Origin of the sequence: Myroides sp. C15-4, assembly GCF_050522745.1 — a bacterium.
Lineage (GTDB): Bacteria > Bacteroidota > Bacteroidia > Flavobacteriales > Flavobacteriaceae > Flavobacterium.
In genome coordinates this window covers 57,672-98,155 of record NZ_JBMVQX010000010.1, presented here as the reverse complement: position 1 = coordinate 98,155, position 40,484 = coordinate 57,672, and the positions used below count along the sequence as shown (strand labels likewise).

Genomic DNA, 40,484 nt, shown 5'->3' with positions numbered 1-40,484 from the left:
ATGACTCGATAGCTCAGTTGGTAGAGCACAACACTTTTAATGTTGGGGTCCTGGGTTCGAGCCCCAGTCGGGTCACTTAAAGTTTTATAAAATACATCGCAGTTCTATGAATTGCAATGACTCGATAGCTCAGTTGGTAGAGCACAACACTTTTAATGTTGGGGTCCTGGGTTCGAGCCCCAGTCGGGTCACTATTTTATAAAATAAAGAGACATACAAATTATAATTGATTAGACTCGATAGCTCAGTTGGTAGAGCACAACACTTTTAATGTTGGGGTCCTGGGTTCGAGCCCCAGTCGGGTCACTTCTTTTATAAACAAAATGCACATACAAGTTACATTAGTAACGACTCGATAGCTCAGTTGGTAGAGCACAACACTTTTAATGTTGGGGTCCTGGGTTCGAGCCCCAGTCGGGTCACAAAAGCTATTCCTAATCGAATGGCTTTTTTTAATTCTTTAGCGATTTCTTGATGAAAGAAAATAGAAAAAGAATTATATTTACCCATTCACAAGGCCGGGTGGAGGAATTGGTAGACTCGCCATCTTGAGGGGGTGGTGTCGCAAGACGTATGGGTTCGAGTCCCATTCCGGTCACAGAGTTAAAGTTTAAAGCGATTTAGAACGGTTTTTCTAAATCGCTTTTTTATTTTTATGTGTTTGGTTTTTAATTGTTTGGATTGGCTAGTGTCAGTAAAACTACATTGGACTACGATAAGGAAAAAACCTAGGATTGCTATTGATTTTAGGAATAATCAATATTATTTAAAAACATTTAGTTTTGTGATTAATTCAATAAAGCTGTGTGTTTGGGTTTTGTTCAGTATGTTTTTTCGGTGTGTTTGGATGGTATTCGTGCTTAAGTTAAGGGTATTAGATATTTCTTTGCTAGTTAATCCATCTTTTATGAGTTGAATAATTTCGTGCTCTCTCTTTGTCAAATTGAACTTATTGTCTAAATCAAGGTAAACCCCTTGTTCTTTATCGTAGATTTTAAAATGCGTTTCATCATAAGAATCATTATCGTTATTTAGCATTGTATGTCGTACGATAGATTTCGACCAATATCCCTCTTTATTTACTTCTAAAGCTTGGTATTCTTGTAAGAGAGTAAAGTAAGTGCCATCCGCTTTACGCATTCGATAACAATACTCAAACTTATATCGAAACACCTTGTGATCTCTTAAATCATTAGTAAAGTCTTGTACTCGTAATTCTTTTTCAAAGAAGCCTTCTAAATCTTCAGGATGCATATTTTGAAGATAAAGTTCTGTCGTCATTTCCTGTGTGGAATATCCTGTTACTGTAGTAAAATCAGTATTGATAAACTGCAATTTATTGTTTAGTGTATCGAAAATAAATGTATAAGATTTTTGGGGGAGATGCATTCCTGTTTTTGCATTTTGGGTAACCTTTCCTTTCTCTTGTTGCAATATATCTACCCATTGTTTATGAGGGTTTTTATTCATTGTTGAACCTTATTTAAAAATAGCAGGCACAAGTTAAAATTAATTTTAAAGAAAAACGTGTGTGAGTTAACATTTAATAAAAAGGTGAAAATGGCTTCATCCTAATAAAGATAAATGAGGTGATTTTAGGATCGCATTTCAAGAGCTATTTCTTCTATTGCTAGTTTTGGGTATACATAAAGTATACCTTTTATGTTAGGTGTTTATTATCAGATTATTGTTTTTTTGTAGATTCCTTTCTAGTCATAAAAAAGCAACAAAACTATAATTTTGTTGCTTTTTTTGTTTTATATTTTTTCAAAATACTTCATGAAAAGTGTAACGATTGGATGATGCACTTCCATAATATCCTCTTTAGAAAAAGTAGCTAAAGGAAACCATTTTAGCGCTTTGATATCGTCTTTGGCTTGGATATCCGCTATGGTTTTGGCAAGGTTTAAGACGTACAGATGGGTAATGATTTTGTCTTTGTGATTGCGGTAGCGCGGATCGTCTATTTTAGTGGACCCTGCGTAGGTGATTTCTTCTTCGGTGGCTACGATGTTCGTTTCTTCGTATAACTCTCTTACAGCGGCTGATTCGTAGCTAGAATCGTCTGCATCGACAAAACCGCCCACGAAACGCCATTTGGACTCGTGTTCTTTTTTGCCTAAGAGTAGCTCGTGTGTTTGATCGGGGTTGATTCGGATAATGGCAATATCCACTGTGGGAATTGCATTGGGATAAACTTTTTCTTGCATTTTTTTGTTTTTATAGAAGCGAAGGTAAAACAAAAAAGAGGGTGTCCCAAAAGGTCACTCTCTTTTGTTTTATATAAAACAGGACATTTTCTTAGATTAGGCGCAAGAGTTATTCGTCCAACTTCAATTTGGATCAGTTCTCATCTTCTAAGGGTAAACCTAGTCAAGTAGTTGAAGGATATTCGAAAGATGAGTCAGAAACAGATGACTGAAGTGCAGAAGCCATTTTTACCTCCATTTTAGGGGACCATGAGGATAGCTATACAGGGACAAATACATGGAATACTGTGTTTTAGTAGGTTTGTTACTCGGAGGAATGGCTGTAAAAAAAAGTTGTATTCTACAAAAGGATTGTAAGGGGGATTGTAAAGGGTTTGTAAGGGGTTTGTAAGGGGAAACATTGGTAAAAGGGCCTAAAACCCTTGTTGGTATTAACTTACCCTAAACAAACCCTTTACAAGTACTCCATTAAACCATATCAAAGTGCTGAAATTCAATTGATTGACATTGTTTAATTTGAAAAAGAAAGGAAAAAACACCTTATTTGGCCCATAAGGGGAAGAGAACGGAGGGGATTGTCCTTGTTTTTCTGCTTTTTTAGTTTTGTCTCCAGTGGAATAGTAAAACTAGCTACGAGGTCTGACGCTTAAAGAAGTAAGAAGCATGTAACGTACAAAGCTAGGGGAAAAATGAAAGAGGGGCTAAAGGAATTTTAGCCAAACGATCTTCAGGTAATAGTGTAGGCGATTTTAAACGTTCAGATTGCAACAGTATAGCTGTCTTTCTTCTTGTTTGGATGCACCTTGAAGGTAATTATTTTTAAGGGCAAACAAGGAAAAACCCCGCCTTTTTTAGACGGGGTTTTATTTTTAGGCTTTTTAGACAGCCTCTTTGATTATTTTAAAAAAGAAACGATTTTTTCCAAAGCCATTCCTCTTGAACCTTTAATTAAAACGGTTTTATTTGCTAATAATTCTTCCATAGCAGGGTATTGTGCAAAGAAATCATCAAGAGTTTCATAGAACTCAATGGATTCAGAGGAGACTGATGCTTGTGCTTTGAAAAATTCCTTACCAATGAAAAATGCTTTGGTGTGTGTTGTTTCCACTACTTGTTGAACGATGTTGTTGTGTTCTTTTTCACTTGTCCTTCCCAGTTCAAACATATCGCCTAAAATGTAGATTTTAGGTGTAGAAGTGGTCAATTGAGCAAAGTTAGCAATCGAAAGTTCCATGCTGGATGGATTGGCGTTATACGCATCCATAAGGATCGAAAAAGGTACTTGTTTAATCCATTGGGAGCGATTGTTGGTTGGAATATAGTTTTGAATGGCCTGATTTGCCTCAGTAAAACTCACGCCAAAATAGTGTCCAATGGCTACAGCTGCTGCCATATTTGTTGCGTTATATGTTCCTGTTAAGTGGGATACAATAGCTTGATCCCCAACATGAATGCTAGCAACTTCTGTATTGGGAAGATAGCTTATTTCTAGGTTAGGTTCCGTATCTTTAGATCCAAAAGTAAACCTAGAAAACGTAATGGTTTTGGCATCCTGGCGAGGGTCATCGGCATTGACAAACGCCATTTTATGGTTGTCTTCTAAATAATCGTACAGTTCACTTTTGCCTTTAATTACGCCTTCAAAACCGCCAAACCCTTCTAAGTGCGCTTTGCCAAAGTTGGTGATATAGCCGTAATCAGGTTGTGCGATTGTACATAAAAGGGCAATTTCGTTGAGGTGGTTTGCGCCCATTTCAACGATTCCAATATCCGTTTCGTCGTCAAATTGCAATAGCGTTAATGGAACGCCAATATGGTTGTTGTAGTTCCCTTGGGTTGCTTTTACGTTGTATTTCTGACTTAAAACAGATTTGATCAACTCTTTTGTCGTTGTTTTTCCATTACTTCCCGTTAGTGCAATAATAGGAAGTCCTATTTGTTGTCTGTGGTAATTGGCTAATTGTTGGAGTGCAACGAGCGTATTTTGAACAAGAAACATCTTATCGCGATCCGTTACGAGTTTGGGATTGTCCATAATTACATAACGCGCGCCTTTGTTTAGTGCCTCTTGTGCGAATTCATTGGCGTCAAAGTTATCGCCTTTTAAAGCGAAAAAAAGACTGTTAGGCGTAATATTTCTCGTGTCAATTGATATGCCGTCTGCTTCTGTGAAGCAGCTGTATAGTTCTTGTATATTCATAGGTCAAAAGTAAAAAAAAAGTCCTAATAAAAATTAGGACTTTTAAAAGAAATATAGCGTTATATATTAGTTTTTCGTTTTGCGAATTACTTGTTTTTGCCCCACTTTTGTCATGGCTAAACGGAATCCGATGTAGTCAGTAGCTTGGTCTTCTGGATAGAATCTTCTTGTAGCAGGGTCTAACCAGTACGCTCTGTCTTTCCAAGAACCACCTTTAATTACACGACTCTTATCGTTGTAAATATTAGCGATTTTTTCTTGTTTTTTCTTCGCTGTAGCTGTTTCTAACTCTTCATTCTCACTATTAACTGCATTCGTTTCAGCATCATATGATACTTGAGCGACTTGTCCAGGTAAGTTTCGAACTCTTAAACGTCCATTTGGTAAAGTGTCAAATTGTACTGTTTGATCTGTTACGATTTGTGGTTTTCCATCAGGACCAATTTGGTTTTTGTAATAAATGTTTCCTTTGAAAAAGTTGAAATCGGTGTCAATTTGGTCAATTTGTGGATCGTAAACGTCAGCTACCCATTCAGCAACGTTTCCAGCCATGTCATATAGACCGAAATCGTTTGGAGCATATGATTTTACTGCATTTGTAATATCAGCATTATCTGTAGCCCAACCAGCAATTCCTCCATAATCACCACGACCTTGTTTAAAGTTAGCATATTGAGACTTTAACGTATTGTTACGTCCTTTGCTTCCTTTCTTTTTCGTAGGATTTTCCCATGGATATGTTTTTCTTCCTTGGTAGTTGTTGTATTCTCTTGTTCCAGCCATTCCGATTGCTGCATATTCCCATTCAGCCTCAGTAGGTAGACGGTATTCTGCGGTGAAAAGACCGTAATTCATTGTAGCGTAGATGTTTTTCTGACCATCTTTCGCTTTATTTTTTACTCCACGGTATACGATGTCACTATTTCCACCATATACTGCTTCAGGATTTGCTAAATAGGTTTCAGTACTAAAGTGTGCATCAGCGTATGCTTCCACAATTTTAGCATCTTTTTTCAGGTACCCAGCTCTTTCTAACGTTAATTCATTAACTCGATCTGTTCTCCATTTTGCATAGTCATTGGCTTGTAACCAAGTTACACCAACTACAGGGTAGTTTGCGTAAGCAGGATGTCTTAGGTAGCTGGAAATTAGTGTTTCATTAAATCCAGAACCGCTTCTCCAAACTGTTGTGTCTGGCAATGCGCTTTTGTAGATTTCTGCATACACTTGATTTGTAGGAGGGAAAACACTTTTTAACCAGTATAAGTATTCGTTATACGCGATGTTTGTTGTTTCAGCTTCATCTAAATAAAAAGATTGTACATACTGTTGTTTTGGATTGTTGTTCCAATCAGCCATGATGTCATCTTGTACTCTTCCCATTGTAAAAGCACCCCCTTCAATGGATACCATACCCTTAGGATTCTGCTGTTCAAAATTAGTGTTGTACTGAAAGCCTCCTTTTTTATCATTTATTTTCCAACCAGTAGCAGAAGAAACTCCATTATTTGTGTTACTGCAACTCGTTAAACCAACTGTAGCTAGTAGGCCAGCAAGCAGTTGTAAAGTCATAAGTCTATTAATCTTCATGTTAAAAACGGGTAAATAATTTGACGCAATATAAGAATTAACGATTAATTAGCAATATCCTTGCTATGAATATTTTAAAAAAAACTTAATTTTTATGTTTCAAAATAATAATGATCACTTAAATAACGCTTTTTTTAGAAGCGTATTGTGTATGGAAAAAATAATTATTTTTGCCTAGGAACAATTCTTCCTCATGCAAATATATATGAAAATAATTATTAATACACTACTGATTCTTACTTGCTTTACACTTTTTTCTCAAACTAAACGATTGGAGTTGAAGTGGGATAATAAATTAGTTGAACGCGCGTTGTCTACTTCCGATTTTGATGTGGCCAAAATAGATAAAAATTTAACATTTGAAAATGTTAATAATAAGTTAATTTACTCGGTTATGGAAACAAATAATTCGGCAAATTTTAAAAATAATGCACGAATTGTTCAAGTTTCATACGAAGATTTAGATGGTAATTTGCTCTCCAATGAGAAGAAAAACTTGTATCAGGAGGAATTAAATATCCAAGTAAAAACAATTTATATCAATAATAAACCCCAAAGTTTAGTCTATTTTTCTCCTATTGTATATGAAAATGGTCGATTAAAACGCGTAAAAAGTTTGTCCTATCAGCTCGAAAATCGGTCAAATTCTCCTGCAGTTGTACAAGGTAGAAACGTAGTAAGAGGTCATAATGGAGCAACTCAATCCGTATTGCGACAAGGAAATTGGTTCAAATTTGGGGTAACTAAAACAGGTATTTACAAATTGGATCGCAATTTTTTGAGCCAATTAGGAGTTCCACAAGGGGTTGATCCGCGTAGCATTCAGATTTATGGACATGGAGGACGTATGTTGCCCATCGTCAATCAAGCAGATTATCCAGTCGAGTTGCAAGAAAATAGTATTTATGTGCATGGGGAAGCTAAGGGTACTCTAGCTGCGGATGATTATATTTTATTTTATGCTACTGGCGTAGATCAATGGAATGAAGAAAGCTTAACCTATCAAAATTTATATACGGATGAAGCAATTTACCTGCTGACTTATGGACAACAGCAAGGGTTGCGTATAGCAGATTTTGTTGAGCCTAGTGCAAGAGAGGTTGAAACTATTACAGAATTTGATGGTCGTGTATTTCATGAACAAGATTTGGTTAATATAGGAAAGCTTGGACGTAAGTGGTTTGGAGAAGAGTTTGGTTTGGTCAATGAACGCAGTTTTTCCTTAGAACTCTTGCATTTGAAAACCAATGTACCTGTTACGTTTGGGGTGAATACCGCTTCAAGCTCCTATGGAAATACTTCTTTTTCTTTTGATATTAACCGCAGATACGCAGGGGGAGTTTCTTTTTTTCCTATACGCAGTGCGACAACCAAGGCTTATGAGAGCTTTTTGGAAAAGGAAGAGTATTTGAGTTCGCCTTTTGCAGAGGTAACGGTAACCTATCAAAATGGAGGCGTTCCCAATTCAATGGGGTATTTAGATTACCTTGAGTTTTTATACACAGGTTCACTAGTTGGAGGTAATAAACAGTATCGTTTTTCCAATGCCAAAACAAGAACTGTGGATGGTGTAGTGCGTTGGAGCTTGACTCAAACTGACGCAGTAAATAGAATTTGGGAGGTAACAGATCCAGGTGCTATTCGCGTCGTTTCGGTAAATAATCAACCTCAATTTAGCTTTAAAACGCAAGGGGGAACGACACAATACTTTCAAGTTGAAATACCATCTGATTATTACCTTCCGAAAATGGTCAATGCTAGTCGCGTGCGCAATCAGGACCTCAAAGGAATTGTACATGCTCAAGCAGCGATAGATTATCTCCTTATTACAAATGAAGCTTTGGTACCAGCAGCGCAACAATTGGCGCAGTTTCACCGTCAATACAGCAAGTTAAATCCCTTGGTTGTACCAGTAGAACAGATTTACAATGAGTTTTCGTCAGGGCAACAAGACGGAACAGCTATTCGAAATTTTGTTCGTTATGTTTCGGATGTGATGCAACAAAAAGGCAGTGAGCTAAAATACCTTAATATAGTAGGAACGGGATCGTATGACTACAAGCAACGCGTGGAGCAAAATACAAACATTGTTCCCTTGCACTATGGGATGAATAAAAACAAAAAAGCTCAAAATAGCAATGCAAATTTTTCGATGTATACCACTTTTATGTCGGATGATTTTTATGGGTTGTTGGATGAAGGTGAAGGCGATATGTACAATTTAGCTTTTGGAATTGACGTGACTGTAGGAAGAATGTTGGTCAGCAATTTAGATGAGGCCAATCAAGCAGTACAAAAAATAAGGGCTTATTATGGAGAAGAGGCAAAAGGGCGCTGGAAAAATAATTTAATTGCAATGGCGGATGATGTGGATAAAGAAACGGATTATGTCTTGCAAGTTGAAACGGATACAATTGTCAAACGCATTGTCGCCAACCATCCTTTTTTTAATGCAAAGAAAATCTACTTGGATGCTTATGTACAAGAAACAGCTGCAGGAGGGAATCGCTATCCGCAAGCGCGTATGGATTTCCTAGAGGCTATTGAAAAAGGAGCGCTATTTGTCAATTATTTAGGACATGGAGGAGAAGATGGACTTTCACAAGAGCGCGTATTTACTATTGAAGATGCACGCAAATTAACCAATGAAAACAAATATCCAGTATTTTCAATTATTACCTGTGAGTTTAGTCGCTTTGATGATCCTAATTATATGAGTGGAGGAGAGGTACTTTATAAGAATAATAAAGGAGGAGCGATCGCCTTGGTGGGGACAACGCGAGAGATTGGTATCGATATTGGACGATTGTTAAACCGCACGTTTACGGATTTATTTTTTGAGAATTCAACTACTTATTCTGTAGCGGATGCCCTGAGACACACCAAGAATCAATACACGAATAGAGATAAAAATGTAGTGTCTTTTATTGGAGATCCTGCATTAAAACTCGCTCTTCCTCAATTAAAGGTCGTACTGTCTAAGGTAAATGAGGAAGAGGTACAACAAACAGAGCAGCAACCAGTCAAAGCCTTGGATTATGTACAGATGAAAGGCGAGGTACAAGATGAACAAGACAACGTAGTCGATTCGTTTACGGGAAGTTTAGCTGTTGAGGTATTTGATAAGTATCTGGATAAAAAGACCTTGGGGAATGACAATGTAGCAACAAGTGAAGGAACGCTTTTAATGGATTTTCAAACACTAGGAGAAGTGGTGTTTCGAGGGAATGCCAGTGTCAAAAATGGCGCTTTTTCCTTTGATTTTATTATGCCTAAAGATATTCGCTTGAATGAAGGCAAAGGCAAAGTGAGCTTTTATTCGGCAAATAATGAGATAGAATACACGGGAAGTAATGATGAATTGGTGATCGGCGGATTGAATGAAAATGCACCAAAAGACACTACTCCACCTTTAGCAAAGCTTTATATGGACAATGAATCTTTCGTTTCAGGTGGATTAACGGACAATAATCCAATATTTCTTGCGTTTGTTGAAGATGAGAGTGGTATAAATACCGCTAGTGGGATTGGACATGATATCGTTATTGTTGTCGATGACAAAGAAGAACAGGCTGTGGTACTCAATGATTATTACGAGACAGAAGTCGACAATTTCAGAAAGGGAAAAGTAACCTATCAGTTAAAAGATCTAGAACCAGGAATACATACGATTCAATTTAAGGTATGGGATGTTTACAATAATTTATCTACCAATGAAATACAGTTTTTGGTTAAACAGGATGAAGCCTTAAAAATTGAACATGTCCTCAATTATCCCAATCCATTTGTTAGCTATACAGAGTTCTGGTTTACCCATAACCGACCATTAGAACCTTTGGATGTACAGGTTCAAATCATGACAATTGCGGGGAGAATTGTAAAAACAATTAACCAACAGGTTGTGACAGAAGGAAATTTAAGCCGCGAGATTCAATGGGATGGACGCGATGACTTTGGCGATCGAATCGGAAAAGGGGTTTATATCTACCGCATGACCGTACGTTCTACGCAGACAGGAAAAAAAGTCGAGAAAATAGAAAAATTAGTTATACTTTAGAAAACAATTATATTTGTACAATATTAACACACATTACTGGATGAAAAATATAACAGCATTCGTTTTATCAGTACTAGGTGGATCTGCCTTGTATGCACAAACAGAAATGCATCCGATTACAACAGGAGTTCCCTTTCTAACCATTACAGCGGATGCTAGAGCAGCAGGTATGGCCGATATGGGAGTTGCTACTTCATCAGATGTTTTTTCACAACAACACAATGCTTCAAAATACGCTTTTGCTAAGAAGGATCAAGGGATAGCGCTGAGTTATACCCCTTATATGGCAAAATTGGCAAGTGATATGTCATTAGGTCAATTGAACTACTACAACAAATACAATGAAAGAAGTGCTTTTGCGGTAGGATTTCGCTATTTTGGAATGGGAGAAGTGACGTTTACAGATGGAAATCCTGGTAATAACTATACACGAAAACCCAATGAGTTTGCTATTGACGCTTCTTATGCCTTGAAATTAAGTGAGAATTTTTCAGGAGCCGTAACGGGGCGTTTTATCAATTCGAGTTTAAAATATCCAGAAACAGGCGATGGAGATGCATCAAGCGCAAGTACTTTTGCGGTGGATATCTCGGGATTCTATCAATCAGATCGCATGTCTTTTGCTGATTTTGATGGTCGTTGGAGATTTGGATTTAACTTGCAAAACTTAGGTCCTAAAATTAGCTATAGTGACAGGCCTACTGGAGATTTCTTACCAGCCAATTTAAAACTTGGTGCAGGATTTGATTTTATATTAGATGATTACAATACGCTAACATTAACAACTGAATTTAATAAGCTGTTAGTGCCAACACCTCCTAGTGATTATAGAACGAATACAGAAGCAAGAGATAAGTACAATGATACTGGTTGGTTCAAAGGCATATTCAAATCTTTTGGTGATGCACCAGGAGGTTTTAGTGAGGAAATGAAGGAAATTGCATGGTCATTTGGAGCAGAATATTGGTATGATAATGTATTCGCTTTTCGTGCAGGATATTTCAACGAGAATAAAGATAAAGGAGCTAGACAGTATGCAACTTTAGGGGCTGGATTTAAATATAGCGCTATTACAGTTGATCTATCTTACCTATTCTCTACGTCGAAAGTAACGAACCCACTTGAAAATACGCTGCGTTTTTCATTGAGTATCGACTTAGGAAGAAAGACCTATCACAAAGGATAAATAGAAAAGTATTATATTTGTAACTAAATCCAAACCGTTAAACTAAAAACGAGTTTGGATTTTTTATCTCTAATTGTTTGAGTTATGAAGAAAATAGAAGTTACAACAACCTTTATTGAGTATGAATCTCTAGCAGCTTTGGAACAACAAGACCAAGTGCTAATGCAACAAGCGGTTGAAATTAGAAAAAATGCCTATGCTCCTTATTCACAATTTCGAGTAGGTGCTGCATTGCTTTTAGAAGATGGAACAGTTGTGTTAGGCTCAAATCAAGAAAATGCCGCTTTTCCCTCAGGTTTATGTGCAGAGCGTACTGCGATTTTTCAAGCAGGAGCTCTACATCCAGGTAAGAGAATCTTAAAAATAGCCATTTCGGCAACTTCAGACCTAAAAGTAACCGATCATCCGATCCCTCCTTGTGGGGCATGCAGACAGAGTATTTTAGAGTATGAAGTGAAACAAGCACAGCCCATAGAGTTGTTTTTTATGGGAGCTGAAGGAATTGTATGCTATTCGCCTTCCCTAATTAATATGCTACCTTTTCATTTTGATGCAAAATCAATGTGATACTAATAGATTTAGAAGTACAAGTACTCCTGGACCGAATGCGAAAGGAGACTTGTTTACTCCCTTGATACCTAGTTAATTGCTCGTTGCAAAAAAAACGAGTGCTAACCTTGATATTATATCAAAATAATTATTAATTTTGATAGGAATTGGCGATGAAACTAAAACTTCGCCTTATAGGTCCTTAAAAAGTTTAACCAGGACCTTTTGAATTTGTAAAATGGACACATACCCCCAGATCACGACAATATTAGCTAACGTTAGTATTGTACCAGAAGAAATTTCAGTCGGTAAGTTATTGCTTACCTTATTCTTAGTATTCCTAAATGGATTTTTCGTTGCAGCAGAATTTGCCATCGTTAAAGTAAGAACTTCACAGATTGAAGTACACCAAGAATTAAATTCTAAAGTAGCAGGAGTTGCAAAAAATATCGTGGCAAACCTAGATGCTTATTTAGCAGCAACTCAATTAGGTATTACTTTAGCTTCACTAGGATTAGGATGGGTTGGAGAAAGTTCATTGACTCCTGTTATCATGAAGGTATTTGAGTTATTCGGTATGACCGGACCAGAATGGTATTCAGTAGCTAAAAGTGTATCTTTCCCTATCGCATTTGCGATCATTACTATTTTACACATTGTGTTTGGAGAATTGGCCCCTAAATCGATTGCCATTCATTTCCCAACAAAAACAACGTTCTCCATTGCCTTGCCTTTGCGCGTATTTTACTTTGTGTTTAGACCGATTATTTGGTTGATGAACGGGTTGGCAAATGGAATCTTGCGCATGTTTGGTATTACCCCTGTACATGGTGCAGATATCCACACAGAAGAAGAATTAAAAATGATTATCACCGAAAGTCAAGCCGGTGGTGCGATTGAAGAAACAGAACGCCTGTTAATTCAAAATGTTTTCGAGTTTGACGATAGACGCGTAAACAATATTCAAATGCTGCGTAAAAATGTTTCAGCGATTGAAATTAATACAAGCGTAAAAGATGCTATTGATTACGCCATTACAGAAGGATATTCTCGTTTTCCTGTTTACGATGACTCTTTAGATGATATCAAAGGTGTAATTTATACAAAAGACTTGATGAAAGCGATTATTAAAGAAAAAGAGGATGTTTCTCTAGCTTCTTTAATGCGTGAACCAATTTATATTTCTGAAAATGCCTTGATTAAGAATGTATTAAAACAGTTTCAGGCAAAACACCTTCAAATGGCCATTGCAACCAATGAAGTTGGGGAGTTTACAGGTATTGTTACCATGGAAGATATCCTTGAAGAATTAGTAGGCGAAATTCAAGATGAATATGACAACGAAGAACCGATTGTTGTAGCTGTTGAAGAAGGCGTATACATGGTCGATGCTCACTCTAATATTTCAGATATCAATCGCTGGTTGCCTTTCCGATTTGAAGAGAGTGAACATTATGATACATTAGCAGGCTTAATCAGCGAAGTTTGTCCTGATCAAGAGCTTAAAGAAGGCGATATCGTCGATTTAGAACACTATACGGGTGAAGTGATGAATATGTATCGAAACTCAGTTGAAAAAGTGAAATTGACCTTAAAAGAAGAACATTTAGAAGATATAGCACAGAGCTAACAAAAGGAACCATCTGGTTCCTTTTTGGTTTACGGTTATCAGTTTACGGTTAACAAGCCGCGCAAAGAGCAAATAACAAGCCGCGCAAAGAGCAAACCGCGCAAAGAGCAAATAACAAACTGCACAAAGAGCAAATAACAAACCGCACAAAAAAATGAATTACCAAGTAATATACCAAACCCCTGACGTAGAAACCTATTGTACCTTACGTGTACAGTCGGGATTATCTCCCAAAACACAAGAAGCAGCAGTCCTTGGATTGCGAAATTCCCTTTGTTGTGTTGTTGTGTTAGATGTAGGGAATAACAATGAAATTATAGGCATGGGACGTCTAGTAGGCGATGGTGCTTGTCACTGTCAAGTTGTGGATATTTGCGTCTTACCAGCTCATCAAAAAAAGGGATTAGGCAAGTTAATTATGAGTAAGTTAGATGCGTATATTCAAGCGAATATTCCTGATTCTTGTTATGTTAATTTAATTGCCGATGGTGAAGCGTATCGGTTGTATGAACAATACGGTTTTAAAGAAGTATGGCCAACTTCTAGAGGAATGGGCTATACTAAAAAATAGGGACCCAAAGTGGGTACCAACAAAAAACGCAAAGCTTTAAGCTTTGCGTTTTTTTATAGTTCGATGATATCGAAATCGTGTGATAAAGGTTTTAATTGATCAAATAGCTTTTGCAATAAGGTGTCGCCTGTCTCTTGATAGAATTGAGCGAAGTTGTAATAGCGTTCTTGTAGGCTATGCTTAGGAAACAATTCCAGTTGAATCGATAGGATTCGATCGAGGGTTTCCTTATTTTTTCTCTTTTCTGCTTTTTGCAAGCGCTTTTCTAAGTGATCCAGTCCTTTGAGCTGTTTTTTCTCTTGAGCATTTACGGCACCAATAAAAGAAGCATCGGTTTTTTTAGCAAGTATTCTCAATGCATCAAATTGTTGCTGTAAGCGTTGGCGTTGATTTTCAAAGTCAAAAGTAACATCAGATAAGGCCGCTGACTTGATGTTGAGCAAGGTTTCAGCAGAGGTGAACATATCAGCCCATGAGAGCTGTAATTTTTCCATTTTTTTTACTTGTTTTTCAGTGACAAGTAAAACAGAATTTCGTAATAACAGCATAGGAAAATCGACCTGATGCAAATCAAAAACTGGTTTTAATTGCAACCAATACGCTAATTCACCGCCACCACCAATATAACATAAATTAGGCAAGATGGTCTCTTGATAAAGAGGACGTAAAATAACATTGGGACTGAATCGCTCCGGGTGATTTTCCAGTTCCAAGAGAATTTCTTCTTTGGTGAACGAAAGTTTGGTATTATTGATCCTATACTGATTGTCTTCCCAGATAATTCGCTCGCGAAGGCCATCTTGAATATAAAATAAATTGATATCACGCGGTGTTACTTGTATAAAGTAATCTTGTAGAATACCATAGGTTTTTTCTACTTCTCGTATGGCGCTTTGCTGTAGTAACTCTTGTTGTACAGCAGGGGCAAATACTTTTTTTAATTGACAGTGATCTCCATCTACGATAACCAATCCATGGGTTTCAAATAACGTATTAGCTAAATAACGAGTAGCATCAGCTAGGTTGTCGTGTTGTAAATAGCTGGATTCGAATAGTTCTTTTAACTTCTTAGCATTCGTTCCCGCGTTTAATTGTCCTTTAAATACGTCAAAGACCTTGTCTAAAGTAGCGGTACTCAATCGGCCTACAGGACCTTTGCTTTCTTGATCCCAACAGATTTTTTTATCTTGGAAATAAAAGTGATTAATTTCTTCAAAATCGTGGTCTTCTGTGGCCATCCAATACACAGGAACAAAGTTATAGTCAGGATATTGTTGTTTTAATTGAACGGTTAAGTTAATAGTCGAAACAATTTTATACAAGAAATACAACGGACCTGTGAACAAGTTTAGTTGGTGTCCTGTTGTAATAGTAAATGTATTTTCCTCTTGTAAAAGTGCTATGTTTTGTAGTGTTGCAGCAGAAGGGGAAAACGTTTTATATTGTTCTAGTAACGCATCGTGTAGCACAAGGCGCTTTTCTTTAGAAAAATGGTTTTGCTTGGCTTGGAGTTGAAGTTTAAAATTCTCCAACGTTGGAAAATGTTGATATAAAGGTTTGATGTGTTCTTCTTGGTTGAGGTAGTCTACCATCAACTTGGAAAAGTAACCCGAATTTTGAAATGTAATAGTAGGTATATGCATAAGACACAAGGTCAATTAGAAAGTTTGTTTTAAAAAAAAAGTTTTACTAAAGCATAGTAAAACTTTTTAAGTATAGTAAAAATACGGTTTTATTTCAAATATTAATAGATTAATTCAATCCATCCGGTATAAACGCCAGTAAGTCCTTCGAAGTAATACCAGTAGGTACCGCTTGGTAATTTGCTATTGCCATTGGATTGTCCATACCATTCGTTTTTGTATCCTCCTTTTTTTGTGTATACTTCAACTCCGTAGCGATTGAAAATCTTCAAGTTGAGTACGCCATAAGGTGTTAAATCCCAGAAATCATTTTTCCCATCGCCATTAGGTGAAATTCCCTTGGGAATGATACAACCTTCTGTTGTAATGGTAAAGCTGTCTTCAAATGTACAATCGTTTAATGCCGGTAAATCATATTCTTTTTTGGCGTGAATGTATATTGTTTTTGGTCCATAGTATATATGGTCTGGATTATTACCTTCCAATGTTTCTCCTTCTGCATTTGCTTTTAAATAGTAGGAATACCCCTCTGGCAAATTAGGCAATGGATAAGGAGTACACGTAGTGCTTATTTGATTTTCTATTCTAAATCTCGGCATAGCGTTTAAGGTAATCTCGGAAAAAGTAAAACAGGTGTTATCGTCGCTGATCTTCACCGTAATGGTTTGCACTTGATCATAAGGAACCAGGTGTTTTGTTGGATCTTCAATTTCATTGCTCTCGTTTTCTGCCTCTTGACGACTGGTGAAAAACTGTAAATTAAATTTTTCTTTATCTTTATTTTGCAATAAAAAAGGAATGGTTTGATTCAGATTGTATTGAATTCCCGTTGCGGTTTCGATTCCACAAAGCTCAGAATAAGTAAGCGAAATCGGTTCGATTCCCAAATCATTGACTGTTAAGGTTAGTGTTGTTTCAGCAGAACATTTGTCATTGATATCCATGTGAATAACGATTTTTTGCCCACTAGTTATAAAGGCCGTAGGATTGGTTATTGGTCGCATTGCATCACCCACGGGTTCTAAATAGGTAAATGTAATGGGATTGATATGTCCTTCTGATAGTTGCTCCTCAAACTTCGTTAAATCGAAAGTAGCTACTTTTTTACCCTCTTTAATTTCTTGATAACACAACGCATCTTTTAACGCTTCTTCCGGTACTTTAGGTTGTTCGTTGGCAATTAGGGTAATTTCTATTGTTTTTACATAGAGCCCATTGCTTCTTTTAAATCGGGCGTAAATTTTCTTTGTGTGATCCTCTACACTTACAACATAAGGAGAAGGTAAACTATTTGTAGCATTGATATCTCTTGCATCGGTAATAGACTCAAAAAAATCAATGATAAAGGTATTGTTGATATTATTGATTTCATCTCTAATGAGTTGTAAATCAAAAGCTTCTTTTTTGTCGTGATCCAAATCACATTTTTCATACGTTTTCCCTAAGATATCACAGTTTAATACAGCATCTCCTCCAAATGAAAGAGTAAAACCTGCATCTTCTGGTGACCAGCGGTTGATAGCAATTAAAATTCCATCTCCCGGCTGCACATCGTAATAACGTACAAAACCAGGTACAGTGGCTGCGCCAGTTCCTGGCTGTACACCTGGTGCTTCGCATGTCATGGTTTCGGTTAGCGATAGCCCAATATCGTATAAACGAGTGTTTACTCCATCATTTTGAGATCCTCGGTCAGATAAACCTAAATTCGTAAAATCGGGATTTTGCCAAGAAGCAAAATCGTAATCAATAGGACCTTGTGGACTGATGGTGAAAGTAAAGGTACTCCCAGATTCTATTTCGACAAAAAACAAAGCAAGTGAACTCGTCAAAGGAGAGAATGGACCGCTACAACCCGTTAATAAGTCGTTGTAAATCGTGTTTTGAGGTGTTTCTCCTACGATTTCTTGATTTGAACAAATTAGGATAACATCCTCTGGATTTATTCTTTGAGAATATATTAAATTTGAAAATATTAATAGTACTAATAGATAAAAATTCTTCATAAGACTATTTTTTTTAAGTTATTGAATTGTAAATATAAGTTAAATTTAACTTAAAATAATGAGTGAGAATAGAAAAAAATAAAATATTATCTAGTGTGAAAAATTGTAGGTAATTTTGTTCTTCAAATTTTGTACTGTGCAAACAACCATTACTTTAATTACACCACCTTTTACACAACTGAATACACCGTATCCGGCGACAGCGTATATCAAGGGATTCTTGAATACACTAAACATTTCTAGTCACCATAGTGATTTGGGAATAGAAGTGATTTTGAAGCTTTTTAGCAAAAAGGGCATGACACGCTTGTTTGATCATATTCACTCCGTTGTGGAAGAGGTTAATGGAAATACGCATCGCATGTTGGCTTTGGAATCGGAGTATATTGCTACAATTGAGGCGGTAATTAAATTTTTACAGGGGAAAAATCCCACATTTGCACATACGATTATAAAAGAAGATTTTTTACCCCGTGCTTCCCGATTCGATCAGTTAGAAGAATTGGAATGGGCATTTGGATCCATGGGGATTCAGGATCAAGCCAAGCATTTGGCTACTTTGTATTTAGAAGATATCGCCGATCTTATTGTCGATACAATTGATCCACATTTTGGTTTTAGTCGTTATGCAGAGCGATTGGGAAGATCAGCGCATACATTTGACGAACTATATCACTCCCTACAGCAACCCTTAACGTTTATTGATGAATTAACGTTAGAGCTTTTAGCCCCTTTAGTGCAGGAATCTAACCCAAAAATTGTAGGGTTTTCAGTTCCTTTTCCAGGGAATCTCTATAGCGCCTTTCGTTGCGCCCAATGGATCAAGCAAAACCATCCCGAAATAAAAATTACCATGGGAGGGGGATACCCCAATACCGAACTCCGTTCGTTATCTGACGCACGTGTATTTGAATTTTTTGATTTTATTACGTTGGATGATGGTGAAGCTCCATTAGAAAACTTAATCCTACACGTAGAGGGAAAAATCGATCAAGCGGAATTGAAACGCACATTTATCTGTCAAGATAATGAGGTGCTCTACATCAATAACCCATTAAAACGCGATTATAAACAAGCGGAAGTGGGAACACCTGATTATTCCGATCTCAAACTCAATGATTATATTTCTGTCATTGAGGTTGTCAATCCGATGCATCGCATGTGGAGCGATGGGCGTTGGAATAAGTTAACCATGGCACATGGATGCTATTGGGGAAAATGTACGTTTTGTGATATCAGTTTAGATTATATTAAAATATACGAACCTGTTGCGGCCAAGTTAATTGTCGATCGCATGGAGACGTTAATTGAACAAACAGGCGAAACGGGATTCCACTTTGTTGATGAAGCAGCACCACCTGCTTTGATGCGTGAAGTGGCGTTGGAAATTATCCGAAGAAAAATTACGGTATCCTGGTGGACCAATATCCGCTTTGAGAAGAGCTTTACGCGTGATTTGTGTTTTTTGTTAAAGGCTTCGGGCTGTATTGCGGTCTCGGGTGGACTGGAGGTGGCGTCTGATCGCTTGTTGAAACTCATTGAAAAAGGAGTAACCGTTGAACAAGTGGCACGGGTGAATCGAAATTTTACCGAAGCTGGTATTCTCGTACACGCCTATTTGATGTATGGATTTCCAACACAAACAGCACAAGAAACCATCGACAGTTTGGAAATGGTTCGTCAGTTGTTTGAAGCTGGGATTATGCAATCGGGCTTTTGGCATCAATTTGCGATGACAGCCCATTCTCCCGTAGGAATGAATCCAGAAGAATATAAAGTCATTGCACAAAAAACAGAAGACAGTGCTTTTGCCAATAATGATGTGCCCCACGTAGAAATGAATGGAGCCATTCACGATAAGTTTTCCTTTGGCTTAAAGAAATCCTTGTTTAACTATATGCATGGCATGTGTTTGGATTGGCCGCTGAATGAATGGTTTGACTTCAAAGTACCCCGTACATCCATTCCACCTGATTATATTGCGACTTGCTTGGAAAGTGAGCTTTTGCCTACGTACAGAGGAAATCAAAAAATTATTTGGTTGGGGACGTATCCATATAAAGAGTATTTCGAGAAAAAGAAAAAAGGAAATGTTTTTGAGATGGTCAACCTCATCTTTTACACTAAGAATGATACGCTTACGGTTAGTCTGAATCGAGAAGAAGGAGACTGGTTTGCCGCTTTTATCGAAGAATTAAAGGGAAGTACCACGCAAACCAAGACCTACCAAGAGATGAAAAATAGTTTTGAAACTACTTGTTCTACGGATTTTGAACCCTTTTGGTATTCCAAGCCCGTACAACAGTTACGCGAAATGGCACTCCTTGTCGTTTAGTGCGACTTGTTTTTTTCGAATTGATATAAGCGCAGTTCAGTATAGGCAATTACGAGCAGTGTACCTCCAGTAATAGCAATCATATTCCATAGTTGAAAATGAGCCAGAGGAAAAATAGCAAAGTAAAATAGTACATTGACAAGGAGTATAACACTGCCCAAGATCAGCATATATTTACCACTTAATTTTTGAGCAAAATCCCAATTTTTTTGATTTTTCATGCTGCGCGGTGTGCGATACCCCACTGGACCAATATGTTTACATTTTGGCGTAAGTAATCCAACAAAAATGTAGATAACAGGTAAAAAAAGTAAGGAAAGAGACTGTCTGACATAAGCTTATATTAAGGCGTTAGAATAAAAGAAACAAGGGTTGAAACAAGTTCGGGATGTAGTGGAAAAGAAGGATCTCCATAGCTTTTCATATTATCTTCGTCTTTCTCTATTTGTTTTAAGACGTGATTCATATTTTTTAAAGTAGCGCGTTTAGCCTTGGGATTCGCTTGGCTCAATAAGTCTCCTTGTTTGACAGGAACTTGTAGATCTTTATCTCCATCAATAATCAGGACGGGTTGTTTTATTTTCGCTATTTCGACACTAGGGTCATATTGTATCCATGAAATTAGATAAGGTTGTACACTAGGACGATATAAAGCCTGAAGCATAGGAGGAATATTTTCTACCGTTTGCCCTTTTTTTAAGGCCGCATTGATTTCAATTATTTTGGTCCCTAAAGCGGGGAATTGTTGCGTGATTTGATCATAAATGATTTGATCAGCAGTTGTCCCTGGTCCTTGTAAGGAGACGAATTTTGTGACTTTGGCAGACTTGTTTGCTAGTAGATTAGCTAGTAAAGCACCCTCGCTATGCCCCACTAAGGTGATACGGGAATACTGAGAAGCAAAATAATCAACAATCAAAGCTAAGTCAGCTACGCCATCTTCGAAGCGTCCATCTTCTTCTTTGATTTGATTGGCTTTCATTTGCGCAATAAGGCGTTTATCGTAGGTAAAAACATCCAGTTGGTGAGCAGTTAGTGCTGTCGCTAGCATTTTATAAGAATTGCCTTTTATTCCCATATAGTTATTGCCATTGCGATTGGTTGGTCCCGATCCAGGTACAATAATAACGAGATTTTCGTTGTGGGTCGTTGTAGTATATAGATCACCTAGTAACTGCGGATCAATCGCAATTTCTTTGACCGTAGGTGTCTGTGCAAAGCCTAGCATCGCACTGAATAAAAAAATGAAAAAATAAAGTAATGCTTTCATAATTAATATAAGGTTGTTAAGATTGGGGTACACAGTTCAACACAAATAACAAGTAGGACAAATAAAATGAGGTGTACCTTCTTTTTTAGATGCGTTGCTGTTTTGAATCCTTGATAGAGGTATCGACCAAAGCATATAAATAGGATAACAAAAATTGAAAAGAGCGCTAGACACAGAAAGATCGTTAGGGCAACACCAATGGTTTGTTTTTGTATGCTGTATATCTCATTGAGTTCATCGCTTTTTTTTAGTAAATATCCCAAGGGAATTAGGAGTAAAGGAGATAGCAATACCTTTGCTACAAGTACGGTGTTGAATATATCGATCCATCGGGTTTTAGAATTAATGAAGTAACCTAACGCAAAAAGGGCTAAAGTCAACAGTAGGGTTGCAATTCCAAAATCACCTAGTATTTGAGAAAAAGTAGGTTGACTCGATACATTTTCGATTTGGAAGGTAGAGAAAAAGCGAATTGATGTGCTTAATTGTACGAAGCAACCGACTAAAGCTAGGCTAAGACCTACAAGTAAGAGCCTATTTTCTTGTCCATAGGTGAAAGGTTGTAGTAGTACTCTTTTCATGTTTGCGTTAGTATAAATAAACCAGAAATTTGCTTATTGTTTCAGCTATTAATACGGCTACAATAAGTAATACATGGTGAGAGGCCTGTTTGGAATTCGTCGCATTTCGGTATCCTCTATAGAGCAAGAACCCCATAAGAACAATGGCTGTAAGAGTTATTAAAGCACCTAGTCCAAAGATCAAGAGGTTGATAACAGGGAGGTCTTTGATCGCCATGGGGTTATGCAAATTGGCTAGTAAGAAATCAGTGGTCTCGAGTTGGATTCCTCCAATATTAACAAACAGTGAAAAATAAAAAGGGATTCTACAAATGAGTGCTACATTGAGAATATCAATAAAACGAGCTTTGGTTGGTAAAAAACGCGAGAGTAAAAACAGGGTAACAGTTAAGCAAAGTATATTTACTATATTGTCTAATAGCGGTTGATGCCATTTTATTTGAGAGGTAAGATGCATATCTAAAACGCCATCGAATCGCGTATTCGTCAAAAAAGCAAAAAAGGATCCAGCAAGTAAAAAAAGGGTCCCAATCAACAAGAGTTTGGTTTCTTGAAGGGTTTCAAAAGGTTTTGTAATTGCGGTTTTCATAAAGTTGGTCGTTGTGTTGGTTAGTAGTTAGTTTATTGATCTTGTAGTTTTTTAATATGCTCAATCATATCGTCTAATTTATTTCGCACTGTTGGATAGCTGATGTTCATTTGTTGTGCCATTTGTTTCAAACTACCACTGTAAAGAAAAAACTGCAAAATAAAGTCTTGCTCCTCTTGAGTTAATTGAGAGAGTAGAGGAAGATTAAATTGCCCGCCTACGGTTGTTTCACAACTTTCACAAGCTAATTGCGTAACGTGTAATTTATTATTACAACTCGGACAATGAGTAGGTAATTTGTGTTTTGTTTTCAAATTGTTTAATTTTATTAAAGGCTAATTTAATAAAATTTAGTTTAAAGTGAAAATTATTTTAAAAAAGTGAAGTTTTTTTATGGTTAACAGCCTAGTGCTGTTAACAGTCAACAATAAAAAAGGTGTGAACTACCTGTAAGTCCACACCTTTTTTAACGTAAGTAAAATAATATTATTTATAAAAAACCTCTTTCTTGACTAATGTAGTAGTAGTGATTTAAAGCAAAGTAAATGTTTTTCTGGCTGTTGTAATCGTTAGCACAAGAAAGAGGAAGAAATAATAATAATTGAAATTATTTTTGAATATAGTTTTGGTTGATTTTCTGATCTAATTTTTCCAATACAGTTTCTGTATGGATAATAGTATACAAAACACAAAAAATATTAGCGGTAATCATGATCGCTTGTTGTGTTGGTAAGGCGTATTCAAATTGCGTTAGCGTAAAATTCAAACAAAGTAAGAATGCACTTGCAGCAATTAAAGAAGAACTACTTGTTCTTTGCGCTACGCGCCAATGTTTATCATCTTTAATAGCATTGTGACTTCTATACCCCACAAGATGCACTTGTTTATAATGAAACAGAAGATTTATGAAACCTATACTACCGAGTAGAATAGGAAATAAATATAGAATCGTCATAATGAATCGTTTTTGTTGTTGTTTGGTATTTGCTAAAATAAACAAAAAATTAACTTAAACTTAATATTTAGAGGTAAAAAATGAGAATTATTTGTTTTTCAACAAATTAAGTTATAACTGCTTCTTTATTCTTTTGTTTTTAGTTAAGAGATGTTTTTATTATTGTTAATTCAATGGAAGTAAGTAATTAATGTTAGAAGTGTTTTTAGTAGAAGGGATAAAAACTTTTTTTATGCTATAAAAAAAGGCCCACTGACAAGCAGTGAGCCCCAAATATAACTATTTGAAAACAATGAATTTACAGTTTTAAAACTTGTTCCATGAATTGCTCTACCTCTTCTGAGGCAAAGTCAACTCCCCCGACAATACGCTGAATCATATTGCCTTTCTTATCAAAGATAATCGTCGTTGGGATAGAAGAACCTAGATAGGTACTAGAGACCGATGTAGCTGGAATGTAAATAGGGAGGTCTAATTTTCGTTTCTCCATAAAAGCTTTCGCTTTTTCGTAGTTTCCATCTACATCGACTAAAAGAAAGACTACATCTTTTCCTTTCATTTTATTTTTTAAGGTTTCAATAGACGGCATCTCCTTGATGCAAGGAGGACACCAGGTAGCCCAGAAATTGACAAATACGACTTTGCCTTGTAATGAACTCAAGGATACTTTTTTTCCAGTAGCATCGATAAAAATAGCATCAGTTGTAGTTGTGTTGACTTTTGGCGTAGGGTTTTGCTGAGCCAAAGCCTGAGAGGAGCTTCCTAACCCTAGCGTAATTGCCAAGGCAATGCCCCAGATGGATTGTTTGATTTTTTGTAGTAGTTGCATGTGTAAAATTATTTTTTTGCGTTTTTCATATCTTCTGAAGGTTTATCAATCACGAGATCGGAAGCGTGTAATGCGCCGAAAACCTCTGTAATTGTATCCATTTGCACCCCCAATTCAACGGGGATTCTCGCTAATTCATCTCCTGTTTTCTTAGTGATGACAAAATTACCAGATTGTGTATTGAGGATGCTTTTTGTCGCTACCCAAAGTGTTGGTTGTTTGCGTTGCAACTCCACTTTGACCTGAGCGTAATCTCCTCCTTGTAACTTGCGCTCTTTGTTGTCTAGATCAAATTCTAAAGTAAGAGATCGATCTTGTGGGTTTAGCACGCCAGAAGATCGCGACAGTTTTGCAGTAAAAATTTCTCCAGGAAATGAACTAATGGCAAAGGTAGCGATGGCCGATTCTGGAATAGCTCCTGCGTGTTTTTCAGGAATTGACAAGGTGAGGCGTAGTTTGTCATGCTGTGCCAGTTCAAAAATGGGCTGGTTGGATGTATTCCCTACCAGTGAGCCTGTAGATAAGTTTCGCTGAGTGATAATCCCATCAAAAGGAGCAACAATGCGCAGATAATCTTGTAATTGATTGGACTGTGCTGTGCTAGCTTTCGCGGATTCAAAAGCCGATTTTGCACTGTTCATCGAACTCTGTGCACGATCCAATTCTACTTGAGCCACTGCACCTGTTGTTTTGGAAGCCTCAACCAATCGATCGTACACTTGTTTAGCTAAGAGGTAATCACTATGGGCTTTGTCCTGAATCGAACGGTCGGATAAGGCTCGTTGATTCATCTCAGGTGCTTCTAAAAGCGCTAATAATTGTCCTTTTTTGACATAATCTCCTCGATCTACATACAGCTGTTTGATAAAACCACTAACCTTGGCGTGTAAAGCCACTTGTTCATATGGTTTTATTTCTCCAGGTACGGTGATGGAATACGAAGGATTTAATTCGCGTATCGGAGAGGTACGCAAGTCAAGTGTCGTTTTGGGTTTTGTTTCTGTTGTTTCTACTGGTGTATGGTCTTTACAAGCTATTGTTAAAACAGCACTTCCCAATACAACACTAGATAAAATGAAATATCGTTTCATAATTGAGCTATTAAAAATCAAAATTAAGGGGTTTCAAGTGAGTGAAATTTACTTTTTGGATCATCGGGATCTAAGGATGGATCTACTACTGTTGCTTTGTTCATTGTTGAGGTAAAGAAATGAGGAAGTAGAAGTAGAATGGTTACTGTGGAGGCGATTAAACCACCAATAACAGCTTGCCCTAAGGGAGCTACTTGTTCTCCGCCATCTCCTAAACCTAATGACATGGGTAACATTCCCGCAACCATCGCTGCTGCTGTCATCAATACTGGACGCAATCGAGAAGATGCAGCCAAACGAGCGGCATTTACTGTGCGCAATCGCATGTCCTTGCGGTAGTATTCGGCCTGATTGATCAATAAGACAGCATTGGATACGGAAACACCAATGGACATAATAATTCCCATATAAGATTGTAAATTCAATGTACTTCCACTGAGGGATAAGAGAATTAAACTACCTGCAATTACTGCGGGCAATACAGATAAAATAACTAAAGGAAGGCGGAAGGACTGGTAATAAGCGGATAACATTAAATAGATCGTAATAACCGCAACACCTAAACCAATTAATAAATTACCTAGTGTTTCATCCAAGAGGTTTAAGGTTCCCTCCGTCCATACAATCGTTCCACGAGGAGGTTCTCCTACATTGGCTATGGCCTTTTTCACTGCTTTGGATGCTGTCCCTAAATCTTTATCATGAATATTGGCAATAACCGTCACATAGCGATTAGGTCCTTTTCGATTCACTTGAGCCGCTTCATTGACCATATTTACGGTAGCCACATCTTCTAGTATGGGACGTAAACTACCTTTTTTTAATGGAATAGCTTTTAGTTTTTCTACGTTGTCAATAGTACCTTCTGGAATTTGAACTTGTACTTGGAAGACTAAACCTGAATTGGGATCTACCCATAAGTTTTTATCGGTATAACGCGAGGATGAGGTTGCCGTTGCTAAGCTTCGGGTAACATCGCTCATGGTTAGACCAAATTGGCCTAACAAATCTCGGTTCACCTCAATTTGCAAGGTGGGATAATCCAGTGGTTCTGCAATTCGAATATCGCGCAAATAAGGAATTTCCTTTAATTCTTGTTCGATTTTTTTGGCGTGATTTTCAGCCATTTTGATCTGTCTAGCACCTACTTTAACCTCAATAGGCGTCATAGCACCTTGACCCATGATTTTTTCAACCAATTCCATCGGTTCAAAGTTGATCAAAACATCGGGTCTGTTTTCGCTGACCTTGGCTCTGATTTGCTCTTTTAATTCCGCAATAGATCCCGTGTATACTTGTTGGTCAATAGCTACTTGTAACACAGCTTCGTGTGAAGCATTGGTAAATAAGAAAATAGGGTTAATCGGCGTTCCTGAAGGGTGCATGCCCACAAAAGAAGAGGTAATGGAAATCCCGTTTTCTGGGAGTACAGCCGCAATATCGCTAATGATATCTTTTACAATTTCTTCTGTTTTTTCAATTCGACTGCCTTGAGGTGCTTCAATTCGAATTTGGAAATCACCACTGTTTGAAGTAGGCATAATATCTGTTCCTATAAATTGCAATAAAAAGGCAATACACCCAACTGCAACTACTACATAACCAACAAAGAGGACCGCTGATCTTTTGTGCCAAACACGGATAACTTGGGAATAACGCAAACGGAATCGCTCAAAGAATTTGCGTTGTCTTTTGGTTTTCTTGTCGTAAATCTTCAGGTGTTTGTTCTTCATTAACCAGTTGGCTAAAATGGGAACAAAGGTTTGTGAAGCCAAGAACGAAAAGATCATAGCAAAGGCAACCGCTAACGATAGGGGCATAAACATATCTCGAGGAATCCCTGTCATAATAAACGCAGGAGTTAATACCGCGAGAATACAAAGTAAAATGAGTAATTTGGGAATGGAAATCTCCAATAAAGCATCTAAAATAGCCTTAGCTTTGGATTTTCCCATCTCAAAATGCTGGTGAATATTTTCAATGGTCACCGTGGCTTCATCGACGAGAATTCCTATGGAAAGCGCTAGCCCACTTAATGTCATGATGTTGATGGTCTGGCCCATAAAGTATAAGGCAGCAACAGCGGATAAGATGGCTACAGGTATGGTCAAGATTACAATAATGGCTCCACGGGTATCCCCTAAGAATAAGAAAATCATTAATCCTGTAAATAAAGCACCTAAAATTCCTTCGTGAATCAAATTCGTCAAGGAGCGCTCAATGTATTTGGATTGGTCAAACTCATAGCGAATGGAAACATCTTCAGGAAGTGTATTTTCCAACATCGGCAAAGAAGCTTTTAGATTTTTTACGACATCGATGGTAGAAGCATCTGCTTTTTTGATAATAGGCAAATAAACAGAACGCGTACCATTGATTAGAGCATATCCTGTGGTTTGATCCGCGGCATCAATCACTTGGGCAACATCTTTGACATAAATAGTTCGATCTGCTGTTGTGCGTATTGGAGTCTGAAGGAAAACCTCAGGATTCGTGGCAATTGAATTGATTGGAGCCATGAAGTTTTGATCGCCAATGCGCAAATTTCCAGCAGGAGAAGGATGGCTATTTTTAGTAATCGCCAACGTAATTTCTTCTGGACTTAATCCATTGGCTTGCATGGCGTGTGGATCAATATTGACAATAATTGAACGCACGTTTCCACCAAAGGGAGCTGGAGCTGTTACCCCAGGGATTTCAACAAACATCGGTCTAATTCGAGTTTGAACCATGGTTTGTAATTCTGTAATAGAACGCTGCGGGCTTTCAAAGACTAGTTGCCCCACGGGGAGAGAACTACCATCAAAGCGAACTACCATTGGCGGTACGGCCCCAGGAGGTAAGAACCCCATCGCTCGGGATACTTGGGTTGAAACTTCTCCAGCCGCTTGTGCCATATCCGTTCCTGGATAAAAAGAAAGCTTCATCAAGGTCAAACCTTGAACACTTTTAAAATCAATGTTTTGTACCCCTCCAACAAAGAGTAATACTTTTTGAAATTCATTCGCCATAAAACCGTCCATATACGCAGGTGAAAGCCCTCCATACGGCATGGCAATATAGATGGATGGAAGTTCTATTTCGGGGAAGATATCGACATTGATTTTCTTAATAGAATTAATCGATAAGAATCCTAAAGCCACTACAATAATAAGAATGACTATAGGTCTTCTTAAGGCAAATCTGATAAGATTCATAAGGAGTCTATATTATAAGTTAGTAAATAAAAAGTCGAAATTAGCTGTTAGTGTTGCTGCCGTAACAAGTTGTAACCAATAGTGTTGCGTTGCTTCAATATGTGTTTTTTCCGCTTGTTCTAGCAGTTGTTGAATCTGCAGCAATTCTGTCAAGGTAATTAAACCGCTTTTATAGCGCGCCATGTACATGGTATACGCTTGCGTGGCTTGTTCTACTGCCTGATAGCTTTGTGTGAGCTGTTGGCTTTGCTCTTGGATCTGAATTTGACTCGCTTCAATATTAGCATGCAATGCCTGTTCATAGGCCGTATACTTTTTGTCTGCGCTTTCCGCTTGTTTGTTTAGCGCTCGTTTTTTGTGTTGATTCGTAACAAGAGAAGAAAAATTCCAAGTTAATCCAATACCTACTAAGTAGTTATCAACAGAATTAGAAAAACCATCCTTCCATTTATCTGAAACGGTTTCCGTTTGAATACCCGTTCCTCTAAGGGCATACCCGCCTAGTAGCTTGACGCTAGGTAGTGAGGCACGAGCAATAGATTTGCTACTGTGCTCAAAATAAGAGGCTTGTTGTTTGTACTGTTGTAAAACAGGGTGCTCCGAGTCAGTTGTTGCTTCAAGAGTTGAATCGTGTTGAAGTGCAGGTGTAAGAAAGTGTTGCACCGCTATAGAATCAATTGGAGCTAAGGATTCACCTACAAGCTCCACTAAAGAAATATGAGCGGCTTGTTTGGTACCTGTCCAAAAGTTTTGTTGTCCTGCTGCCTGTAAGTAGGACGCATGAGCCAGTAAATTATCCGCTTCAGGTTTTAAGCCTGACAACGCTAAACTGCTGGTGATCTCTTCAATATTTTTTAAACGAATGGCATTTTTACGCATCCATTCGTAATTAGCAGTAGCATATAAATTTTTAATATGACGATAGGCTAATTCTTTTTTGAGCTCTACCTCATAAATATCCTTTTGAGCTAACGACTGATTGTATTGTGCAGTAGCCGCTTTGTTTTCTTGGGCTTGTTTTCCAAAGGCAAAAACCTCCCATTCCACGACTGCCGAGCCAAATGTATTAAATGTTTGATCACTTCCCTCGAGTAAATTGGGGTTTCCACTGACGTTAAAAAAACCAGGTTGTGGAAAAAATGCCCCATTACTCCCCTCAAAAGTTCCATAAGAATTTTGAGCTTGAAATTTTAATTGAGGTAAAGCTTGACTTTTTACGGCTTGTTTTTGGCTAGCTGTGGAAGCTACTAATGCATTTTGTGCCTGTAAACCAGGATAATTATGCTCCACTTTTTGCCAGAGGCTACCCAAGGTTAATGCCGGGCGTTCTTGTGCCTGTACCATCATGCCTATACAGGTTAACCACAACAAAGTAGCCGAACGAAAATTCGTTTTCATGAAAAATAGAATTGAAGAAGATCTAGGTATAGATCTCTTGGTTGTTGAATTGTTTTAACGCTAAATGACAGCTAATGTATAGGAGAGCTCTTGATAGCTTACCCTAAACAAATCTGTATCAAACGACAACAATCAAATTCTAAGATTCTGAAACTCGATAAATAGGGGCAGTTTGCCCTGAAGTTGGGAAGTATCTTTGTATAAAGGGTGATGGTTTCTATCACCAGTTATGCGAAAACCAAAGAAGAAAAATAGAAAAGTAGAAACGAAAAGCGCGATAAAAGGATTCGTAAGATCCCATCCTGCTTGTTGTAAAAGCGTGGTATTGTCATCCTGTACAACATTTTGCTGACAACTGCGTTCTGTTACTGTAGTCTGTTTTTTTGCTTTATTGGATTTTGTAGTCTGTTCTATAGCCACAGTGTCATTATGGAGTAAATGAGCTAAGCTAGTTTGCATCGAACAAGTAGAGAAAATAAGCCATACTGCACAAAATAAAGCCAGCGCTTTGTACGTTTTTTGTCGTGTGATATGTAATGTATTTATTTTCATCTAAGGACAAACATAGAATATTTCAAATATAAATACAACATTTTTTTGGTTTAAGTGCTGAATGTAATACATCAAGCGTGAAAGATTAAATAAGAGGCATGAAAGATTAAATCCAAGTGTTTAGATCCCCTCACTTTTTTGGTACACATTTTGTTAAGTATAAAAAGAAACAACAACAAATACGCGAACCGATGGTTTGAAGAAACAAGGAAAACAAAATTCCTTGACCTTACAGCTTTAGTATAAGGTAGAGGTCTTACAAATTAAACGTTGCGAAACAGTTTTAATTCTATATCTATAAATCAATTTTGGAAAAATAGTCATCATCTTATATGGTGGCTATTTTTTTTGTTTAAGCAAGTGTTAGTAGGATCAAGCGGAAAAAGAATATATTTGTTTTATTAATTTGCCTATTTCTTATGGAGACCTTTACGAACCAACAGATTAAAAATACCGCATTGCCTACTACAGTTGCTGTACAATTTGAACCCTTACATGCGAAATACAAAAATGTAATGCTGATCACAACACTTATCTTAACCTTAGTATTGATTGCCTTAGGTGCCACTGGATTTTATTTACCACTAGAGGATGAGCAAGCCTTGTTAGTAGCATATAAAGAAGTAGTCCTAGCGATCAGTATTGTATTTGCTGTAGCAATGGCTGTTTTAAGAATGGCAGGTGTTAATAAAAAAGGATATGTAGTTCGAGAACACGATATTATTTATAAAACAGGTCTAATTAATCAAAAGCAAATTACCATTCCATTCAATCGCGTGCAGCATGTGGAAATTTATGAAGGGTTTTTATTGCGTCTTTTTGGTTTGTGCCAAATCGAGTTTTTTACCGCAGGTGGAAATTTTGGGGATTTGAAAATTCCAGGTTTACCCATACAAGAAGCGGACAAGATCAAGGCTTTTGTCATTGAACAAGTATTGCCATCAACAAAAGAGGAATTTGTGTCTGCTGAGGGAACTAATCTTAATACGGAAAACGAATGAATTTCTATGTTCCAAATAAGCAAGCACCCATAGGGATAGTCGTTAATTTTGTCTATGGATTACAGAAATTTGTCCGTGCTTTTTTTCCGCTTTTAATTTTAATTCTCTTGCGTGTAACCAAAGGAGAATGGGCAACAGCTTTGATTTGGATTGCTGTAAGTGTCGTGTTTTTTCTCGCTTTAGTATTTGTTGTCGCCTATTTGAATTACCGCAATTTTACTTTTCATATTGAAAAGGATACAGCCTCTTTTGTCGTTCAAAAGGGAATTCTAAATAAAACTAAAACAACGATTAAACTAGCTAAAATTCAGCAAGTAAATATCAATCAATCTTTTATCAATAAATTGTTGGGAATCTATTCGATCGAAATAGATTCGGCAGGTAGTGCGGCAAAAGAAGGAACCATTACATCGGTTTCTCACGAAGTGGCCCAAGCATTAAAACAGACCTTACTCACCTATAAAGAAAATTTAGCCCAATCAACAGAAACAGCAATAGATCCATTAGTTGAACACACAGGAGATTCGCCTAAAAACGTTCGACATATTAGCATAGTAACGCTATTGAAAGTAGGAGCAACAACGAATTATCTCTATACCATGGGGATTGTCTTGTTGTTTGCAAATTCACTGGTATACGAAGGGTCTAGGTTTTTTGGGGATTCAATTGACGATGAGGCTATTGACAATTTCTTAGAGGAAAGCGTAACGTTATATGTGGGAATAGTTGTGATGTTATTTTTCTTAGCAGCTATTTTTATTGCCAATATTATCCGCACTGTTGTTAAGTTTTACAACTACAAAGTCGTGGTGCAGCATGAAAGCTTGTTTTTATCTTACGGATTACTACAAACAAAAAGTACAATCATTAAACCTTCACGTGTGCAGCTGGTGAAAATTGTTCGCAATTACTTTCAAAAAGTATGGGGGATCGCTGGATTTAAAATTCATCAAGTTTTTGGGAAAGAATCGTTTAACAAGAAAACAGCACTAGAAATCCCAGGTTGTTCCAACGAAGAAACCAAGGAGTTTTTTGATATGATTTACAATAAACCCCTTGAAATGGAAGGTATAACACTTAAACACAACTATCGTTTTTTTGGTTTTCGCTTTTTCTTTTTGGTGTGTATCCCTATTGTACTCTTCTTGTTGTTGATTTCCGATACGGTAGAAAATACGTGGAAATTTTCCAGTGCAGCCACTTATTTTATCGTGGTAACTTTATTGATATGGCGCTATTTCAGAATCGGACGACTGATTATTACGCCAAATTTTATCCTTGTAAAATCGGGCGCATGGGATATTACCCATACCATCCTAGAACCACATAAAATTCAAAAAATAGTAGTGTCCCAATTAGTATGGCAAAAATCAGCCAATGTAGGGAGCTTAGCCTTGTATACCGCAGGTGGAATTGTACATTTTAATACCTCCGATTACAAGCAACTTCAACACCTAAAAGATCAATGGTTATTTACCATAGAAAGCGAAAATAAACATTGGATGTAGGGGGATAGTTGACAGTTAACCGTGGTAAACCGTATACCAATACACTATTTCACTGTCTCCTTTTCAATAAAATCTTTGAGGGAGCAATTCATCAAAATAAAACCAGGTAAGGTTTCTTTCTTTAGTTTCTTTTTTAAGAGGGGAACTAATAGTCCGTTGAAGTTTTCTCCTTGGATAAACAGACATTTATTTTCGCTAAGGGGGATGATTTCAAAATAATGATACCCATCAAAAAGACCTTTTATCCCTAGTTTTCCTAACCAAGCAAATTTTTTATAAGGGGTGCAGATTTGAACAATAGGGGAAAAGCGCATCTTTTGAATGGTTACTTTTAACTGTTGACCAGGTTTGGCTATTCCTTCAATGTTCGAAATGAAAGGATTCCATGTAGCATAGTGCTCAAAGTCAAGTAAGACATTCCAAATGCGTTCGGCACTGGCCTTAATTTCTATTTGTGTAACAAGTTTCATCTGTATTATTTTTTACACAAAGATCCAGGCTTTTAAAATGAAGTCTCTTGATATAAATCAAGAAAAGGTCCTATCTCTTCTTGCGCCTTAATCGGCTCAGGGTTTCGGGTGTCATTCCCAATAGGGAAGCGATGTATTGATGAGGGACGTGATTGAAGAGATATTCAAAATGCTGACAGTAGGAGTGATAGCGCTCTTCACTATTTTGAGATAAGAACTGAAAGATTCGATTTTCCATTAAATCAAAACAATGACCAATAAACATCTTTTCTTTGAGGTGCCAATCGGAAATTTCGTGTTGCAGTAAGGCATAATCAGCTTTCGAAATAGAAAGCAAGGAAACGGGAGATAAAGTTGTTAGATTCCATTTGGCTGGATGTTGAAAAAGCCAAGAGGCTAAATCTGTAATAAAATATCCCGGATAACTAATCCATTGGGTGATTTCTTTACCATCCGAATCTGCATGTGCTCGAATATAACCATCGGTGAGAAAAAAAAGGTGATTGGCTTGTTTGCCGACTTCTAATAAAGGGGTGTTTTTGGCATAGGTATGCGCAACAAAATACCGAGAAGCTTGTTGGGCTTCTTGATCTGACAAATGGAGAATCGCCTGAAGAGAACCTTGTAGTGACATAAAAAAAATTGTCCTTTTGGATTAAAAGGACAATTTACAATTATTCGTTTGCTTTCGCTTCTTCTTTTTTTCTTTCTTGGATGAATTCATTCAAACTCTTTCCGTATTTGTGATTTACTATCTCAGGAGATAAAGAGTTATAAATGGTGTCCAAGTATTTGATGTTGCGGTCATAAAGCTCTGTAAGAGCAATATAAGGCGCTACGTCAGAGTTTTTATTGTTTAAAGCAAAGTTGATTGCATTTAAAAACAAACGTCCCGTTAGCTTCTTGTTTACATTTTGTAAGCTGTCTAAGCTCGCTGCATTATTTGTTTTTTGAGCTTCGAAAAGGGCCACATACAAATCATTTTGACGATCAGTAATCAACGTTCTCGATTTTAAATATTCATTGTATAGATCATTGCTTTGTGATCCACTTACTTTCGCATCCTTATAAAAGTTTTTTAATGTTGTTTCAATAGTCATCGTACCCGGTTCTGCGAAAAATCCCAGTTGATTGTCTATGGAACTACTGTGTCCACGATCCAAAGATAAAAACAACATTTCTGGTGATTCTAAGTGGTGTTTAAACGTAAAATCTGCCGATTTACCATCAACAACCAGAGAATCAAGTACAACAAATGTCGTGTCTTGTACGTGGTATAGAAAAACTTTTCCCTGTTTTAAACCGTCAACCTTTCCCGTAATTGTTAAGTTTTCAGTGCCTTTTGTGTCTTTGCCACACGCAGCAAAAAGGGAAGTAATTACTAGAACTGCACCTAAATATTTTCTTATCATATACTATTTAAATAAATCTAAACCAGGAATATTAGGCATACCATCTTTAGCTGCCGCAGCTAATTCTGCTTCGTGAATAGTTGTTGCTTTTTCAATCGCTCTATTCAATACCATAACAAGGTAATCTTCTAATTGTTCTTTATCCTCCATTAATTCATCAGCAATAGAGATAGAACGAATAGTTCTGTTTGCCGTTAACGTAACGTGAAGCAATTCATCATTACTCTTGTCATCAATTAGAATAGTATCTAATCTCTTTTTCGTCTCTTCAATTTTAGCTTGGGTTTCTTGTAATTTACCCATCATTCCCATCAAATCGCCAAACATAATATATACATTAAAATTTTCTGGGACAAAAATAGTATAATCTTTTCAAGTTTTATGTCAAAAGTAAGGGAAGACCAAATAAATTTTATACTCACTAGAACTGAAAATTAATGTACATTAAGGATTGTCATTTTTATAATGCGTATTTTTGGTGGTATACGATTCATAAATACTAAAAATATGAAAGAAGAGTTTTTAGCTTTAGCTGTACAACAGAATACGGCAACTAATAGATTTGAATTAACAGTTGACGGACATACCGCTTTTATTGATTATAAAGAAGATGGAGAACGCATGCATCTGATTCATACGGAAAGTCCAGAGGCTCTTGCAGGACGTGGTGTTGCAACAGCTTTGATTGAAAAAACACTGCTGTTCATCGAAGCGCATAATAAAATGGTGATGCCTTATTGTCCCTTGGTTTTTGCTTATATTAAAAAACATCCCGAATGGAAGAGATTGGTTCATCCCCGTTTTCCTGCCTATGATAAACTATAAAAAAAAGAGAATGGAAAAGAAAAAAAAAGTAATCGGATTTGGAGCAAGTATTTCTTCCACATCCATCAACAAAAGATTAGCTGCTTATGCGTTGGGTTTTTTTCAAGAAGATGAGGTTGAATTGGTCGATTTAAATGATTTTATAGTTCCTGTTTTTTCCGTGGATTGTGAAAAAGAAAATTGCCCAGAAGCGGTAAAAGCTTTTTTAGCCAAATTGAAAGAAGCGGATGTATTGATTTGTTCCATGGCAGAGCACAATCGCAATTGGACGACAGCATTTAAAAACTTATTTGATTGGTGTTCGCGATTGGACTTGAAACTACTGCAAAATAAACCGATGTTGTTGTTGTCTACTTCACCTGGTGGATATGGCGCACAAAATTCATTGAATATCGCTAAAACTATCTTTCCCGCTTTCGGAGGAAATATAGTAGAAACCTTCGCATTACCTAAATTTCACGAGAATTTCTCCACAGAAGAAGGGATTATTCCCGCCGAATTACGCGATGCATTTGAAAACACAGTTGCACAATTCAAAGAAAAAATAAAAGAAGTAAACTAAATATACAAAAGAGATAGGCTAGACCCTATCTCTTTTTTTGTTAGGATGCTGTTAAAAATATATTCATCCCCCAAAAAGTATGAATATATTTGAATACGCTATATAACGATGAAAACAAATACAATCGTCCAAACAACACGCTAAATTATGTCTCAATCTCAGTCACACCCTGCATCGTCTGTGATGTCCAAAACTTCAACGCTTCCGTCTTTTGACTTTGCCCAAGAGTATGTTTTAGAAAATGATCGCGTTAAACTGATTCCTTTAAGTGAAAAATATGCTGCAGATTTGCTGTATTATGCGTTGCATGAATCGGATATCTGGCACTATTCTTCGGATAAACCTACGACTAATGAAAATATGATCCTCTATATCAAAGCGGCTTTGGCCATGCGAAAGGAGAAACAAGGCTATGCATTTGTGGTATGGGATAAAAAACAAAATAAAATTGTCGGCTCCACACGTTACTATCGCATGGATTTACGCAATAAAGTAAGTGCGATTGGCTATACGTGGTATGGTAAATCTGCTCAAGGAACAGGTGTCAATAAAAACTGCAAGTATCTGCTGTTTGAATTTTTATTTGAAAAAGCTCAATTTGAACGTGTAGAGTTTGAAGCAGATCATGAAAATAAACGAAGTTTAGCGGCTATCAAAAGTTTGGGGTGTACGTTAGAAGGGGTTTTGCGAAAAAACAAAATCAGAACCGATGGCACTAGAAGAGATAGTGCCGTTTTTGGTCTGCTAAGAGAAGAATGGTTGAAGGAAACCAAGAAAAACCTACAAGCAAAATTGTAAAACAGCACTAATTGTACCGAGAAAACTAAGCAGTGAAATCTTGGGGAAGCCCATTAAAAACTAGTATTTTTGTACTTTAAATAAAAAAAATGAACGAATCTATTCAAGCTCCAGTAGCAAAAAAAATAGCGCATGAACTAACCGCGCACCAGCATACCCGAGTAGACCATTACTTTTGGTTGAATGACAGAGAAGATAAAGAAGTATTGGCCTACTTAAACGAAGAAAAAGCCTATTATCAAGCCGCTACTCAACATACGAAACCCCTACAAGAAGCTTTGTTCCACGAGATGAAAAATCGCATCAAAGAAGACGATTCTTCAGTGCCTTATTTTTATAATGGGTATTACTACATTACTCGTTTTGAACAAGGAAAAGATTATCCAATTCACTCGCGTAAAAAGGGAAGTCTAGAGGCAGCAGAAGAAATTATGTTCGACTGTAATGAGATGGCTGCTCCTTATGCATACTTTCACTTGAGGGGAATTACAGTATCAGAAGACAACCAATGGGTTGCTTATGGCGTGGATACGGTTTCTAGAAGGGAATATACCCTTCACGTTAAAAACTTGATAACTGGAGAAGTACTAGACTTAGCTATTAGCAATACAACGGGAGCTTCTACTTGGGCAAGTGACAATCGTACGCTTTTTTATTCCCGTAAAGATGCCGTAACCCTGCGTTCAGATAAAATTTACAGCCATGTTATCGGAACTTCTTTAGCAGAGGATGTCTTAGTATATCACGAGAAAGATGATACATTCGACACCTTTATCTACAAAGAAAAATCGAGAAAGTATTTGGTTATCGGAAGTGAAAGTACGCTGACAAGCGAATATCGCATTGTAGAAGCGAACAATCCGACAGGTGAATTTAGAATTTTTCAAAAAAGAGAAAGAGGCGTAGAATATGGGATTTCTCATTATGGCGATCGCTTTTATATCTTGACCAATAAGGATGATGCCGATAACTTTAAATTAATGTCTTGTCCAGAAACACAAACATCAAGTGCACATTGGGAAGAATTAATCCCACACCGCGAGGATGTGCTGTTGGAAGGAGTGGATATTTTTAAGGATTATTTGGTCATTTCAGAGCGATCAAATGGATTGCCTCATATTAAAATCCAACCGTGGAAAGAAGGTGAACAAGCGTACTATTTACCTTTTGAGAGCGAAACCTATAACGCACAAGCACAGATTAATGCTGATTTCGAGACTGAAAAGTTTAGATTTGTTTATCAATCGTTGAATACGCCTTCTTCTGTGATTGATTTTAATATGCGTACCCAAGAAAAAGAAATCTTGAAAGAACAAGAAGTATTGGGTGACTTTGATAAAAACAACTATAGCGAGGAGCGAATTTGGGCTACAGCCAAAGATGGGGTGAAAGTACCGATTTCGATGGTGTATCGAAAAGGAATGGAACGCAATGGATCGAATCCTTTTTTGTTGTATGCGTATGGATCCTATGGGATTACCATGGAACCTTATTTCTCAACTACGCGTTTGAGCTTATTGGATCGCGGTTTTGTTTATGCTATCGCTCACGTTCGCGGAGGAGAAGATATGGGACGCGATTGGTACGAAGACGGTAAATTATTAGTAAAAAAAAATACATTTACCGATTTTATTGCTTGTTCGGAATACGTGATTGAACAAGGGTACACCTCCAATAAACACCTATTTGCTGAAGGAGGTTCTGCTGGAGGAATGTTGATGGGGGTAATCGCTAACGAACGCCCTGATTTATATCAAGGGGTAATCGCACAAGTTCCTTTTGTCGATGTAGTCACAACAATGTTGGACGACAGTATTCCGTTGACAACAGGAGAATATGACGAATGGGGAAATCCAAATGAAAAGGAATATTATGACTATATGTTATCCTATTCTCCCTACGACAATGTAAAAGCACAAGCTTATCCAAATATGTATATCTCAACAGGATTACACGATTCACAAGTGCAATATTGGGAGCCTGCGAAATGGGTAGCCAAATTGCGAGCTATGAAAACCAATGACAAGCAGTTGTTTTTTGACATCAATATGGATACTGGACATGGAGGAGCTTCAGGGCGCTTCGAGTCGCTAAAAGAAGTGGCTAAAGAGTTTGCTTTCATGTTTGACCTCGAAGGTATCCAATACGAATAAAAACGAATTAATTCATACCTTTGTTTAGAATGCATGCTGTTCTAAATGCAGTAAAAATAAATTGAAAAATGAAACAAGAAATCCAAGCTTTTGATAATGTGATTTCACTTGTAGGACAAACGCCTCTAGTGAAATTAGAGAAGGTTACTGCTTCATTGGCAGGACATTTTTATGGAAAAGTAGAAGCTTTTAATGCAGGGCAATCGGCAAAAGATCGAATTGCACTGCATATTATTGAAACAGCTGAGAAAAAGGGAATACTAAAACCTGGTGGAACAATCGTAGAAACGACTTCGGGAAATACAGGATTTAGTATTGCGATGATTAGTGCAATCAAAGGATATAAATGTATTCTTTCCGTTAGCGATAAATCTTCGCCTGATAAGATTGATATGCTAAGAGCTATGGGAGCGAAGGTATATGTTTGTCCAGCAAATGTAGCAGCAGATGATCCGCGTTCGTATTACGAAGTGGCGAAACGCGTACACCAAGAAACCCCTGGGTCAATCTATATTAACCAATATTTCAATGCGTTAAATACAGAAGCACATTATTTGTCAACAGGACCTGAAATTTGGGAACAAACCAAAGGACAAATCACTCATTTTGTATGTTGTTCAGGAACGGGAGGAACCATCTCGGGAACTGCACGTTACCTGAAAGAGAAAAACCCAAATATTAAAGTATTGGGTGTGGATGCATATGGATCTGTACTAAAAAAATACCACGAAACAGGTGAATTAGATCCCAATGAAATCGCTCCTTATAAAATTGAAGGACTAGGGAAAAATTTAATCCCCTCTGCTACGGATTTTTCCGTTATTGATCAGTTTGTGAAAGTAACAGATAAAGATTCAGCTTTAGTTGCAAGAGAATTAGCTCGTACGGAAGGATTATTTTTAGGCTATACCTCTGGAGCAGTACTACAAGCAACTCGCTTGTATGCGGCACAAGGAATGTTTGATGAACATAGTGTGGTGGTTATGTTATTCCCAGATCACGGATCTCGCTATATGAGTAAGATTTATAGTGATGAATGGATGCAACAACAGGGATTTCTCGATGAGAGCGAACCAAAGAATGAAATAAACTACATCAAGTAATAAAAGAAAAGGCTGTTTTGAATCAAAACAGCCTTTTTACTTTCAGATTAAGGGGTTATCAGAAAGAAGTCGAGATAGTCTAAACTAGTTGGACTTTTTACTTTTCCTTTCGATGTAATTACACGAAAAGCCTTCTATTTTATTGTGTTTTTTAGTTTAAAGATTAAACAAATGTAGGTAAAAAAAATAAATAAAAAACGAATAAGCTTTTAA

34 protein-coding genes and 5 tRNA genes are annotated in these 40,484 nt (G+C 37.2%); 18 read left to right on the top strand and 21 right to left on the bottom strand.

All coding sequences use genetic code 11. The features are described from left to right. Positions 1 to 2 precede the first annotated feature (2 nt). The 5 genes from ACPDHL_RS06980 to ACPDHL_RS06960 all read left to right on the top strand — a co-directional run bounded on the left by ACPDHL_RS06980 (position 3) and on the right by ACPDHL_RS06960 (position 598). A tRNA-Lys gene (locus ACPDHL_RS06980) sits at positions 3 to 75 on the top strand. Between the two features lie 43 nt (positions 76 to 118). Next, positions 119 to 191: transfer RNA gene (locus ACPDHL_RS06975), tRNA-Lys, on the top strand. A gap of 42 nt (positions 192 to 233) precedes the next feature. After that, a tRNA-Lys gene (locus tag ACPDHL_RS06970) sits at positions 234 to 306 on the top strand. A gap of 43 nt (positions 307 to 349) precedes the next feature. Next, positions 350 to 422: transfer RNA gene (locus ACPDHL_RS06965), tRNA-Lys, on the top strand. 94 nt (positions 423 to 516) lie between these two features. Then, positions 517 to 598 (top strand) — tRNA-Leu (locus ACPDHL_RS06960). 164 nt (positions 599 to 762) lie between these two features. On the opposite strand, the gene ACPDHL_RS06955 is transcribed toward ACPDHL_RS06960, so the two are convergent. The 4 genes from ACPDHL_RS06955 to gldJ all read right to left on the bottom strand — a co-directional run bounded on the left by ACPDHL_RS06955 (position 763) and on the right by gldJ (position 6,000). Next, positions 763 to 1,470, bottom strand: a complete 708-nt coding sequence (locus tag ACPDHL_RS06955; RefSeq protein ID WP_430532063.1) for a LuxR C-terminal-related transcriptional regulator — start codon at positions 1,468 to 1,470, stop codon at positions 763 to 765. Positions 1,471 to 1,757: 287 nt separating this feature from the next. Continuing rightward, complete coding sequence (locus tag ACPDHL_RS06950) at positions 1,758 to 2,210, bottom strand: NUDIX domain-containing protein (protein ID WP_430532062.1); 453 nt, start codon at positions 2,208 to 2,210, stop codon at positions 1,758 to 1,760. Between the two features lie 895 nt (positions 2,211 to 3,105). Beyond that, the gene (locus ACPDHL_RS06945) at positions 3,106 to 4,410 is read right to left on the bottom strand and encodes a UDP-N-acetylmuramoyl-tripeptide--D-alanyl-D-alanine ligase (protein WP_430532061.1); all 1,305 of its coding nucleotides are present in this window, start codon (positions 4,408 to 4,410) and stop codon (positions 3,106 to 3,108) included. Between the two features lie 66 nt (positions 4,411 to 4,476). After that, on the bottom strand, positions 4,477 to 6,000 hold the full coding sequence (gene gldJ, locus ACPDHL_RS06940) for a gliding motility lipoprotein GldJ (RefSeq protein ID WP_430532060.1): 1,524 nt from the start codon (positions 5,998 to 6,000) through the stop codon (positions 4,477 to 4,479). 205 nt (positions 6,001 to 6,205) lie between these two features. Between gldJ and porU the strand changes: the two genes are divergently transcribed. The 5 genes from porU (at position 6,206) to ACPDHL_RS06915 (ending at position 13,993) form a co-directional block, all read left to right on the top strand. After that, entirely contained in the window at positions 6,206 to 10,057 is a 3,852-nt protein-coding gene (porU, locus tag ACPDHL_RS06935) for a type IX secretion system sortase PorU (protein WP_430532059.1), read from the top strand. 40 nt (positions 10,058 to 10,097) lie between these two features. Beyond that, complete coding sequence (gene porV, locus ACPDHL_RS06930) at positions 10,098 to 11,243, top strand: type IX secretion system outer membrane channel protein PorV (protein ID WP_430532058.1); 1,146 nt, start codon at positions 10,098 to 10,100, stop codon at positions 11,241 to 11,243. Between the two features lie 84 nt (positions 11,244 to 11,327). Further along, positions 11,328 to 11,810: a cytidine deaminase gene (locus ACPDHL_RS06925; protein ID WP_430532057.1), complete on the top strand. Its 483-nt coding sequence runs from the start codon at positions 11,328 to 11,330 to the stop codon at positions 11,808 to 11,810. A 220-nt stretch (positions 11,811 to 12,030) separates the two neighbouring features. Then, positions 12,031 to 13,422, top strand: a complete 1,392-nt coding sequence (locus ACPDHL_RS06920) for a hemolysin family protein (protein ID WP_430532056.1) — start codon at positions 12,031 to 12,033, stop codon at positions 13,420 to 13,422. Between the two features lie 154 nt (positions 13,423 to 13,576). Then, positions 13,577 to 13,993, top strand: a complete 417-nt coding sequence (locus tag ACPDHL_RS06915) for a GNAT family N-acetyltransferase (RefSeq protein ID WP_430532055.1) — start codon at positions 13,577 to 13,579, stop codon at positions 13,991 to 13,993. A gap of 53 nt (positions 13,994 to 14,046) precedes the next feature. On the opposite strand, the gene bshC is transcribed toward ACPDHL_RS06915, so the two are convergent. After that, a complete protein-coding gene (gene bshC / locus ACPDHL_RS06910; RefSeq protein ID WP_430532054.1) occupies positions 14,047 to 15,636 on the bottom strand; it encodes a bacillithiol biosynthesis cysteine-adding enzyme BshC in 1,590 nt (529 codons plus the stop codon). A 101-nt stretch (positions 15,637 to 15,737) separates the two neighbouring features. After that, on the bottom strand, positions 15,738 to 17,642 hold the full coding sequence (locus ACPDHL_RS06905) for a gliding motility-associated C-terminal domain-containing protein (protein WP_430532053.1): 1,905 nt from the start codon (positions 17,640 to 17,642) through the stop codon (positions 15,738 to 15,740). A gap of 136 nt (positions 17,643 to 17,778) precedes the next feature. Here ACPDHL_RS06905 and ACPDHL_RS06900 point away from each other — a divergent pair, with 136 nt between their 5' ends. After that, entirely contained in the window at positions 17,779 to 19,977 is a 2,199-nt protein-coding gene (locus ACPDHL_RS06900) for a B12-binding domain-containing radical SAM protein (protein WP_430532052.1), read from the top strand. On the opposite strand, the gene ACPDHL_RS06895 is transcribed toward ACPDHL_RS06900, so the two are convergent. From ACPDHL_RS06895 to ACPDHL_RS06845, 11 genes are all read right to left on the bottom strand, one after another. Then, positions 19,974 to 20,198 carry an SdpI family protein gene (locus ACPDHL_RS06895; RefSeq protein ID WP_430532051.1) on the bottom strand — a complete coding sequence of 75 codons (225 nt, stop codon included), beginning with the start codon at positions 20,196 to 20,198 and terminating at the stop codon, positions 19,974 to 19,976. The two genes, ACPDHL_RS06900 and ACPDHL_RS06895, sit on opposite strands and share 4 nt — an antisense overlap. Before the next feature lie 122 nt (positions 20,199 to 20,320). Beyond that, positions 20,321 to 21,247: an alpha/beta hydrolase gene (locus tag ACPDHL_RS06890; protein ID WP_430532050.1), complete on the bottom strand. Its 927-nt coding sequence runs from the start codon at positions 21,245 to 21,247 to the stop codon at positions 20,321 to 20,323. Between the two features lie 2 nt (positions 21,248 to 21,249). Further along, on the bottom strand, positions 21,250 to 21,828 hold the full coding sequence (locus ACPDHL_RS06885; protein WP_430532049.1) for a hypothetical protein: 579 nt from the start codon (positions 21,826 to 21,828) through the stop codon (positions 21,250 to 21,252). A 7-nt stretch (positions 21,829 to 21,835) separates the two neighbouring features. Then, complete coding sequence (locus ACPDHL_RS06880; RefSeq protein ID WP_430532048.1) at positions 21,836 to 22,417, bottom strand: hypothetical protein; 582 nt, start codon at positions 22,415 to 22,417, stop codon at positions 21,836 to 21,838. 32 nt (positions 22,418 to 22,449) lie between these two features. Then, positions 22,450 to 22,731, bottom strand: coding sequence for a DUF2089 domain-containing protein (locus tag ACPDHL_RS06875; protein ID WP_430532047.1), 282 nt, complete (start codon positions 22,729 to 22,731; stop codon positions 22,450 to 22,452). A 293-nt stretch (positions 22,732 to 23,024) separates the two neighbouring features. Continuing rightward, complete coding sequence (locus tag ACPDHL_RS06870) at positions 23,025 to 23,372, bottom strand: SdpI family protein (protein WP_430532046.1); 348 nt, start codon at positions 23,370 to 23,372, stop codon at positions 23,025 to 23,027. Positions 23,373 to 23,670: 298 nt separating this feature from the next. Continuing rightward, on the bottom strand, positions 23,671 to 24,201 hold the full coding sequence (locus ACPDHL_RS06865; protein WP_430532045.1) for a TlpA family protein disulfide reductase: 531 nt from the start codon (positions 24,199 to 24,201) through the stop codon (positions 23,671 to 23,673). 8 nt (positions 24,202 to 24,209) lie between these two features. Beyond that, positions 24,210 to 25,292 (bottom strand): efflux RND transporter periplasmic adaptor subunit, encoded by a 1,083-nt coding sequence (locus ACPDHL_RS06860; RefSeq protein WP_430532044.1) that lies wholly within the window; start codon positions 25,290 to 25,292, stop codon positions 24,210 to 24,212. A gap of 23 nt (positions 25,293 to 25,315) precedes the next feature. Then, the gene (locus ACPDHL_RS06855) at positions 25,316 to 28,489 is read right to left on the bottom strand and encodes an efflux RND transporter permease subunit (RefSeq protein WP_430532043.1); all 3,174 of its coding nucleotides are present in this window, start codon (positions 28,487 to 28,489) and stop codon (positions 25,316 to 25,318) included. Between the two features lie 12 nt (positions 28,490 to 28,501). Continuing rightward, a complete protein-coding gene (locus ACPDHL_RS06850; protein ID WP_430532042.1) occupies positions 28,502 to 29,887 on the bottom strand; it encodes a TolC family protein in 1,386 nt (461 codons plus the stop codon). Between the two features lie 132 nt (positions 29,888 to 30,019). Then, the gene (locus tag ACPDHL_RS06845) at positions 30,020 to 30,439 is read right to left on the bottom strand and encodes a hypothetical protein (RefSeq protein ID WP_430532041.1); all 420 of its coding nucleotides are present in this window, start codon (positions 30,437 to 30,439) and stop codon (positions 30,020 to 30,022) included. Positions 30,440 to 30,858: 419 nt separating this feature from the next. Between ACPDHL_RS06845 and ACPDHL_RS06840 the strand changes: the two genes are divergently transcribed. Beyond that, complete coding sequence (locus tag ACPDHL_RS06840) at positions 30,859 to 31,440, top strand: PH domain-containing protein (protein ID WP_430532040.1); 582 nt, start codon at positions 30,859 to 30,861, stop codon at positions 31,438 to 31,440. Further along, positions 31,437 to 32,948, top strand: a complete 1,512-nt coding sequence (locus ACPDHL_RS06835) for a PH domain-containing protein (RefSeq protein WP_430532039.1) — start codon at positions 31,437 to 31,439, stop codon at positions 32,946 to 32,948. The genes ACPDHL_RS06840 and ACPDHL_RS06835 overlap by 4 nt, the downstream gene beginning before the upstream one ends. A 44-nt stretch (positions 32,949 to 32,992) precedes the next feature. Here the strand turns inward: ACPDHL_RS06835 and ACPDHL_RS06830 are convergent, their stop codons facing one another. The 4 genes from ACPDHL_RS06830 to ACPDHL_RS06815 form a co-directional block, all read right to left on the bottom strand. Continuing rightward, positions 32,993 to 33,418 (bottom strand): SRPBCC family protein, encoded by a 426-nt coding sequence (locus ACPDHL_RS06830; protein ID WP_430532038.1) that lies wholly within the window; start codon positions 33,416 to 33,418, stop codon positions 32,993 to 32,995. Positions 33,419 to 33,488: 70 nt separating this feature from the next. Next, positions 33,489 to 34,052 (bottom strand): Crp/Fnr family transcriptional regulator, encoded by a 564-nt coding sequence (locus tag ACPDHL_RS06825; RefSeq protein WP_430532037.1) that lies wholly within the window; start codon positions 34,050 to 34,052, stop codon positions 33,489 to 33,491. Positions 34,053 to 34,092: 40 nt separating this feature from the next. Then, complete coding sequence (locus ACPDHL_RS06820) at positions 34,093 to 34,830, bottom strand: DUF4369 domain-containing protein (RefSeq protein WP_430532036.1); 738 nt, start codon at positions 34,828 to 34,830, stop codon at positions 34,093 to 34,095. Positions 34,831 to 34,833: 3 nt separating this feature from the next. Beyond that, positions 34,834 to 35,157, bottom strand: a complete 324-nt coding sequence (locus ACPDHL_RS06815) for a YbaB/EbfC family nucleoid-associated protein (RefSeq protein WP_430532035.1) — start codon at positions 35,155 to 35,157, stop codon at positions 34,834 to 34,836. Positions 35,158 to 35,337: 180 nt separating this feature from the next. On the opposite strand from ACPDHL_RS06815, the gene ACPDHL_RS06810 reads away from it, so the two are divergent. From ACPDHL_RS06810 to ACPDHL_RS06790, 5 genes are all read left to right on the top strand, one after another. After that, a complete protein-coding gene (locus ACPDHL_RS06810) occupies positions 35,338 to 35,655 on the top strand; it encodes a GNAT family N-acetyltransferase (RefSeq protein ID WP_430532034.1) in 318 nt (105 codons plus the stop codon). A gap of 10 nt (positions 35,656 to 35,665) precedes the next feature. After that, a complete protein-coding gene (locus tag ACPDHL_RS06805) occupies positions 35,666 to 36,217 on the top strand; it encodes an NADPH-dependent FMN reductase (protein ID WP_430532033.1) in 552 nt (183 codons plus the stop codon). A 147-nt stretch (positions 36,218 to 36,364) separates the two neighbouring features. Next, positions 36,365 to 37,015: a GNAT family N-acetyltransferase gene (locus ACPDHL_RS06800; protein WP_430532032.1), complete on the top strand. Its 651-nt coding sequence runs from the start codon at positions 36,365 to 36,367 to the stop codon at positions 37,013 to 37,015. 89 nt (positions 37,016 to 37,104) lie between these two features. After that, the gene (locus ACPDHL_RS06795) at positions 37,105 to 39,168 is read left to right on the top strand and encodes a S9 family peptidase (protein ID WP_430532031.1); all 2,064 of its coding nucleotides are present in this window, start codon (positions 37,105 to 37,107) and stop codon (positions 39,166 to 39,168) included. A gap of 68 nt (positions 39,169 to 39,236) precedes the next feature. Continuing rightward, positions 39,237 to 40,271 carry a PLP-dependent cysteine synthase family protein gene (locus ACPDHL_RS06790; RefSeq protein WP_430532030.1) on the top strand — a complete coding sequence of 345 codons (1,035 nt, stop codon included), beginning with the start codon at positions 39,237 to 39,239 and terminating at the stop codon, positions 40,269 to 40,271. The last annotated feature ends 213 nt before the right edge of the window (positions 40,272 to 40,484 follow it).

Excerpts from the sequence above, each read along its gene's own strand:
- ACPDHL_RS06955 (WP_430532063.1), bottom strand. The coding sequence starts at position 1,470 with ATGAATAAAAACCCTCATAAACAATGGGTAGATATATTGCAACAAGAG.
- ACPDHL_RS06950 (WP_430532062.1), bottom strand. The coding sequence starts at position 2,210 with ATGCAAGAAAAAGTTTATCCCAATGCAATTCCCACAGTGGATATTGCC.
- ACPDHL_RS06945 (WP_430532061.1), bottom strand. The coding sequence starts at position 4,410 with ATGAATATACAAGAACTATACAGCTGCTTCACAGAAGCAGACGGCATA.
- gldJ (WP_430532060.1), bottom strand. The coding sequence starts at position 6,000 with ATGAAGATTAATAGACTTATGACTTTACAACTGCTTGCTGGCCTACTA.
- porU (WP_430532059.1), top strand. The coding sequence starts at position 6,206 with ATGAAAATAATTATTAATACACTACTGATTCTTACTTGCTTTACACTT.
- porV (WP_430532058.1), top strand. The coding sequence starts at position 10,098 with ATGAAAAATATAACAGCATTCGTTTTATCAGTACTAGGTGGATCTGCC.
- ACPDHL_RS06925 (WP_430532057.1), top strand. The coding sequence starts at position 11,328 with ATGAAGAAAATAGAAGTTACAACAACCTTTATTGAGTATGAATCTCTA.
- ACPDHL_RS06920 (WP_430532056.1), top strand. The coding sequence starts at position 12,031 with ATGGACACATACCCCCAGATCACGACAATATTAGCTAACGTTAGTATT.
- ACPDHL_RS06915 (WP_430532055.1), top strand. The coding sequence starts at position 13,577 with ATGAATTACCAAGTAATATACCAAACCCCTGACGTAGAAACCTATTGT.
- bshC (WP_430532054.1), bottom strand. The coding sequence starts at position 15,636 with ATGCATATACCTACTATTACATTTCAAAATTCGGGTTACTTTTCCAAG.
- ACPDHL_RS06905 (WP_430532053.1), bottom strand. The coding sequence starts at position 17,642 with ATGAAGAATTTTTATCTATTAGTACTATTAATATTTTCAAATTTAATA.
- ACPDHL_RS06895 (WP_430532051.1), bottom strand. The coding sequence starts at position 20,198 with ATGAAAAATCAAAAAAATTGGGATTTTGCTCAAAAATTAAGTGGTAAA.
- ACPDHL_RS06890 (WP_430532050.1), bottom strand. The coding sequence starts at position 21,247 with ATGAAAGCATTACTTTATTTTTTCATTTTTTTATTCAGTGCGATGCTA.
- ACPDHL_RS06885 (WP_430532049.1), bottom strand. The coding sequence starts at position 21,828 with ATGAAAAGAGTACTACTACAACCTTTCACCTATGGACAAGAAAATAGG.
- ACPDHL_RS06880 (WP_430532048.1), bottom strand. The coding sequence starts at position 22,417 with ATGAAAACCGCAATTACAAAACCTTTTGAAACCCTTCAAGAAACCAAA.
- ACPDHL_RS06870 (WP_430532046.1), bottom strand. The coding sequence starts at position 23,372 with ATGACGATTCTATATTTATTTCCTATTCTACTCGGTAGTATAGGTTTC.
- ACPDHL_RS06865 (WP_430532045.1), bottom strand. The coding sequence starts at position 24,201 with ATGCAACTACTACAAAAAATCAAACAATCCATCTGGGGCATTGCCTTG.
- ACPDHL_RS06860 (WP_430532044.1), bottom strand. The coding sequence starts at position 25,292 with ATGAAACGATATTTCATTTTATCTAGTGTTGTATTGGGAAGTGCTGTT.
- ACPDHL_RS06855 (WP_430532043.1), bottom strand. The coding sequence starts at position 28,489 with ATGAATCTTATCAGATTTGCCTTAAGAAGACCTATAGTCATTCTTATT.
- ACPDHL_RS06850 (WP_430532042.1), bottom strand. The coding sequence starts at position 29,887 with ATGAAAACGAATTTTCGTTCGGCTACTTTGTTGTGGTTAACCTGTATA.
- ACPDHL_RS06845 (WP_430532041.1), bottom strand. The coding sequence starts at position 30,439 with ATGAAAATAAATACATTACATATCACACGACAAAAAACGTACAAAGCG.
- ACPDHL_RS06840 (WP_430532040.1), top strand. The coding sequence starts at position 30,859 with ATGGAGACCTTTACGAACCAACAGATTAAAAATACCGCATTGCCTACT.
- ACPDHL_RS06835 (WP_430532039.1), top strand. The coding sequence starts at position 31,437 with ATGAATTTCTATGTTCCAAATAAGCAAGCACCCATAGGGATAGTCGTT.
- ACPDHL_RS06830 (WP_430532038.1), bottom strand. The coding sequence starts at position 33,418 with ATGAAACTTGTTACACAAATAGAAATTAAGGCCAGTGCCGAACGCATT.
- ACPDHL_RS06825 (WP_430532037.1), bottom strand. The coding sequence starts at position 34,052 with ATGTCACTACAAGGTTCTCTTCAGGCGATTCTCCATTTGTCAGATCAA.
- ACPDHL_RS06820 (WP_430532036.1), bottom strand. The coding sequence starts at position 34,830 with ATGATAAGAAAATATTTAGGTGCAGTTCTAGTAATTACTTCCCTTTTT.
- ACPDHL_RS06815 (WP_430532035.1), bottom strand. The coding sequence starts at position 35,157 with ATGTTTGGCGATTTGATGGGAATGATGGGTAAATTACAAGAAACCCAA.
- ACPDHL_RS06810 (WP_430532034.1), top strand. The coding sequence starts at position 35,338 with ATGAAAGAAGAGTTTTTAGCTTTAGCTGTACAACAGAATACGGCAACT.
- ACPDHL_RS06805 (WP_430532033.1), top strand. The coding sequence starts at position 35,666 with ATGGAAAAGAAAAAAAAAGTAATCGGATTTGGAGCAAGTATTTCTTCC.
- ACPDHL_RS06800 (WP_430532032.1), top strand. The coding sequence starts at position 36,365 with ATGTCTCAATCTCAGTCACACCCTGCATCGTCTGTGATGTCCAAAACT.
- ACPDHL_RS06795 (WP_430532031.1), top strand. The coding sequence starts at position 37,105 with ATGAACGAATCTATTCAAGCTCCAGTAGCAAAAAAAATAGCGCATGAA.
- ACPDHL_RS06790 (WP_430532030.1), top strand. The coding sequence starts at position 39,237 with ATGAAACAAGAAATCCAAGCTTTTGATAATGTGATTTCACTTGTAGGA.